The following is a 57,671-nucleotide window of genomic DNA, read 5'->3' as shown; positions in this document are numbered from 1 at the left end:
CTCTGGAGGTGTTCTCACAGTTTCTCCAGGTTGCTTCTGCCACCAGAGAATACGATCCGGGAGCTAATAATATTCCTTTATCGATATCATTATTGGTTAATGAGATTGTTAACAGAACATTATTCTGGCTATTATATAGGGTTGCCTTAGGGGCTTTCCCTCCGGAAAAATAATTATCAGTATATTTATCTACCTTTCCAAATACCCTGACCATTACAGGTTTATCAGGGGAATTAGGGTCGCCAGTAATGGTAAAAGAGGTACGATCTGTATCGGTATTAATAGCTGTACACCCTTGTCCGGAATTTCCTGTAGCAGTTACTTTTTCAGTGTGCTTTTGGCTTACAAATTCATTGATTCTGTTTCCACCGACATATCCATAAGTATTTTGTTCAAAGGAATAAGTATCATAGCCCCCTGTGGGGTATTTTATTTTATAAAGCACTCCTTTTTTAGAACCTTCCAGATCAGCTGATCGGTCTGCACTTCCAAAACTGGCAACTCCATTGCCTGGTACTTGTATAAAGTAAGGAGGCAGCATATCTCTGGAGGTATTGTTATTGGCAAATCCCCAATGGTCTTTTTGATGTGAAGACCGCTCTGGAAGTTGTTGATGATAGAAAAATTCATAAGGAGCAAGCCCTTCAAGGTTACTTCCAATCTCCTGAAGTCTGGTCAATGTCAAACGCCCTGTTGCTTGTGAGTGAGTGAGTTTATATTTTTTGATGAGTTTGTTTTGATCACGGTTTTTGATTTGTATCTCGGAGATTGCAAAAAGATCATTACTGGTAGGCATTACCTTATAGGATGCAGGAATAAAAGAGATCTCTACAGGGGAGCTGTCTGAATAGATTCTTTTAAGCGCTTTTCCATTAATATCGATATCGGTCTTGCTATATTGAATAGGATCATTGATACTTCCTCCACATCTGGAGCTTCCTCCAACCAAATGACTTCTTGTTCTGGAAGTATAGATGTTATGATCTTTAATGGTATATGGAGTATACTCAAAAAACAGATTAGCATTACTAACAGGGGCTGTGATTTGGCTAATGTACCAGGAAGAGATATACCCATCCTGAGCCAGATAACAGAGATTTCTTCCAGATTTTATATTAGCAGTAAATTCAGCAGCCTTAAATGTATAACGTACCCCATCTGGAGTTGTAAATATCCATCCTGTAATGGTAGAAGCATTTCCCCCATGTTGAATCGGGGTAATTGCTATTTGTGTTTCTGAAGAAATAATAATATTTCCATTCCAGTCAAAGTGAAATTTACCGGTATATCCATTGAAGTTAAAATTAAAAATGTCCGGTTGTGCATCATAACACCCTTGTCCGATACTCTGAAGGTAGCCATATCTGGTTTGATTTTTATCTCCATGGCTCAGGTAGTTATAGTCTACTTCATTTTTTAGGGCAAGGAACCCTTTAACAGGTGAAGAGATATCATCGGGTAAGCCGTTCATAGTTCTGGTTACTACCCCGGCAGCTTGCAGAGACCATCCCAGACCAACTGAGCTGGAAGCTTCAGTAACCTTAAACCCTCCTGAAGCGTATAAAAGACTAACAGGAAGCCGTATGGAACCTTCTTCTATTTGATAGATAGGAATTTGTTTTTGAACCATCCCTTTATGCTCATTAATGGTCATATCCACGTATTTTACAATACTGGCAGCCTCTGGAGAAGGACCAATAGGGTTAGGAATTTGTACTTTGTTGTTTTGTGCTTTTAGAGAAAGAGGAATACCAATAATACAGCTCAGTACTGTAATAAAGGTTAATTGCCGGATTTTGTGTCGTTTTTTCATGAAAAAGCTATTTAATAACTGTTGTTTATGAATCGATTTGAATTATTAATTATGTTTAAATGATGGCATGAAATTCCCTATACCATTAAAACTGGTTAATGGTATGATCACTGTAATTTCAATACAATATCTGGTAGTAGGTGAAAGGGAGGAAGATTGGGATCTGCCTGTTTTGCTTACATAATAAGATGATTTTTTAGAGTTATTTGTGTGATTGAACTAAATATGTTAATAAGCTTATATTCAGGGGCAAATATAAATGTTAAAATCCCTCTATCAATCGGGGAATTTCCCCTTTTTGCAGTAGTTGCAGTAAATAGTTTGTGAAGCCTTAATCCATAAAGGGTTTTATTTGAAGGAAGTAGGTTGTTTTCTTTTAATAGCTGCTGTAATCTGCTAAATGAAATAGAGGTGTTGTTTAATCTTACTTGTAAAATAGAATCTTTAATATGATCATAACTAACTACTAGTTTTGCTAATCCACCTTTATTATCAGGCAAAAGTAAATGGTTTGTTTCTATCCCTTTTTTTGATAAATGTACCTGCGTAAGACAGGGAGGTTCACTTTTATAGGTGAGTTGAACCCCTGAGAGCGAATACAATGTATGTACTTTGGTTGCTTTTAGTAGAGGAGTATTCAAATCAAAAAGCCCTTTATGACTTCTTTGGCTATGTAGAAGGGGATATTCTTTAGAGATGGTTTTACTATCTGGGTAGAACCATTTTATATAAATAAGCCCGGAAGCAATGATTATAAGGGAGATTCCATTTAAAAAGAATCTCCATTTGATGCTTTTCCTTTTAGATATCAGAAGACAAGCAATATTTAGCATCGCGATACATAAAATAATAGAGGCTGTCATATTTTTTATTTTACTGTTATTACTTTAGAGAGTAGCTTACCAGAAAATAGCCGAAGCAACTATGGCAATAGCATACAGGAAAGTGCACCTATCAATAGATTAATATGTAATACTATTACCTAAAGTATACTTCGGCACTGGTAACCATCCGCTCTAAAACGATATATATGAATTAATTTTTTTCAACATTGGTCAGAAAAAGGCGGATAGCTCTACGGATGATACCAGCAGCTATATCACTACTTTTTCCCTGACTATACAATCTATCGATCCATATGTAGATATGAGTCTGATAGGGTTCTCCATGTACTATAGAAACCATAAAGCTATCTAGTTCTAAGGCTAGTTGAGCAATGACTTCTGTTAGAAAAATGGTTTTATCAATATGTAAATCATCTATCATTGGCTCATTCTTTTAATGACCTTATGTAGTAGTTGAATTTGAGTATCATCAAGACGTTTTCCAACATTAAAACATTGATAGATAGCTTCTTTTTCTATGTTTAATTCCTCTGCCAGTGCAGGGACTTTTATTAAATGTCTGTTTTTTATAAGCCAGCTCTCTACACGATCTCTGGTGATTGGTTTTTTGTGTTTCATGATGAGTTATTTCTTTGTTAATAGCAACTGATGACGATAGTGGATCAACTAAGAAATAAGCATAAGTAGTGGTAGATAAGGGACAGGGGGAGCTTCACACAAACTCAACTTAAAAAAACCAACTAATTTTACTGCGTTTCTTTTTAGGACTTTTACAAAGGAATTTTTCTAATAGCCTGTCTATTGCAAAAGGCTGGTTGCTATTGTATACTGTTTCCATTTTTTTGATGACTTGTTTTTTTGTTTGATTAGACAATCGGTTATAAGTAGGGTGTGTATGCAAGTTTAGCAGGAGTTCCGGTAGGCTTTGGGATGATTTTGGGGTATTGTTCTTTTTTATAGGATATTTTGGCAAAGCAAAGCATCTGGCTCTATAGATAATTTTTAAGGCTTGTTCTTTAGAAATACCTTTATTGTATAGTTTGTTTGTCCATCTATAGATTAAGACTTCATAGGTATCTCCATAGGATAGATTATGCATAAAAGACGTAATGTCCATATGTAATGAATTGACAATAAAAATCAGATACTTGTTTTGCGTTGTTGTGCTGTTATTTTTCATAATGGGGAGTTTTTTGTTGTTTAGGAATTGTTTTTTTTAATTCGTTGAAACTTAGGGTTAGTTTGCTAACTGATCTATATATTTTGTTTATCCTTTTATTACTAAGGCGTCTGTCATACTTATAAAACTTTTGCATTGTTCCTTTAGGAAATTTTAACCATCTGTCTAAACCGTGAGTGTTGAATATATCTTGATTTTCTTTGAGCCAATATTCTACAATTTGTCTCCTATCTTCTTTCATGATCAAATAATAGCCTTGTTTTACAATTCGTTATTTAGTTCAATAAGTAATTTGTCGATCTATATATTTTTTGTATTCTTTCAAATGAAAGAATTATATTGTTTTCCTTTCATTACTAGTATAATCACGTTAATTCTATCTATTTTTTTTAAATTTACGCTTAGTCACAAACAAATTTACATATTTTATATGAATAAAGCATAAAAAATATGATAAATTCATACAATAAATGAATTACATTTCAGAAAACATAAGCTACTTGCTGCGTAAAACAGGGTTAGGGAAAGATGCTTTTGGTCAAACAGTTGGTCTAAAAAGAGGAAATATAGGCTCTTACATAGATCGTAAGGCTTACCCGAAAATAGAAACATTGCAAAAAATATCTGAAACGTATAAAGTGTCTATAGATGATTTAATAAATACAGATTTAGCTAATAATAACCTTAAACCTAGGGGAATTGTTAGTAAAAATGCAATAAATGATTATTCAGTTTCTGAAATTATTGAAAATATATACATTAGAGATGATGAGTTTTCAAGTAGCCCCTTATTGTGGATGTATATAAAAATGAAAATTCTTGATGGTAAGATTGAAGATGAAGAATTGATAATTGAAAGGTTAGAATCAATCATAGAAAAGAATATAAGCAAATATTCAAAATGACATATTTATTCCTCTTCTTCGGATGATAAATTTTTGCTTAAGGATTCTTTTTTGGAATTTAACTTCTTTAATTTATTCTGTTTCTTTGAAATTTCTTCTTCAAATAAAGTCATAAGAGATTTGCTTAATTCATCTGCATCTGATTCATAAATTAAACCTTGTTCAAAAATTTTCTTATATAGCTTGTCTTTCTTAATATTCATTTTAAATAAGCTACATTAATTTTTTACCTCTTTTACTTCATCTATAATTCGTTTCATTGTTTCATTTAGTTCTTTATCATATTCAACGAGCTTACTTGAAATGTCATTTTTTAATTTAGGATTTGCATGGGAAGCAGTAATTGCTATATCAAGAGTGGTCCTGCGGCTTTTGGTAATAAAGTGGATAAGCTCTTTTACTTTATGAGCTAGTATTATAAAGTTAGATTTTTTGTTATAATAATATTTAATTATTAGTATGGAGCTGATTGTACTTAAAACAGATAATGTTCCGATTAATAAATGATATAACGTAACTGGTAAATCTCTAGGTAAAAGAAACCATATGGTCATATAGAAAGATATAAGAAACGATATGGTGTATAGTATTCGGACTGAGTGATATAAGTAAATATTAGATTTTAATTTATCTCTAGAGTATAAAAAGAAAAATAGGATAATAGTCGAGAAAAATATGTATGGTAATCTAATGCCAAAACCAATGAGAAAAATCCGCATATTTTTAAATCCAAAAATTCTATTATCATTGATTAAGTTTTTTAATTGATAGTTTAACAAGGCTGTTTGCGTTTCACGATCTACTTGGAATGATTCAGCTTGCTCTATATACTCTAAGGGGGTAATTATACCTTTTAATTGTTTTTCTTTTAGATCACAAAGTTCAGCATCTTTAATTTTATTGAATTTGTTTATTTTATCTTCAAAATTAACTTGGTATTCAGGTTTTTTAGGAAACACTATATGTAATAAAGGTGCAGTGAAAATGATTACTGCACCTATGACCATTAAAATTGCGATTAATATTTTCTTAGTCTCTGTTATCTGGGTCTGGTTCTTCATCTTTATCTGATGCTGCAAAATTTTTTCTATTATCAGGATCTGGTTCCTCATCTTTTTCAGAGGCTAAAAATTCAAGTTTTTCATAATCCTCCACAGAGTCACCTGAACAACCTGTAAGGAACAGTGTTAAATTTAATAAAAGAATAGATAAAAAAAAGTTTTTAAAATAATTGGAAACATTCTTATTAGTTTTCATAAGTACAAAAAAAATTAAAAAGTTAAATAAGTATTTGATTTACAGTCAAAAATAAGTTTATATAATAAGAAAAAAGCTCTTTTTTTTCAATTATTTTTACCGTTTATTAATGTCTTTTTTTCCTAAAAATGGGGGTTAAACCCCTCTTTTTTTACTAGAAAAAAGCTTAAAAACGACAGTTATCCTATTTACGGGTGATTGTTTTTTGGTTAAAACACTGAAAAACAGTGTAATAGAACCGTATTTTATATGTGGTTTATCCGTATTTTTGTGATTTTAAATTAGGTAAGTTATTGCAAATTGGTAAAAATGTAATATCAGAGAATATCATTTAACATGGATGAAGAAGAAAGGGGGTTGTTTTTAACTAGTAAAAATCTTTCTATAGCTCTGTTTTTTAGTTGTTTATCAGTTAAAAGTCTGAGGTTTGCCCACAATGTTTTTGTTTGTATACTTAGTAACTTTACTATTCACACAAAACCTCTAACTTATGACTATACAGGGCAAACTTCTCCTGGAGGGAGAAGCGTATACGATCATTAACTACGCTACAGAAATAACCCAGCAATGCGACTATAACGGTAGACCCTTTTCTAAACCAAACTGGAAAATACACGATATAGTACTACGAACTAATAAACGCAATGATCATTTTTTTGAATGGGCAGTTACTCCATTAATGACGAAACATTGTGAAATTATATTTTCTTCTGCGGACGGAATAAGCCGAAGCAGTACTTATAAATTATTCGATGTGCATTGTTTATTTTATAATTTGGAATTCGATGCCAATAACACCTCTTCTATTTTATATCGCTTAAAGTTATCAGCTGCCACTACTTTCTTTAATGGAGAGCTTATGCTGACAAAACCTTGGGCTAAAACAGACCCGCATGTAACTACTACGAAAAAAATTACAGAAGAGGAAGAGGCAACCTTAATAGACTACTATCTGACAGATGAAACAAACAAACGCTTAACGAGTGCAGAGATAGGCGATACGGTGTATTTAACTGTTCAAACTAAGAATCTTATAGGCGAACTAATTTCTATTGATTTACACAATCCTAATGTTGATTTCAAGTATGAGGGGAAATTAGTGCAAAATGATGTTCTAAAAAACATTCAGGTGCAAGCAGCAATACAGAGGATAGCTTTGGAAGTATTGCCAGAGGGTAGTGATATAGAAACGCAACAAATGGTATTTTGAAAATGGGTAGAAATGAATTTAAATTAAATATCGCAGGTTTTTCCAGATCGCTGGAACTGAAAATAAAAGAGGAAGAATGTAAGATTCCTTCTCTATTACTCGTTAGTAGAGCTTGTATAGAGAACTGTATATGGACAAGTGAAGATACAGAAATAACTAAAACAGTAGATAAAAAAAAGGATGGATTTATACACCCCTGGGTTATCAAATCGTTGAAGTTGTTTTTAAAGACACCCGAAGGACAAGAAGTGTTTGGGTTGTTCTTAAATGAAGGAGACTCCATCGTTTTAGATAATGAAAAGGTGTTTACGGCAACTTGCCGTGGAGATTTTTATGACATTCACGCCTTGCATTTTATAGAAATGAGTGATATGAAAGGAGGTGCTTTAGCGAGTACCATAACCCAATTTCATCAACGTTGCCCCAGAAAAATAAAGGCGTATAAGTGGCATGCTGAAAGATCTGTGCGAACATTTTGGATTGTAAGTAATAAAGAGAGAATAAAGAACAGCCCTAAGGATTTCTATCTAAAAGTAATTATTAAAGTTTATATAAGAAACTATATAGAAGCTGCAAAGGAAGAGAAATGGGATGAAGAGCGAGTAATTGCACAGATGTGTCATTCTATGGGACATGAGTTTTTTATTCATGCATGGAAAAAAGCGATACCAGCTATGAAAGCTTGGTGCAATAATGATCTTGATTCATGTTTTGATATATTCCAAAGAGATACGGGATATAAAGGTAAACATGACCATGCAGCATATGCACAAGATATAGGTGATGAGGGGCTTCGCAAAATGAAATCTTTCCAGGAGAGTTTACGAGGTCTCATTGGAGATAAATTGTATAGAAGTGTAGTTACGGATCATGATAAAAAATATAAGGCATTGAAAAATGTAGTAATACCTAAAGGAAGTCAAATAAATACTGAGTACTGATGAAATGGTATTGTATATTTATATGTCTTATCTGTGTTTCTTGTCATCAATATGATAAGGATAAAGATGTGCAGCAAATTTTAGGATTTATTGAAGAGGATTTTTATAAAAAACATGCAGAGGAGAGACTCCTTAATAATAAGCTGATGATTCCGCCAGATTCTCTGTGGTGGGAAAAGAATAATGGAATAAGCAGGGATGGAGGAGATCCGGTTGAAGAATTAACCTATTTAGACGAAAAGGACTTGGATTACTTGATAAAACAAAGAGCTGCTGTAGAAAACAATGAACCGATACGATATTACCCATATAAAAACAAGATTACCAGAGAAGCTTTGATTGATTTAGCTCCGTATAAAAAAGCGTATGAGGAGTTTTCCAGAGAATGGTGGCGGGCAATAAAAAATGATCGAAAAAAAGAATGGGTTGTTTGTTATTCTTATCCTGTTTTTAATAAAAAGCATACGATTGGGTTTGTTATATCATATGTAATTTCACAGGAAGGTTTTCACGGAGAAAATGATCGAAGAATGATGATTTTTCTTAAAGAAGAGGGGAAGTGGAAAAATGTGTGGTAAGAATATTTAAACCCATTTATCCGGATTATTTTTGATATGCGCTGCTTTTTCTTTTAAGAATATATCCGAAAATAATTACACCTAGAATACTTAAAATATAAAACGAAGATTCAAAATAATGCAATGATTTCTTTAAGTTTAGTGTCAACTGTCTTAGATTCATTTCATAATGCTTAGGATTGATACGAAAACGGTGGGAAGAGTAATTGAAAGCGTTATATTTTTGTGTCAACCTCCAGATAATAGAGTAAACTTCATCATTTTTCATATAAGGTTTAGCTACCTTGATCAAGTAATATATACCCATATCCAATTTAGTCTTTCCTTTATCATTTTCTACTACTAATGCTCCATTTTTTAAAGCATCATTGAAATAATAATTATACACATTTTTGGAGAGAACCAAATGCTTTTAAAGTAATTTACGTATCACACATTAGAATATTTCCTATGAAAACACAAAAAAGGATAGGGGCAATGTTCAAGAACTAAAGTCAAGTATATTCTTGTTTTCATAAACAAGCAGATTACTAGTTGATAGTCCGAAGCGAAAAAAAAGTTTTGCTACACTCTGTCATTTGGTAACTACTATTGTCATTGAATTTCTCATTTTTTTGAAACCCTGTAGTAAAAAATGTGCAATGAATTTCCAAGATAGCTTCTCAATTTAGCACTCAAAGGTTTAGAAACCATAGCCAAATAGTCACATAAAATAGAAATGAAAATGGCAAACGAAAAAGATTTGGATTACAAAGCTATAGGAGCAGTAATCCTTGTATCAGCAATAGCTTTTACCGCCGTAGGGGCTTTTCAGGTTGCTCCTTGGTTAGAGAAAAGAAAAGCTAAAAAACTAGCAGCAGCTAAAAAATTACAAGTCGCAAACAAGAAAAGATAACCCTTTAGAGAGGGGCATCATCGATGCCATTTGTTATCAAAAGTTAGAGAGGATTTGAGATTAAGAAATGTCAAACATTACGCTTTTTAGCGTGGTAAAAATCAAACAAAATGAGTTACAATGATGAACTAATGAGATATCAGGACGATGCAGAAGATCGTTATGATGATTATGATGGTGATATGGAAATGCACGATGGGTATAATGATTACGACGATGAAGATGATTATGATTTCGATTCAGGCTTTGAAGGCAATGAGGATGGATATGATGATTATGACGAGGAATATGAAGATGAGTATGTAGATGATTATGGTGAGGATGGTTACGACGATTACACCCGTACCTCCATTGGTAGAATCGATCCGAATGATCGTACCCTAACTGTAGTTGTAAAAAACACCTCTGATGTTGCAGCCGAAGCGGTTGTGTTTGGAGGTAACGAAGAAGCAGCGCAGCCAGCAGGAGTTACCGTTACCGTAGAAGAAAGTAGCCATAAAGAAGTTCGAGAAGAATCTAAGGCAAACCCTTTCAAAATTTCGGGGATGAAGTATTCAGTATCAAACCCATTGCAGTTTGATAACGTATTGAAGCTTACTAAAAGAACCGCAGCAGGATCGAACACCATTCGAGTATATCAGCCGCGTAATGCTACAAGTCCACAGAACTTTACGCAGCAATTGATTGATGACGACAATTTCGAGTTGAATGTAACTGGGCAAGATTCTTTGCGTGTTACCATCAATCCAGAAACTACGGCAGTATTCACCTTCACCATCAAGGCGAGAGCGAATATGGGTAACCTGTTGAAAGGAAATAATGTTGCGGAGTTGTCGAGAGTTCCAAGAACAACTGGGCTACCACAGATTGATTTAATCCGTAGAAGAAAAAGATCAACTGCTTTTGGAATCCGTCCCCGTAGACGTAGACGAATTCGTAGAAGACCTGTAGGTAGATGGACTAGACCAAGACGAGTAAGTCGATATCCAATATCAAGCTTACGTAGACGTAGGCCCCGATAGTTAATGATAAGCAAGTAGGCTTTTAGGTCTACAACTTACCAAAGTGATACGGCCAAAGCAATAGGAATATTCCAAGGCTTTGGCTGATCTTTTTTTAATCACAAACAAATGCTTATGAAGATATCAAAAGGAGATAGAACTAAGGTTTTAGCGCAAAATAGCATTGACTATATCGTGTTAAGTAACCCAGGCCCCATACGTAAGATCATTTTTGATTGTGGATATGAAGTGCCAAAGGATTTGCGCACACTTGTTCAAGCAACCAAAGAACTGATACAAAAGAAAGGTAAGACGATAATTTCTGAAATACTACGGCATCACCCAGATAAGAAAGCTATTCTATCACTTGAAAAAAAGGAAAAGAAGAAGCCTTGTAACTCTTGTAACAATGATAATTATAATAATGACGATAATTTTTGCGGAGCGTGCGGACATTCCAACTATAACGGATCAGGTGATGAAGATAGCTTCTTAGATCAATTTTCAGATGCAAGCGACAAGGAAGTTAAAAACTATTATGATCGCATTGTAAAAAGATCTAACGCGAATCCAGAGGATCAGAAATTAGCGTCAGAAGTACAGATGGTGTGGAATGAAATTCGCCAGAGAAAGCTTACAGAAAAAGACAAAGAAATTTCACCTACTGTTTTAGTACCTCAAAAAGTGTCGGAGTTTGGAAAAGATGAACTAGTGCTATTAAGTGTGGTTTTTATTGCAGGATATCTGGTAGGAGCTACACGTATGAGTAAATCGTAACAAATTAAAACAGTAAAGAGAGATGAAACAGAGTTTTCAAAAAAAATATAACGATTCGATTAATCTAATCAGTCATTTAATTTTGACCAAACCCAAGGCTGTCATTGGTTTGTTGGCAAAACACGGGATCATCTTTAAAGGAACCCCAAATAAAAAGCAACTCATCAATGAAGTGGTGGAGTTACTAAAATCAAACACATCAACGTTTGAGGATGATTTGGGCCAATTATTGACGATCCATATCCAATACAAGGGTAAAGAAATGCTTGCTTTAGAACGTAGTGATTTTAGTTCCTATGATGATGGGGATGAGGATGAAGATGAATTTTGGGGAGCGCTGGCAAAAGGAGCAATAGGAATCGTAGGAGGTCTTTTTAAACGAAGAAAAAATAAAGGAGGAAGCCGAGGAGGAGGAAATGCTGCTGCTGCACGAATTAGAGCCGCAGCACGAAGTAGAGCTGCTGCACAAGCAGCGCAAGCCAAAAGGGATATGCAAAGGCAAATGGAAAGAATGCGCCGAGAAGCAGCCGAGCGAAGACGAAGAGAAGCAGAAGAAAGAAGACGTAGAGAAGCAGCCGAGCGAAGACGAAGAGAAGTAGAAGAAAGAAGGCGTAGAGAAGCAGCTACTAGAAGACAGGCAGAAGCAAAGAAAAAACAAAATACAATGCTTATTGCTGGTGGAGGGATTGCCCTTTTAGCTATAGTAGGGGTTTTTATGGCTAAATCTAATTCAAAACCTACTTATCCATATATGCCAGCTCCAGCTCAACCGATATCAGGTAGATAATCCAGTAATGAAAAAGCAAATGATATGATAGATTATCCAATAGATATAGATGAATTTGAGACTTCGGAATACGACCCATTTTTACATCATGTAGTACGACATAAACTACGAAAAAAGAAAAAACGTAGAGGGTTGCGTAGATTAATGGGTAACTATCCTAAAAATAGAATACTACGTTCTGTTGGGATTGGAAGAAGAAGGCGAAGAACCCGTCCTGTAAGACGTGCTATAGGTCGGCCCGTAAGACATGCTATAAGAACACTTGATAAACGATATCGCGGCCCTTTCAGAAACAGAATGGTGTCAAGATCAGGAGCAATTAAAAAGCGATTTCGGATGCCGCTTGCCAAATTTGGGAATCCGATTCATAGAGACTTGAAGGGAAACAAAGGAATCTCAAAAACAGGTATGAGAAAACCTGGCAGAAGAGGAAGACCTATAATGTCGGGAGATCCTTCAAAACGCAATAACCATCCCGTGTTTGTTATCAATAAAAGGCAGAAACCCAAAGTATCCAAGGATATAGTCATCCCATACAAAAGGCGATATGGAAGTGGTAAAGGTAGGGCAAGACCAATGCCTAAAAGGATTTCAAAAGAGACAATACTACCAATGGAAGAAGAATTACCAGTTACAGAGCGAGATATGATAACCAAAGGTGTAGAAGTAATGGAGAAAAAAAAGAAGGAGGAGAAACCACAAGTTGAAAAGAACAAGCGGAAAATGAGAAATATTATTGGAGTTGCTGTTTTAGGACTTGCTATAGCAGGATTTGTAATGTATAAAATGAAAACTAAAATAGAAGTAAATGGACGTAATAGCTGAAACTATTGAACAAGCATTCACGGATGCAGGAGAAATCCCTTTGGGGTTTCTGTTTGCTTCTGTAAAAAATATTGGGGATTCTGAAGTAATGGTAAACAATTTACCATTAGCTCCGGGAGATGCAAAATCATATCCTTTTGTAGGGAAACCGCATGATGCAAAGTCATTTGATCCCATGGATTCGACACTTTATGTCATGTATATCACATAACCGAAAACTTAAAAACATAGAATAATGATAGCAGGAGAAACAGAAATGATGTTAGCGGATCACGTAGGTGAGGAAGCATATGATGAGTTCTTATTTTTTGGAAACAAGGAAAAAAGAGCTAAAAGGCGTGCAGCTAGAAAAGCAAGACGCGCCAAAAGAAGATCTAATCCCAGGCGAATTTCCAGAAGGGCAAAAAGAAGGAATTTTTTTTCGCAGTTAGGACAAGCGTACAGGGATTTAGGTGGAGGAGCAGCTATAGGTGGCGCAATTGATACCATTGTAAGTAAACCTAGCCCCATTCAAATTTCAGAAATGTCTAAGGAAGAGAATCAGGGACTTCCATCAGATTTTAAAGTAGGACTAGGTAGTGAAGCAAGTAGAGGAACTCCTAAGAAAGACAATTCTATGGTAGTGTATGCATTAGTAGGAGGGGTTGTTGCAGTAGGAATAGGAGTACTAGTATATCAATCTCAGAAGAATAAAAACGTAAGCATTAATCAAGGGTAAAACGATGATCATTCCAATACCTTCTAATAGAAAGCGGTTTACTATTGTTATTACTATAAAAGTTAAAAAGGCAATGGATGTAGGATTTAAAGTATATGATCCTTTATCACCAAATACGCACTATTTCCGTAGAAAAGCCTATTTGGAAAGAGGACAAAAAAGAAGCATAAAAATTCCTTTGCCTGTTTCTCCCGAAGAATTGGAACTAGAGGTGTATGATAAAAATAAGTGCGATGATGGTAGTCTTGAACTCCTTGATTTTAAGGTTACGATGATGAATGAACCTCGGATTTGGTCTACTCCAGAACATCAACGTTTTATGGAGTTTGCCATCCAATTTGCTCAAAAAGCTGGATATGTTCCTGCGGGGTTTTATGACAGCCCTAAAGGCGAGTTTTTATTTCAGTATTTACCAAGTATTGTTGATGCCTTTGGTAAAGAACTAATTACTCCCGCAAGGATACATCGCAAAATGCCAAGGGTTCAGATATCACAAAGATTATTCAAAACCTATACGATACCTGTAAGGGTGGCAATACTTTCTCACGAAGGTTGTCATTGGTTTTTGAATACCCGTAGGGAGACGACAGCAGATTTATGTGGGATTCGACATTATTTGGACTATGGTTTTCCCAAAATAGAAGCGGTATATGCGGCTACTAAGATTTTTAGCAGACATCCCGAATTAGTCGGGAAAACACAAGTAGACCGTACCAAAGAGATTGTCCAATTTATAGACAAATACACACTAGCGCAATGAAAAAAAATACCGAAATAGCATTAATGACAGCAGGGATTACCCTTGTAGCGCTTTGGTGGGTAATATTTGATGATGATAGGAATCAAACTGTAATCTCAAAATCAGATAATGCTAAGAAGAAAAACTATCAAGCATCCTCTGAGGAAAAAGAGGATGCTATGATTGCCGAACTGATCCACTCAGAAGGGTACGATTCTTTTGTGCAAAAAAATCGCCCTTATATCAGAAGACTACCCAAGAGAACTTTTAAAGGCTTACAGAGAAGTGTTACGAAATTGGATAATGAATCTTTTTATAAAAACCTTCAAAATAAGTATGAAACCACCCAGCTAACCATTACAAATACATCAGATGTGGAACGGGAAGTTCGATTATGGGCAGGCAATAAAAAACCACCACTGAGTTCCACATTACCAGGGGAGGTATCGGATCACTTATTTCGGACTATAACTATAAGTAGTAGTCAAGGTACAGGTATATACCCACAAGGAATTATTGTCAACCCTTTTAATGGGTTTACCTATATCGCAAATCAGTTATCCCATAATATTAGCGTACTGAATAGAGAAGGAATTATTGTTTCCCTTATACCTATAACTGCTAATGCTAGCAGCCCCTTTGGGGTTTCGCCCGTAGACCTGACCGTCGATAGCCAACCTAGTTCCCCAAACTTTGGAAGGGTCTACGTGGCGAATATTATAGGTGATAGAGTAACGGTAATTAATACAGAATTAAAAGTTATAAATACGATACAAGTAGGGAAACGACCTATTGGTATAGTCTTTAATCCTTTTAATTCTAAGGTGTATGTGGCAAATATTGCAGATGATACGGTTAGTGTAATTGATACCGATACAGGAAATGTTATAGAAACTATTAGTGTTGGAAAAGCACCAAGGAATATTACTGTAGTCCCTGATACAGGAAATGTCTACGTGGTCAATTCAAATGACAATAGTATATCGGTAATCGATACTAACAATGTAGTAACGAATACGATTGAAAATGTAGGTAATACTTTGACCACAGGCGCATATAATCCCAAAAATAATACGCTGTATGTAGTTTCGGCTGTAGACAATGCTATTGTTGCGATAGATATAGATACCAATACAGTAAAAGATTCAATTCCTGTAGGCGCTGACCCATATCGTATTATTTACAACCCAACCAATGAATTGCTCTATGTGGGAAACAGGGGGGATAATTCTTATTCTATTATAGATAGTGATGATGCAGTTGTTGATACTTTGTTTTTAGGGATTGTAGGGACAGGGATAGCCATTGACCATAATAGAGATATGATCTATAGTAGTGATAGTACCAATGGAGCTATAAATCTTATTAGCTATAGTCGAGAGAGTAATAAAGTTCTTATTAATGATGGGTATTATAGAAAACGAGAAGATTTCACTTTTAACCCTGCTATAGTCAAGCACGTAAAGTTTGTTTTATCAGGAATACAAAGGTTTAGGGTATTAAAACTGGAAGAAGATACTGTTACAGGAAGTACCAAAGTAACCCCCATCTCTTTTTCCAGTTATAACAGCCCTCAGAATTTTGGAAATGTAGCAGAAGTATTTGAAATGAACGGAGCTATCATAGATGGAAAAAATGGATGGGTGTTTAAAATAGCAGGAAAACAAACCATCACTATACTAACCTATTACAAACAATTTGAAACAGAAAAAATTTTAGAAGAAGCAATACATCATTAAAAAGCGTAAAAAACATGACCAATAGTGTATTAGATATAGCAATAGGGGAATACGGTGTAACCGAAATCAAAGGAGCAGCTCACAATCCACGTATTCTTCAGTATTTCAAAGAGATCGGGCATAAATGGGTTACAACAGATGAAACAGCTTGGTGCAGCGCGTTTGCCAATTGGGTAGCTTTTAAAGCAGGCTATTATTATAGTGGTAAACTCAACGCTAGATCTTGGTTAAAGGTAGGTACTAAAGTAAAGATTCCACAGCAAGGTGATGTGGTTGTGTTCTGGAGGGAAAGGCGAAGTAGTTGGAAAGGTCATGTTGGTTTTTTTATCGACTATAGTGAAGATAAGAGGTACATCTATGTGCTAGGCGGAAACCAAAACAATCAGGTTTGTATTAAACCATACCCTACATATAGATTATTAGGGTTTAGATCTATCAAAAAAAACATTCAAACCAATACTAGATACTGCAATAGAAGTATAGAAAAGCAATGAACAATTAAATAAAGACAAAAGGTTAGAAGCTATTGTTCTTGAAAACCCCGACAATTTAAGCATTGAGACTAGATGAAGCTTCTGCTATGAAAGGCAAAGAAAACCCAGCGTTTCCATTTGGTTGGAGGAAATAGGAGTGCCAGAAATCAACATCTTTAATAAAAATCAAAAAGGAATAGCAATGAAGAACACCCTTTTAGTATTAGGAGTGGGCTTTTTGATTGGTAGACATATTTACAAGAATTATGATCAGAAACAAGCCCAAAGGAAAGAAACCCAAATAAAGCGAAGGCTTATAGAAACATTAGAAGATTTAAGGTTGTCCAAACGAGAAGTAAAATCGCAATCTAATTACATTTTAAGAAGATAAATAAAATAGTATGCCTATTGAAATCAACATAAAAAACAAATCATTTATAGTGCCAGAATCCGGTGATCCTTGTGAACTATGGGTAGGTTATTATAACAGTCTCAAGGCTGACTTGGGAACGGATAACGCGAGGACAATATGGCTAGTAACCTGGAAAACTAACGGATCGTCTAGTTGTACCACTAATGGATATTTTAACAAGTGGCTAAAGAAGAACAAAATTGATGTGTCAAGTGCAGCAACAAGAGCGATTGCAGATGCATCCGAAATAGGGAGCAACTTTATGGGGTTAGGGAAGAATCTTTCAAAAGTAGTTTCAATAGCAGTACCCGTTACTTTGACATTGTTACTAGCTGTTATTGGTTTAATACTTTGGAATACGTCAAAGAAAGCAGATGCAACAGATCTTGCTGCCCTGACTCCAATGGGGAGATCAGTTGGAGCTGGGCTTAAATTTTTGAATAAATGAAAAAGGTAGTTGGATTACAGGCTGCAGCAACAGCAGTAGGGTTGATTTTGATCGGTACGACCTATATCACTTTACGCAATAGAAAACGAGATGGTATAGCTAAAAGTTTGTTAGCAAAACTCAATACCAAACTAAACCCAATAACAAAAGGGCTTTCTAATGAAGCAGCATTGGATGTAAACTATGCAGATAAAGTATTAAATGCTATTGCTGCTAATATAGTTGTTCTGAAAGAATCTACCGCAATACGATATGCCAATGAAATCCATAAGGCATTTAGACCTTGGTACATAGGAGGCGATTTAGAGGAGAAGGTATATGCGGTATTTAGAAACCTAAAGGATAAGGTTCAGGTATCTCAGGTAGCAAAAGCATATCAAGGAGAATACAAGTTAAATCTTAGGGATCAATTAAAAGATCGCTTCGATAAAGATGAAATCAAAACAGTATTAAGGATTATTGAGAGATTACCTAAATACAGAAAATTATAAAATCAAAGCAATGAAAATGACAAAAACAATGTGGAGGGTTGTTGGGGGTGCGGGAATAGCTGGGTTAGTAGTTGGGATATACTTTTTTGTGAAGAAACGAAAAAGCAAGAAGGAAGTTTCATTTTCCACATTAGGAAACCTAGAAAGTACAGGAAAGCCAGTTGTAGTAACAGGTGGTGGTAGAGCCACACCCGTAGTAGAACCCAATTGGAACGCTCCATTTAATATGAATTATATCAATGATGTAAAAAAATGGCTACGTGGTAAGCGTATTAAAGAATTGCCCTTATCCGCTGCAAGAAAATATGCACTTGAATTAAAGAATGCTAAAGGTTTATTTGATGACGATGAGAAAGCCGTAGAACGTGTATTTAGAAGCCTACAGGATAAGACACAAGTAGCCAGTTTATCCAAAGCATTTTACTTCAATAATCATAAGAAAGATATGTACCAGTATTTAAAAGGTTTTTTAAGTGACAGAGAGATGAAAAAACTTGTTAAAGATCCAGTTAGGAGATTGCCTAATTATAGGTTAGCCTAAAAAGTATGTCGCATATTTTTTCAATAAAGAACAATACTATGGAGATAAAGAATAAAAAACCAATAGTCAAAAAAACAAGCAAGGATGATAAAACACTTTGGATCATTATCGGAGTTACCGCCCTTGGGTTAGGAGGGATTGGATTTTGGTACTATAAGAAGCGCAAAAGCAAATTAGAAATGTTATCTATAGAGGAGGATCTTGATCGAGAAATAGCAAGTACTATAGCAAACAATACAATAGGAAGATCAACTACAACAGGAAGACCTACAAGATTTAGATGCAAGAGTAGTAAATACCCTCTTCAATATGGTACTTGCTTTAAGGACGTAAAAATATTGCAATCTTATTTAAGTAAAATTTATAAAGCGGATTTGGGACGTTCTGGAAGGAGTAGAGATGGAGTTGACGGAATATTTGGGAATAAAACAAACAGAGCAGCCAAGAAACATTTGCAAAGAACATCTTTTAGCAAACAAGATATCGATGGAATGAGAACGGCTATTAAAACGATAAAGAGATGATACGTACAAATGATTTGATTATTGTAGGGGTTGGTATAGGGGTAAGTCTTTTAGCTGTATACCTCATAAAAGGTCAAAAGAAGAAACCTGAAATGGTAGAACCTGTATTACAGAAAAGGCAAGATATCCAAGAAATTAAGGAATCAGAACCTATTGTAAAAGTAACAACAGAAGAAGCTAGTTATGCGACTTCGAGTCGAGAAGAAAAGCCTTGGTTATTGTCAAGAGGAAGTAAAGGAAAAGAAGTTGAACGATTACAGATTTGGTTGCTTAGACATCACGGTTGGAAAGGAACGATTACCAAAGTATTTGATCAGCAAACAGAGCGTCTGGTACAAAAGGTTTTTAAAGCTGATAGTATTGATAGGGCTACGTATGAGAAACATCAAATGGGCATCCCTATTCACGAACTTATAAAAGCATAATGGATATGGAACGCAAAAAAAGAAACCTAAATAACCTACTGGATGCATTAGTAGACAAGGACGGATTGAAAACAGAAGTAACGATTACGCTTACCAATCAGACCTTATTGAAAATCATTTTAGGAATGCTGTTAGCTGGTGGAGCCATTGTTGTCGTAGTTAATACGGTTAAAAACCTTTTTCCAAATACACAACTCACCGCAATAGAACAAGAAGTGATAAAAATTAAACAAACCCTTAAATCTTAAAATTATGGAAATCGTTTTGGAACAGTTTACAATTTTTTTGAATTCCCTTGATTGGGCATATATCTTCTCATTTATGCTTATTACGTATTTATTGAATTACTATAAAGTGCCAGAGTTTATAGGTAGAGGATTAGGAATTAAATTAAGAAGTAGATACCAGGTATTAATCATAGGATTTATATATGCCGTGATTGTATTTTTTATAAGAGGTTATGAGCTGGCAAAAGTGTTATGTCTTTTCATCTCTTTCCTTTTTGCAACAGCATTCTACAAGTTTATACTTCAGCTTATTGTCGAAAGGTTCATTCCGGATAAGAAAGTAGAAACATCTAAAGATGATCTTTTATGAAGCAGTACAAATGGATACTACTCTTTATAGCGATTATGGGTGTAGTAATTACGCTCCTTAGGATCATTCCTGAAGAGGATTCAGTAATTGATCAGATACAAAGGATAGAGATTGAAGAATTGAAGCGAGAAAATACTTCGCTTCAAGAAATAAACGATTTACTCGATAGTAAAATAGAGATACTGGAAACGATTACAGATAGTCTAACGGCTTTGATTGATACAGATAGGCTAGTAATAGAAAAGTTAAAGCGAAAGAAGTATGAACAGATTAGTGTTATTGATGATTTTACTGATGACGAGCTTTATCAGTATTTCACAGGATTTGACACCCAAGATAAGGGAAATTGATGAGTTTTCACACTATTGTTTTACTATTGAGCAATCCCGGGAGATAGCCAAGCTTTTGGAGCTAGGAAAGTATAATGATTCTCTGGTAAATAGTTTGTCCCTGAACATTAAAAGGTTTGAGTTAGTAACTCGAAAAAAGGATAGTATTATCTCCTTTCAATCAGATCAACTAGATAATTATTCAATTCAAGTGACCAATAATGATAGAACCATTATGCTATTGGAGGAAAGTATTAAGCGAAAAGAAAAAAAGATCAAAAGAAGTAAGCTGCATAAAATCCTATTAGGGATTAGTTTGGTGGCACTTGGAACATTAGTAATTAGTAAATAGTAAATAAATAAGAAATGGGAGGATATCAATCAGATTTTAGAATAGAAGATGTAAGGGGAGAAGAAAATTTACCTCTTGAGAATAGTTTAGGAGGATATGGGGTTACTACTGGAGCAGATGATAATGTATACGAACTATCATTATCCCCACCATTAACTAAAGAATATGAAGCAGGATTGCCTATAGAGCTACGCTTTCATAAAGAGAATACAGATGTTGCTACTTTGAATGTAGACAAACAGGGAGCTGTGTCATTAAAAAAGTTTAATGGTCAATCTTTAGTTCCATTAGTAGCGGGAGATTTGAAAACTGATCTTATCTATAAACTAGTCTTTGATGGGTTTTGTTTTCAGGTGCTTACAGGGATATTGCCTAAAGTAGATATTCCTACTATTGGATCGAATTCTCAGGAAGTACGTTCAATTCAGGATGAAAATATAGATCTCACTAAAGTCTTTTATAACCGTAATCAAAATAAGTATTTAGTAATCAATGGCAATCTCATTGTATGTTCAGATATACGACTTCGTAAAGTAGGTGGAGCAGGAGTATTTGGAAGCTTAGGTACTAGTGGGACTGTTCTGAAGATGCCAGTTCCTTTGGATGTTACTGGTTTTATCTCTTGGACAACATTAAGCACCAGGAACAACCCTTTCTTTTGTCGTTTAAGTGGATTCGGAGTACTGACCATTAGAGGGGAGCTGACTTCAGATTTAGACGAGGTGGTTTTGAATTTTCCATCTTATATTGCTAAGATGCCTATAGAGTTTCCACAGACTCCTGTTTTTGATCCACTACCACAACCTTAGATGAATAGTGATGAAAGAGCAATTCGTGGTGAAGTATTATCCTTATGCTAAAAAGGCTTCCGAAAAATCAGGTGTGCCTGTTCTTTTTGCATTAGCACAAAGTGCTTTAGAATCGGGTTGGGGAAAATCAGCGAAGGGAAATATGATGTTTGGAGTAAAAAAGGGTTCTGGAAGAAATTACGGAGGTTGGTCGCAAGGTCTAACCCAATTGATTACCACTACAGAGTATTCGTCCCTACCAACAAGGCACTTCCCTTTTATTTATCCAGGATACCCAATTCAAACTTCAAGTGGGAAATGGAAGTATAGGATAAAAGATGTTTTTCGGGCATACCCAAGTCCTTTCTTTTCTTTCATGGATTGGGCGGGATTACTTCTTAAAAACAAGAGATACCGAAATGCTATACAACATAGAAAAGATCCTTATCGATTCGCGGATGAAGTGGCAAGAGCAGGGTATGCAACAGATCCAAACTACGCTAGTAAGATCAAAAGAATAATGAAAGAGATCGAGCAGATTGTAGTTCTGAATAAATTAAATAAAAAAGAAAAGAACATTGTTGTTCCAATGGTCATTATGGGAATAAGTGTCATTGTGATAATAATTGGAGTAGTAAAGAGTAATACGAAATGAAGCATTATTCCGCTTCAGGTTTCAAAAGAAATTGAAAAAAGCAGAATTACGAAATCTGAACGCAGAAACTAATGAGAAAGAAAATGAAAATTGGATTGCCTTGAGGTGCATATAGAGGAACTTGAACATACGTTAAAGAAATACCAGTAAAAGAAATGAAAGCAGATAAAGGGAATATGACTATGAATGTCATCTTTGGTGCATTTTTGATCGTTAATATGGTTAGAATAGGAATGGCTATTTATGATAGAAATCAAAAAGTAAAAGAGAAGAAACAATGTAAATGCAATGGGAAAGAATAATAACAGAATATGGTGGGCAGTAGGCAGCGCTAGTATAGTACTTTTAGGAGCTATAGCAATCCAAAAATTAACTAGGAAAGATAGGAAAGAAAAGGTTGATCTTTCCAAATTCGATAGTCCGGATATTCAAGGGTCAGGTAAATGCATGGATAAAGAATTCATTCGAATGCTTCAAAAACTGGCAAAAGTAACCAGACTTCCTATTTTTGATATGATTAATTCAGGGGCGAGATCATCATATTGGAATACTAAAGTAGGTGGAGTATCAAATTCTTCGCATAAGATACCTACTTGCAAAGCTGCTGATATAAAAGCGCCTACAAAAGCTATTAGAAACAAGATTGTAGTGGCAGCAAAATTGGTAGGTTTTAAGCGTATTGGAGTAGGTAAAACCTTTGTGCATTTGGATAATGATAGTTCAAAAAAACAGTATGTAGCTTGGGGCTATCCTTCGGGAACCAAGCCGCCAATTAATCCATTTATTTAAAAAGAATAGTTATGTTAAGAGATCGAATACAAAAACAGGTATATCCAAACAGAAAGAATACAGCTACCATTTTAAATTATTTGGAGGAATTAGTGTTAATCAATGCTAAAGAAGTTGGGCTTGTTCCAATAAAACAATGTGATAAAGGGTATCAGGATGTTCCCCTTCCATTTGGCAGGGTCACTTCATTAGATGTTCCGGAGGAAGCAGTATCAGCAACTATGATGGTTGAAAAAGGTAAGGTGAATATTAGTATTGATTGCGATCCTGATAAAACTGTGTCAATTGAAGCAACAACTAAAAAAAGTGTTAACAGGCGACCTATTCCTATCCTAGAATTACTAGTAACAGATTCTTCAGCTGTAGTAAGATTTAAAGAAAATGGATCATCGCCAAGTATTAATTCTGGGTTCGGATTGGGAAACCAAGACATATTTGAATTGGTAGGAAAGGAAAATCTAAAAAGGTTTAAAGTTATAGGAGTACAAGATAATGGAACACCGATTTTAAGAATTCAATTCTATAAAACAGCTCAATTTGAATAAGATAGTATGAGAACAATAAGAACACAACGCTTCGTAAGAGGAAAACAAAGCAATAACGAAATTGATAGGGCTACGGAAAAGTTAGCCCCTTTTAATTCTGAAGTATGTGGAGTTAGAATGCCTGTTAATGATGGTAAAACAATACAATTAAAGAGATTTCACTTTATCCCAAATGTTGCTATAGATGACGTTTTCTATAGACAAGTTCTATTAATAAGTTAATAGGAGCCATTGTTGTACGTAGTTTTTATTCAATTAATTTTGTTAAGTCAACGTTTGTAATTTCCTCAAAGATTTGAGCAGCTAATTCAGTATCTATTTTCCCCATTCCGAAGCTTACAATTTTTCCTATAAGCATCATTTTCAGATCCTTCTTGCTGATTTTTTTGCTTTTGCCTTTGAGTTCTTCAATTTCCTCAAATATTATTTCTTGTCCGAATCCAAGTTTATCTAATCTTTCTAATACGGAATCAATTCTCTGATGCAATTCGGTTAGTTCTTTTAAGGAATATTCAATATCATTGTCGGTCAATTCACTTTCTGGGATTTGATAATCTTGAAAAATACTCTGCTGTTTTTGAATTTCGTGATTAATATTTCTGATATTACTTAATTCAGACCTGTTTATTCTCTCTTTTTCTTTCAAGAAATTTAATTCTTGATTTTGCCTTTTCTTTGTTTCGTTATCAAGTGCTTTAGTCAAAGAATCTTGATTTCGAGAAAGCTCTTTTCGCTTATCCGCTAATTTTTTTTCAAAATCTGCAACTTTAGTATTTACTCGTATTAATTCTTTCGATTTTGAGTCGATTTGTCTTTGGTAGCTTTGTGCAGTTGAAAAACTTTTGGTTGATAGCATTCTTTTAGTCAAATCATTAATCTTATAATTCAAATCCACTTCTTTTTTTCTCTCCGCAGTTTGCTTTTTCATCAAATCTGCTATTTGAGAATTAAGTTGACTTACTTTATTTCTATAACTGCTTACTGACATTCTAAATGCTTGTTTTCAAATTACGTACAACGGTCTTGTGTATGAAACGTAGCGTGCCAAAAAGACACTAGCTTTTCGGATTAGCATAGAGCCGAATTTTTATATTTTGTTTTATCTCTTTTTTAAAAGCCAAATTAAAAATTTGGCGGACTTTATAAATTATACACAAACCTTTCGGTTTAGCCTTTATTAGCTATGTTTTATAACAACAATGTAAAAGCAGTATCCTAAGTTAGTATAATAAAAACATTCTATCTTATTTATTATGAATAACAAAGGATACTGTAGACTCAAAGTTATTTATTGGTATCGACGTACACAAGCGAAGTTGGAAAATTCATACCGCTACAGACCTGTTTGACGGTTCTACCCTGGCAATTCCGTGTTGTAAGGCGTTTTATTCTGTGTCCGTAAATGTTGTATAATCATAAAAATAAATATGCTGTTCAGGGTTTCTGTTACAACTTATAAAAACTCCACTATTATCTTGAAATATTCTCATTTTGGATTGACATTTAGGACAATGAATTTTTGTCTTTTTTAAAGAGATATTTAGATCATCACTTTCAATTGTGTAATTTCTTATAAGAGGAATAAATTTTCGGTTTTTTAAGATAACTCCAATCACAAAGAATAGAAAAAATAAAAAGAAAACTAAAGGCAAATAGGTAATCAATTGGGGTATTTCTAAAATTGGAAATTTGACAAAAACGCCTAAATAAGCTAAAAACGTAGCACCAGAGCCTATTGCTCCATACAAACTCAGTTTTTTTGGTTTAACTTTAAAATCAGCAATACTTTTTTTCTCATAATCGTTGATATCCACATTCTTTTGAGAGTCATAATTTATAACCACTTTTTTAGCACTTCCAATATTTGTAGAATTATTTCCGTATGATATATTCTTGTTTTTTTTCAATTTTTTATTGGTTTTAATGTTTTACAACGGTTTAGCTAAGAACAGTACGGGGGCAAGTTAGCACTTGCTTTCCGCTAGGCAATTAGCCAAACCTTTTTGTTTTGCTTTATCTTTTATTTAATGCCAAATCCAAAAGATTTGGCGGTGTTCGTTGATATTCCGGGTTTATAACTTAAGCAACCAAATCCGTATTGTTTATAGGTTTTGTGCCTGTTGCACAAGTCTTGCTAAAGATATAGTTATTTTGTAATTTGTTGTATGCAAGGCAAAAAGATTTATCAGGAAAAACTATTCAGCAGTTTTCAATTAAGTGCTCGCGTACCCAAGACTAATTTCTACAGGCGTTTACACGAGGTACTGCATCTTGATTTTTTATACCAAGCCACAAAAAAGTATTATGGTAAAAGTGGTCAACAAAGTATTGACCCAGTAGTATTTTTTAAATTTTGTTTGGTTGGCTATTTAGAGAATATCATCAGTGACCGTAAGCTCATTGAGCATTGCAGTATGCGCATGGACTTGTTGTATTTTTTAGGCTATGATATCGATGAAGAATTACCATGGCATAGCACGATAAGTAGAACGCGCCAATTATTTCCAGAGGAAGTTTTCACTAAGGTGTTTGAACATATTTTAGAGTTGTGTATAGGCAAGGGTATGGTCTGCAGACATACTCAAGCAGTGGATTCAGCACCAGTAAAATCCAATGCTAGTATGGATAGTTTAGAGTTAAAAGTACCCATTCAAGATTTAAAGGCACATCTGGCAGAAGTACGCCATATCAGTAATAGAGATAAAGAAATATATCGCAAAGCTAAGCAAGATAAAGCCAGTAAAGCTCAAAAGACCATTACTGCTAATAAAAAACAGTTAGACAATATTGTCACGAGAAACAAGAAGTGGTCAAAGGATCAAAACTATCGGGTAGGTTCAAATAACAAAGGAAGTCGTTATACCAGTAACAAAACCCATTACAGTCCTACAGACCCAGATGCCCGTATCAGTGTAAAACCCGGTAAAGCTCGAAAATTAAATTACCTAAGCCAACTAGTAGTAGATAGCGGACATCATGTAATTACCGATATCCAAGCCTATCATGCAGATGGCAAAGACAATCAGCAATTGCAAGATATTGTATTACGTACGAAAGAGCGTTTATGGAACTATGGATTTCTATGGGAAAACTGCTTAGCAGATACAGGCTATAGCAGTGGAGAGAACTATGCTTTTTTAGAACAACAACAATTAGAAAGCTATATACCTGCACATGGCACTTACAAAGGGGGACCAGAAGGGTTTACATATCATAAAGAACAAGATTATTATGAGTGTCCACAGGGCAAAGTAATTCCCTTCAAAAAGGTATTTGTAGAAACCAAGAATCAAACCAAGAAAAAGGAATATAGAGCTTCAAAGCAAGTGTGTAAAGAATGTCCTATTAGAACACAGTGTTTGAAAAGTAGTCAAGAAAAACGAATAACGGTCACCTTCTATCGAGAAGAATATGAACGTAACAATGCCAGAGTAAAAAGTAAGCGAGGAAGACAGATGAAAGCCATAAGGCAAAGTACAGTAGAACCTGTATTTGGAACCTTAACTCAATTTATGGGACTTCGAAAAATAAATACCATAGGATTATCACAAGCTAACAAAGTAATGCATCTCTCTGCTACTGCTTATAACTTAAAAAAGTACCTGAAATTCATTGAAAAACGAGTAAAAAATGAGGCGAAAGCCAAGTACTTTTTCTTTTTAATCAAAAACGTATTGATAGACCTAAAATTATCATTTATAAGACCTTAAAATTTTGCTTTTTAGAATGAGTGCTAACAAAATAAAAGCCCTAAAAAGGGCTTAAAATCATTCGTTTTTCTCAAAATTATGGGCTTGTGCAACGGCTACTGGTATTGTAGAGCGTTTTATTTTTCAAATATTAACCCATTATTTTGATCAAATTGATTTCTTTCAGTTTCTGACATTCTATTACGTAATACTCTAATCGTATAACCACCTTTAACCTTTCCATTGCTATTATCAACAATCATCCAATCAGAGATTTGTTTTTTGTCAATTCTTACGGTATCTCCTAATTTAACTTTCAGGGTCGAAATGGGTTCATTACCTATAATTCCATAGTAGTCAGATTGATTTAAAATTATTTGTCCCACCCATAAATGTTCATTACCACCATCTGGTGTGTCATATTTTTGTTTTATTGAAAAGTAATATTTGTTCACACTATCATTTTGGAAAGTTTCTTTGAATAAATTAAATGTTTCATTTGCTTTAGTAATTGCATTGTTCATTTCCATATCCGTTTCTTGCAGATTATATACATCTGGTTCATTTTCTCTTTCAACTTTTGACTTTTTTGATTGATTACAGGATAGTGTAAGGACTGAAATAAGTATTAGTATTTTTTTCATTTTTTATGCTGTACAACGTTTAATATATGTGGCTTGGTAGGGCAAAATGTTACCTCTGTGTTGAGTTTTTCTGCGCATTGGTTACTAATTTTTACTTTTTGCAAGCATTACGCCTTTATAAATATATAATAACCATTCGATTGATCACTTTGCTGCTATGTCATCATAGGATATCGTGTTGTGTATAGTTTTATTTATTAAACTTTCTGTTCCAGAATAAGCTTTTTTCAATGTAAAGTTTATTAATTGATTCAGCTATTTTTTCTACTTGCCTTGTCTCGTGATTCCAAAAGTGAAGTTCGTCAGTTAAATTCCTATTTCCGTTATGACTCAAGATTAATTGATTACCAAATCCGTCTGAACCAATTGCGATTCCATTGTCAGGAAAACCATTCCATTCACGAGCATTTTTTGTTTCATGCCCGATATGGTTGCAAGTCCTACTTATTCTTTTTTTGTCAGATTTGTCAAAAAATGGATAAAGTTCAAATTCAAATTCGTGTATTATTAATTCACCTCCATTTGATTTCATCATCCAAGTTTTAAATTCAATTGGGAATTTTACATTTAGTTCAGATTCCGTCTCGATTATATATTTTTCTTCTATAGAAAATGGCATTTTTTTTCAACTATTTTAAAGTACTAAGATTAGTTACTAAATATCATACTAATAATTAGCAATATAAGTGATGACCAAAAGAAACCTTGATATATCTTTATAATTGTTTCTTGATTCCTTGACATCCATTTATTATTTGGATTTTTCTTCGTAACACTCCGAATTAACCTTGTTACTACATACTTATTCCAGAAGTATATAAAAATGGTGAATATGAGTACAAAAGTATTTTTTTCTAAAATGGTCATCTTAATTATGCACAACGTTAAATATATGAATCGAAGCAAGGCAGACACACCTGAACCAATAGATTTAACTGCGCATTTTTATTTATTGTTAAACTTATAAAAATCTAGCGCCTTTGCAAAGAGGAAATAATCATTTAATCTAGCTCTAAATTGTTATGATTTCATATATAATGTTGTAAGTAGTTTATCTCCAGAATTCCCACCAATTTTTGCGATTTTGATGCTTCAATTCTTGAGTTGATTCCCATTTTCCTTGCTCATATTTTGCTGTTCCATTATCGTGATAACAGTTCCAGTGATTAAATGATTCGTCTGCTAGTCCTATCTTGACTACTCTATCCTTATGCATCATAACTCCAACTCCGTGTTCATCATCCCAAGAACAACCTAATTCAAATCCGATATAAGCATGATTATCCTTGTCACTGTCCATTACATGTATGAATGCAACTCCTAGATTGTCCTTGTAATCACTAATTGTCTTTATTTCAGGCATTAAATCTTCATAAATGTCTTTAGCATTTGGATAATCTTCTAAAAGTCCGTTTAACAAAGAGTCACGAATCTTTTCAGAGTTTTCTTTTAGGAATTTAATTGCATTGAATTGAGATTGAGATAAGATGTGAACATAGTCAACTGATTCTCCGATTATGTGTGCTTTAATAATTCCGTCTGATTTCTTGTCCGAATCTTTAGAGCCATAAAATCCATTTCGACTTTCGAAGCTTTTCCAAGCAGACAGATTAATCCAACCATCATAATCTTCTCCAATAATTATATTTGGTTGTATTTCTGTTATTTCTTGGTTTTCCATCTTGATTGGTCTAATTACTTACAACGTTCTTGTGTATGGTTAGTTGCGATTAGCAACTAAGATAGCAAAAGGGGACGAATATTCGGAGAATATTCCAATTAGAACATACCAGACTTAAGCAATTAATTATACACGTTGTGTGTACCCAGCATGGGGATCTTTATTTATCGAAGATAAATAATTCATCTAGAGGGTGCAAGTCCCTTATGAGCAGGAGTAAGGTCTTGAACCATTAGTAAGTCGCAAGGTTGCTAACCGCGAGGTTAGGACTGAAGGAAGCGAGACTACAAAACTCTGAGGTATACAAACAGCATATTGAGGCTATTAGGTCGGATCAGTAGGCATATCACTGCGAAGTCCAAAATGCTGATTTTTTTTCAGTAAGTATCGAACTAGTAGATGCGGCAGGAATCGAGTGAAAGAAGATGTCATTACCTGGGGAGGTCTCTATAACCACGAGTTGGTAAAGTAGAGAAGTCAGCAGAAGTCATAGTACTTATGGGAAACGAGTTGTGTAGCAGTAACACATAGGTCTCACAAATAAGGAAGGACAGCACATTAGATCAGGTCTAAATTCGATTAGGAGGCTTAGCTAGCCTAATCTTAAGCAGACAGAAGTAAGTCAAATTATGTAAACCTATGATTGAATCGGTATTAGAAGCGACTAACCTTTATAAAGCAGAACGCCAAGTTCTGCGTAATAAGGGCGCTAGTGGGGTAGATGGAATTAGGTACAGTGATCTTCCGGGTTTTATACGGAAACACCGAGCTAAGCTTCTAAACTCCATAATAGATAATAGTTATATTCCCGATGCGATTTTGGGCGTCAGTATCCCTAAAGGAAAAGGCAAAACCAGACTTTTGGGTATTCCTACTGTAGTTGATAGGTGGTTGCAACAAGCGGTAAGCCAACAACTAATGACAAGGTTTGAATATGATTTTGAACCTTTTAGTTATGGTTTTCGTCCCAATAAGAGTCTCCACAAAGCAGTATTACAAGCACAGAGATACATCAACGATGGATTTCAGGACATTGTAGATATTGATTTAGCAGGATTTTTCGATACTGTAGACCACAGTATTTTACTACAATTAATCTACAACAAGGTAAAATGTCCAACTACCTTGCGACTGATCCGCAAATGGCTACGGGCTCCCATCGTTATAGGGGGTAGGTTGTATAAACGCCGAAGAGGAATCCCTCAAGGTAGCCCACTAAGTCCATTATTATCTAATATTATGTTAGATGTTTTGGATAAGGAACTTGAAAAACAAGGACTACGATATGTCCGTTATGCAGATGATTTTAGTATATATACAGGATCCAAAAGCAAAGCTAAAGAAGTTGGAAATAAGATGTATGTTTTTCTAAGAGATAGACTTAAATTACCAATAAACAAGTCAAAAAGCGGAATACGCAGAGCTGTAAATTTTGAGTTGTTAGGGCATGGATTTGTACCGATTTACAATAAAGGTACAAAAGGACAGTACCAGTTGGTTGTAAGTAAAAGTAGTTGGAATACATTTAAGCGTGATCTGAAAAGGTTAACCAAGAAAACCAAACCCATGTCTATGAAAGAACGTCTGGAAAAAATTACCCAGGTATGCAGAGGGTGGGTCAACAATTATCGGTTGACCAATAGCTACACCAAACTTAAAAAGTTAGATGAGTGGCTACGTAACCGACTGCGGTATTGCATTTGGCATGATTGGAAAAAGCCGGAGCGGAAACGCAAGAACCTGATTCGATTAGGAATCAAGTATGGACAAGCCTATGCTTGGAGTCGAACCCGTATGGGAGGTTGGGCAGTAGCTCAAAGCCCTATACTGGGTACTACAATTACCATATCCAGACTTAAAAGAAAAGGATATGTTCCTATGATAGACTACTTAAATAAGAGACAAACTTCGATTTGGTGAACCGCCGTATACGAGACCCGTACGTACGGTGGTGTGAGAGGCGTACTCTCCTCAATCATGGGGAGAGCCGTCTACTCGATTGTGAGCAGTTATTTATTCATTTCTAATATCAAGCTGGATAGAATAATTCCCATTCCAAATAATTGATTACATTTACTAATGTATTCTATAATCGGTATTTTTTTCTCTATTGTTCCACCTTTACTTGTTCCTAAACTCACTTCAAAAGTTTCAGTATCGAGATAAGAATTTTTATGGTGCGTCCCATTTCTTAAGCCTGATTCATATGCAGAAGAAAGATGAGATAGATTTGAATTTGTGTCAAAATTATTCGCACGACCTGATTTATCTGTTTTTAAGTATTTAGTTAATGTGAAACCATCAGTTTGGAATTCGTCAAACTCTCTACCGTTTGCTAAATTGTTAATCATTGTAGGAATAACGAACAAATCTCCAATTATTTCATATAAATCGCCATAGACTTTGTGTATCTCATCCCAATTTATATTTGCAATCATTTCATCAGTAATTTCCCAACCGTATTTTAAATGAAAAATAGTGCTTTGAAAATGATGATGATGTTTCATATAAACATTACAAAATTCATTTATTTGCTTTAAAAACTTATCGTTAGATTTAACGTACTCCTTAATTTTTTGGGAATTTATAGAGTTGTACTCATCACAAATGTCATCATAATCTGAAGATAGCTTTCCACGAATAAAAATCATCATCCATTCATTAAATAGCTTTGTGAAATCTCTATAATTAATTTTGGATATGCTTTTCATTTTATCTTCGCCTTTAAAAGATAAAATACGAAGTGGCATTTTCAGTTCCTCCCACTTTCTATTAAATTTAGACCATACTATTTGTTCTTCTTTAAATTCGTCAAAGTTAGCTTTTGATTTGTTCAGATTATCAAACACGTCAAAAGTTTGAAAATGATAAGGGTCGTTTTCCTTCCCTTTTCTTGTTGGAATTTCGGGATGCAAATTGACAATTTCAATTTCTGGGTTAAAAGGGTCTTCTTCACTCGTAACGTATGCACCTTTTAAGACTCTATCTTCTCCACGACTTGTATATCCAGTTTCAATTTGTTTAGAACAATCATAACATTGAAAAGAAGCCAATTGCGGGAAGTTATTTCCTAATCCGTATCTGATTCGATATTTTTTTTGGCAGTCCTCACATTCTATATTAAATGATGTTGTCATTGGTTAGGTTTAATTGCTCACAACGTTCCGTATAAGAAACGTAGGCAGGTGATAAGCAATACGTTCCGGATTGGTACTAAGCCAAATATAAATATTTTGCTTTTATCTTTTTTATTGTAAAAGCCAAATTTTATAGTTGGCGACTTTGCAAACAAACACAGAACTTTCGATTAAGCCTAATAGCCCTATGTTTTCTTATACATTGTGTGTGCCCAGCATGGGCATCTTTTATTTATCGAAGATAAATAATTCATCTAGAGGGTGCAAGTCCCTTATGGGCAGGAGTAACGTCTTGAACCATTAGTAAGTCGCAAGGTTGCTAACCGTGAGGTTAGGACTGAAGGAAGCGAAACTACAAAACTCGGTACTGAGGTACACGAACTGCATATTGAGGCTATTAGATCGGATCAGTAGGCACATCACTGCGAAGTCCAAAATGCTGATTTTTTTTTCAGTAAGTATCGAACTAGTAGATGCGGCAGGAATCGAGGGAAAGAAGATGTCATTACCTGGGGAGGTCTCTATAACCACGAGTTGGTAAAGTAGAGAAGTCAGCAGAAGTCATAGTACTTATGGGAAACGAGTTGTGTAGCAGTAACACATAGGTCTCACAAATAAGGAAGGACAGCACATTAAATCACGTCTAAATTCGATTAGGAGGCTTAGCTAGCCTAATCTTAGGCAGACAGAAGTAAGTCAAATTATTTAAACTTATGATTGGATCAATACTAGAAGCTAGTAATCTTTCTAAAGCAGAGCGTCAAGTTTTGCGTAATAAGGGCGCTAGTGGGGTAGATGGAATTAGGTACAGTGATCTTCCAGGTTTTATACGGAAACACCGAGCTAAGCTTCTAAACTCCATAATATATAATAGTTATATTCCCGATGCAATTTTAGGAGTCAGTATCCCCAAAGGAGAAGGCAAAACCAGACTTTTGGGTATTCCCACAGTAGTTGATAGATGGTTACAACAAGCGGTAAGCCAACAACTAATGACAAGGTTCGAATATGATTTTGAACCTTTTAGTTATGGTTTTCGCCCCAAGAAGAGTCTTCACAAAGCATTATTACAAGCACAGAGGTACATCAACGATGGATTTCAGGACATTGTAGATATTGATTTAGCAGGATTTTTCGATACTGTAGACCACAGTATTTTACTACAATTAATTTATAACAAGGTACAATGTCAGACTACTCTTCGACTGATTCGTAAATGGCTACGATCTCCCATTGTTGTAGATGGTAGGTTTTATAAACGCCGAAGAGGAATTCCCCAAGGAAGCCCACTAAGTCCATTATTATCTAATATTATGTTAGATGTTTTGGATAAGGAACTGGAAAGACAAGGACTTCGTTATGTTCGCTATGCTGATGATTTTAGTATCTATACAACATCCAAAAGCAAAGCCAAAGAAGTTGGAAATAAGATTTATGTTTTTCTAAGAGATAAACTTAAATTACCAATAAACAAGGCAAAAAGTGGTATACGAAGACCTGTAAATTTTGAGTTGTTAGGGCATGGATTTGTACCGATCTATAAGAAAGGTATAAAAGGACAGTACCAGTTGGTTGTAAGTAAAAGTAGTTGGCATGTATTTAAGCGTAATCTGAGAAGGTTAACCAAGAAAACTAAACCGATGTCTTTGATAGAACGATTGGATAGAATTACCCAAGTATGCAGAGGATGGCTAAACAATTATCGGTTGACCAATAGCTTTACTAAGCTCAAAAAGCTAGATGAGTGGCTACGTAATCGATTACGGTATTGCATTTGGCATGATTGGAAAAAGCCAGAAAGGAAACGTAAGAACCTGATTCGATTAGGGGTTACATATGGACAAGCTTATGCTTGGAGTCGAACCCGAATGGGAGGTTGGGCAGTAGCTCAAAGTCCTATACTGGGTACTACCATTACCATATCTAGACTTAAAAGAAAAGGTTATGTCCCTATGATTGACTACTTAAATAAGAGACAAACTTCGATTTGGTGAACCGCCTGTTACGAGACCCGTATGGCAGGTGGTGTGAGAGCCTCAACGCGGTAATTAATTACCGCGTCGGGCTACTCGATTACCTATCGTTATTTTTTTCTTCTACCAGGTTTGAGGAATGTTCTACCCGTAATCTCAGAAGCGATTCCATCCATAAATTGATAAGTAGATATATTAATAAACTCAGATAATAACCAGTTATGTTGACTTTCAAAATGTTTTGCTAACCTAACAGGATTATATCTGGCTAATTCACTTAATTTATGCATAGCAGCAAAAGTTAATGTTAAGTTGCATCTATTTATCACATTGTTAGGGGTATCTCTTTTGAAGTACCATAAAGTTTTATCTCCAGCAATATAATGTAAAGATTTTCTACAGCTTTTATGATAGTTTACCAATCTATTAATATTTCCAGACCTTTGAGGTCCTTGAGTTTTCCAACGAAATCTATTTCGTTTTCTGTAAATCCATTTGTTTGGTTGTCCATTATCTTTTTCAAAGCCATTCGGTAGTTTATTTACTGTATGCCCATTTTGATACTTGTAATCAGAAATTTCAAAAATTAACCAACTTTCGCTTGATTGGTTTTTTCTAACAAAAATTGGATTAGAAATTGGAATATAAAGCTCGGCTTGATTAGTGTAGGTCAAACAATATGCTCTATGTAGATAAGATAAATTATATAGTATATCTTTCAGATTATAAATATCTCTATTAATGGGTTCTCCTAAAAAGTTACATAACTGAGGTAGAATACCACCTGTTTGGAAAATTATAGACTCATTTTGGAGAGAAGAATAATTTCCAGTTGAATAACCAGTGACTCCGTGTCTGTCAACTGCATTAATGTTTTTAACTTCGAATAGAGTTTTAACTGCATTTAAAAAACAATAGTAAGCTGTAAGTGGAGCAGAATTTTTATTTAAAATTTGAGTGGCATTGTAAAAGTCTTTAGTTTGACTCCAATAAAATTGCGCTTTTTTGGTACTATTTCTTTTAAGCCACATTTCTATATATTCCCAGATGTCATCAACTAAAACTGTCTTTGAGTTAAATTCAGGGTTAACACGAGCTTTATGGAGTCTTATTGGTCGACTATTTTTGTTTATTGGGGAGTAACTCAATTAATTTTTATTTAATGATAGGTAACGGTCTCGGCTATGAGTAGTTGCGTGGTTTAGCGGTTAACTTTGCAAGTACACACTAAACTGAAAATCCGCGAGGATTTTCAGAAGTAAGCGAGAACAAGCAATTACTTATAGCCATTGTGTGTGCCCAGCATGGGCATCTATTATTTATCGAAGATAAATAATTCATCTAGAGGGTGCAAGTCCCTTATGGGCAGGAGTAAGGTCTTGAACCATTAGTAAGTCGCAAGGTTGCTAACCGTGAGGTTAGGACTGAAGGAAGCGAGACTACAAAACTCGGTACTGAGGTACACGAACCGCATATTGAGGCTATTAGATCGGATCAGTAGGCACATCACTGCGAAGTCCAAAATACTGTTTTTTTTTTTCAGTAAGTATCGAACTAGTAGATGCGGCAGGAATCGAGTGAAAGAAGATGTCATTACCTGGGGAGGTCTCTATAACCACGAGTTGGTAAAGTAGAGAAGTCAGCAGAAGTCATAGTACTTATGGGAAACGAGTTGTGTAGCAGTAACACATAGGTCTCACAAATAAGGAAGGACAGCACATTAAATCAGGTCTAAATTCGATTAGGAGGCTTAGCTAGCCTAATCTTAAGCAGACAGAAGTAAGTCAAATTATGTAAACCTATGATTGAATCGGTATTAGAAGCGACTAACCTTTATAAAGCAGAACGCCAAGTTCTGCGTAATAAGGGCGCTAGTGGGGTAGATGGAATTAGGTACAGTGATCTTCCGGGTTTTATACGGAAACACCGAGCTAAGCTTCTGAACTCCATAATAGATAATAGTTATATTCCCGATGCGATTTTAGGCGTCAGTATCCCTAAAGGAAAAGGCAAAACCAGACTTTTGGGTATTCCTACTGTAGTTGATAGGTGGTTGCAACAAGCGGTAAGCCAACAACTAATGACAAGGTTTGAATATGATTTTGAACCTTTTAGTTACGGTTTTCGTCCCAATAAGAGTCTCCACAAAGCAGTATTACAAGCACAGAGATACATCAACGATGGATTTCAGGACATTGTAGATATTGATTTAGCAGGATTTTTCGATACTGTAGACCACAGTATTTTACTACAATTAATCTACAACAAGGTAAAATGTCCAACTACCTTGCGACTGATCCGCAAATGGCTACGGGCTCCCATCGTTATAGGGGGTAGGTTGTATAAACGCCGAAGAGGAATCCCTCAAGGTAGCCCACTAAGTCCATTATTATCTAATATTATGTTAGATGTTTTGGATAAGGAACTTGAAAAACAAGGACTACGATATGTCCGTTATGCAGATGATTTTAGTATATATACAGGATCCAAAAGCAAAGCTAAAGAAGTTGGAAATAAGATGTATGTTTTTCTAAGAGATAGACTTAAATTACCAATAAACAAGTCAAAAAGCGGAATACGCAGAGCTGTAAATTTTGAGTTGTTAGGGCATGGATTTGTACCGATTTACAATAAAGGTACAAAAGGACAGTACCAGTTGGTTGTAAGTAAAAGTAGTTGGAATACATTTAAGCGTGATCTGAAAAGGTTAACCAAGAAAACCAAACCCATGTCTATGAAAGAACGTCTGGAAAAAATTACCCAGGTATGCAGAGGGTGGGTCAACAATTATCGGTTGACCAATAGCTACACCAAACTTAAAAAGTTAGATGAGTGGCTACGTAACCGACTGCGGTATTGCATTTGGCATGATTGGAAAAAGCCGGAGCGGAAACGCAAGAACCTGATTCGATTAGGAATCAAGTATGGACAAGCCTATGCTTGGAGTCGAACCCGTATGGGAGGTTGGGCAGTAGCTCAAAGCCCTATACTGGGTACTACCATTACCATATCCAGACTTAAAAGAAAAGGATATGTTCCTATGATAGACTACTTAAATAAGAGACAAACTTCGATTTGGTGAACCGCCGTATACGAGACCCGTACGTACGGTGGTGTGAGAGGCGTACTCTCCTCAATCATGGGGAGAGCCGTCTACTCGATTGGCTGTAGTATTTTATTATTCAATATCTGGAAGAAAATCTAATTCTTTCGGATATTTATTAAATGATTTTACTTTTTGTTTTCCTTCGTCAAAATATTTTTTAGAAACGTTAATAGCATCTAATCCTTCCCATTCTTCTTTAATCATTTCAATTCTCTTCTTTAATTCCCATTCCTGAAATTCAGTTGTCAGGATAAATTCTATTCTATGTCGCAGTTTTTCATAATTACTTCCCGTATTTTTATGAGTCAAAGCTTTTTCATTTGGTTTAGTAAATGTTTGGTATCCAGTCAAAATGGCGACAATGAATGAAGTAATCGCAATGAAATAATTATGGTGTAAAAATGTTGGTAATAGTTCATATGTCTCTGGACTTAACTTTGGAAACCTAAATGAAAACGCAATTATTGTTGACAATATAAAAGCTCCTAAACCTGTATAATATCTTCTCTTTTCCCATTTTAGAGACTCAAATCTATGAGCATATTCAAGTTGATGAATTTTTCTCATCCAATCGAGAAGCATTTTTCTTTGTTCTTCAGTCATTTAATTAAATTTTTGGTTGATTTCTAAAATCAATTGTTTTGGATCAATATGCATTTTTCTGTTAATTTCAGAGGTTTGCATTTTACTTGGGCCAGTTACATTAGATTGAACAACTGTTTTGTTTTGAGTTGTAAATGAAAAGAATGTAGAAGAAAGTCCATTTTTTCCTTCCGAATAAGATTTGTGGTATTCGCCAGCATTTATTTTATACGTTTCATTTGTCTTATATACTTCTTTTGCCAATTTGTTGACATTAACATTTTGTCCAGTATTAACAGCGCTTGACGTATGTTGATTTACTTTATTAAGTGTTTTATTGTATTCTATTTTGAATAATGAACTTTCTGAATCGTCATTAGTTTTTTCAACAGAATATCTTTCGTTGATAATAATGCCATTTATAATCCAACTTTGTGCTAAAAATGAATGCGAGTGAATTGAAAATCTCTCACTTATTTCTTGATTTATATAATCTAGTAAATCATTATGCCAAATATGAAACCTTATAAAGTCGAACTCCTCCATATTTTCATCATATTTAAACAAAGGAATTGACAAAAAACCTTGAGACCCAATAGAAGAAATAATACATTCACTTGGTAAATCCAGAATTGATGCTGAAATTAAATTCCAAGTTGGCAAAAGGTCTAGCTTGACGTTATTATCTCTAGCGAATTGAATGTGTCTTACTCCAGCAATTCTTTTTGCAACCGATTTAGTATAAATATTATCTACGGTTTCTGAAAATTCAATTAAGCATTTTAAGTTTATATTGTCAGTTGAGTTGAAAATCTTTTTTGGAAAATCAGATACTTTTGGCAAATTATCTTTGAAATCATCTGCATAACATTTGTTAATTGAGTTTAACAAAGTCTCGAAATCATATTTTTCTAAATTAAAATTATTGATTTCAGAATTCATAGATGTTTCTTTCTTTAAGTTCATTGTTTATATTACAGCCAACAATTGGATATGTGTACCGGTACACATATTTCCATTATATTTTTCCCAAATCTAACGGATTTCTAATTGATTTAAAATTATTTAGGGCAACTTGTGTGTAAATTTCGGTTGTTTTTGTGCTATTATGGTCTAATAATGTTTGAATATATCTAATATCCGTTCCATCTTATTTTACGCATTATTGAAAAAACAAAAAGGGAGAAGTATATCTCTTCTGTTATGAATATGGATATCTGGATTTAAAAGAAAACCAAAAAAAAGTACCTTTTGGTGACATGGTAGGATTATATGAACGATTAATTACTAACATTGACTTAAGGCATCTTCCAATGGTTAGGTAATAATTCATTTAATCTATTTGTTTTATATTCTTGTATGTTTTCTAATACATTTTTAAGCCGACTGTAAGGATCAATATTGTAAAATGCAAAATATAAACCTCAGACAATGGCTTGCTAATATCTTAGAAAATATACCTGATCATAGCATACAAAAACTAGAAGAACTACTGCCAGGGTATCAAGAAAAAATTAAAACTTAGTTGCTCTGATGCTTACTTATATATAATACTATTAATGAGGTGTTTTTTGATAGAAAATATTTCTGTTAAAAACTTAAAAACGGTACTTTATAATAAAGTACCGTTTTTAAGTACCGATTTGTAGTTGTTTGTATCCATTTGTAAGATGGTGAAAACTCAAAACCCTTATAAATAGAGGGTTAAAATAGAGTCGGTTTAGACTCATAACCCGAAGGTCACAGGTTCGAGTCCTGTTCCCGCTACTAACGACAACCTCTTGATTTTCAAGAGGTTGTTTTTGTTTATAGATATGTTTTCTTCTATATTTTTTACGTTGACGTATCGCAAATTTGAGTTTTTGACTCTGATAGCCTTTTTTCTTCTAGATTTAATTAGATTTCAATAAACATTGTTTTTTTTTGTATCCTTAAGAATTGCACCCTTCGGGTGGAATACACGACGGAGCTGATTTGTTTAAAACCATGATAGTTTTGAGAATTAAAAGGAAAAGGGTTCAATTTAGTAATTAATTAAATTTGTATCTAATAAGTACAAAAAAGTTAAAAGTGAATTCACATAAGCTCACCTATTTATTAAAAAGGAAATAGAGTATCATTAAATCCTGATATTTTTTGCTCCCATTTATTTTCTTTTGTTTTTTGAAAACCCTCTCTAATTATAGTGACTATAGAGATGATTATAATCCCAACAATGGGTGGTTTGTAAGATTTTAGTTTTATTTTTTGACTGGTCCTTACTCCTTTGAAAACATTCCGATAGCAGTAATAATAGTTAAGATGAATTTCATGATAAAAGAGTATTGGTTAATAAATGATTTTTGGGATAAGATCTCTTAGGTTAGAATATTCCAGAGAACTAATTTTTGTTAAATTATTGATTATTTATAAGGCTTGTTTGATTAGACTCATAATGTATTCAATCTTTGTGTCATTTTTTAGGTCAATTTCATAGTCACCGTAACCATAGTGTCCTTTATTTGATACATTGTGAGCTATATTTGAAGGCTCGTCTATTTCGCCCCATTTAGCATTTATCCAAAGCTTTATGTTTTTCTTTTGCAAATGCAAGTAGGCTATATTTCTGTTGCCTTTTTTAAATGCTACATATAGTTTTTTAGGAACTATTTCAATATCATCTGCCAATGCAACAATTGAGTCTCTATATGTTTCATATAGCTCAGAGATATAATCGGATTTGTCTCTTGTATGATCTTCTTCGGTATAGACAATTATCTCTTTTGTTACTGCTTCTAATTTTGAATTGCTTGAAGTTATTGGTTTAATACTTTCTGCTGACCTGCTTTTTTTGATTTGATTAATGCTAACCAGCCCTCCTTGGTATTTTTTTACTTCCCATAATTCAATAGCAATATCTTTAAAATTTGTTGCCGTTTTTTGGTTGTCGGTAAAACCAGTAGATACAAAAACTACTCTTGTTTGACTCCAATCTACATCTGAACGCTTTAAAGTTTCTTTTTGGGATTCATTGTATTCGATAATGAAATCAGCTTTATTTTCGAACATTAAACTTAAATATGTAAACCCTTGGTCTACTACACTAATACTCTTACTTCTCTTATATTCGATTATAATAAATGCTTTTGATTGTGTATCGTAAGCTAGTGTATCTATTCTTTTGTTTTTTATAGTGAATTCTGATTTTACTAGTTGTAAACCCATTATTTTCTCAAGGTTATTTTCAAATAGTATTTGGATGTCTTTTTCGAGTTTGAAAGACTGTTCTTTTACTTCTGTTAATTTATCTCCTTGAGTGTTAAATAGGTTCATTTTATTCTTTTTAATTTTTTAAATATATCAATTTTGTTTGCGGTTAAGACAACTTTTGTTCTAAACGATTTTTCCATTTTTCCCAATTAGGCATTACATCTGTAAGAATGGTATAGAACTTTTTTGTATGGTTTCGTTCTATAAAATGACACATTTCGTGTGTTATTAAGTACTCTATACATTTCGATGGTGCTTTTATTATTTCTGGATTGATTGTTATTTTATCTACTGTATTACAGCTACCCCAGCGTTTATTCATTCTTCGGATTTCAATTTGTGGTACTTTAAAATCATATTCTTTAAATTTTGAATAGGACTCTAAAAGAAGTGTATTAAACTTCTTCTCTGCATGTTGATAATACCATTTTGCAAGCAGCTTTTTTACAGTATCTTGTTTTATGTCATTTTTACATATAACTTCAAGTTTTCCTGCCTTTAGTTTTACCTGGTTTATGGTTCCTGAGCTTACTTTTAACAGGTATGATTTACCCAAATAATAATGTGTTTCTCCTGAAACATATTTTCGTTCTGGTGTACGCGGTAAAAACTGCTCAAAATATTGTTGCTGTTTCACAATCCATTTTGCCCTTTTCTCTACTTTTTGATCAATATCTTGAATTGAGCTTTCTTTTGGTGCAATGATATGTACTGAGCTGTCTGGATGTACTTCGATTGCCAATGTTTTACGACTTGAGCGTTGTAGTTCAAAGAAAATTTCTTGTGATCCGTATTGTATACTGCGCATTAGAAATTATTTTTTGCTACTCTTAAACACTTAATTAATATCTCATCTATTTCATCAAAACTAATTTCTATACCAAATTGGCCTCTTTTACTAATTAGATAATCTTCAATTTGGTTTTCCATTTTGTTTTGAATATCAACATTCTTTTTCCAATCTGTTATAATTAATTTTTTAACTATTTCTTCAATTTCCACCCCTGCTTCAGCTACTTTATTTTTACTAATTTCTTTATCAAGTTTTTTATTAAGCACTTCATTTAAAGCTCCATAAAAAGCTCGCGCCTTAGGATTGCTTTGTACACTTTCTGGTATGCCATCTTGATATCCGCTAGCTAAATCATTACGTGTTTTTTGCATTGCTTCTAGGTATTCTTTTTCGGTAAGTCTACCATCATAAAAATTTTTAATGGTTTCTTCTATCAGCTGTGAGAATTTTTTATAAAAAGCCTCATCCTTCTCCATATTTTCAGTAATCACTTTTTTCATTTGATGCGCTATGAAATCTGCCTTAGACGCTGGTGATTTACCATATGATTCTAAAGCTTCTTCCACCATGTTTTTATCAAAAATATTCACATCTTTTGTGAGCACTTGCACCTCATCGGCATCTATATAAGTGTCTAATAGTTTACGTACTCGAGGCTCATATTCTTTATAAGATACTTTTTCGGCATATCTAAATTGTACGGATAAACGTAAACTTTGAAATTTCTTTAGTTCACTTTTATAAAACCCTATTTGCTCTGTACTAAACTCGTTATAAAAATCATCTGAAGCTAATGCTGTTTGTAGTATTCTGGCAAATGCAGATACTCGCTCGTAAAATTGATCACGTACATCTTTTTCAGCGATGTGTCTCTCTAAAGCTTCAATATCGTTTTTATCATAAACACCTTTAAAGATATCCCAAACTTCTGCATGGCGTATAGGTACTTTTCTTATTTCTTCTTTTACATCTACAACCGTATTTTTTAAATCTTCTTCATCAAAATCTTCTAAAGCACTATACTCTGTTAATGCCTCATCTAATTTCCCTAAAACACCTACGTAATCTATAATATGACCATACTCTTTTCCTTTAAATAACCTATTTACACGAGCAATTGCTTGTAATAAATTATGCGCTACTAAAGGTTTTGCCAGATATAGTACTGTGTTTCTTGGTGCATCGAATCCTGTAAGTAGTTTACTTACTACAATTATGAGTTCAACTTCGTCTGTCTCTTCTTTAAAGCGATCTACTACCCAAGTTTCATATGCTTCCTGGTCGTTAAATCGTTCTAGTATTCTTTCCCAATACTTCTTAGACTCACTTGTTGAATCAGACCATACATCATCGTTATTTTGTCTACTATCTGGTGGTGTAAAAACTACTCTTGTATTTATTTTAATAGCTGGATCTGTTTGCAACTCAAAATACTTCTGGTACTTTATAGCTGTGTCTATTTTAGGGACAGCTAGTTGTGCTTTAAAACCAGTTCCTTTCCAGTTTTCTCGAAAATGTTCTGAAATATCATATGCGATTTCTTCTATAACATGATCTGACTCATAAATTTTACCAATGGTAGCAAACTTCTTTTTTAAATCTTTTCTAGCTTCTTCATTTAAAGGTGCTGCTAAACGCTCAAAGCCCTTATCTATTTGTTTTTTGTTGATGCTTAATTTTGCTGATCTTCCTTCATATAATAAGGGTAAAACAGCACCATCTTTTACTGCTTGATCTATGGTGTATTTATGTATGAAACCACCAAACTTCTTGGAAGTACTTTTTTGCGATTTCATTAATGGTGTTCCTGTAAAGCCAATGTAAGAGGCATTAGGAACAATACGTTTCATATTAGCATGTGCTGAACCATATTGACTACGATGACTCTCATCTACCAAGACAAAAATATTTTGAGATTCATCTTTGAAAGATGTTCTTTTGGTAGCAATTTCAAACTTATCGATGATAGTGGTTATAATTTCATTGCCTTTGTCTTGTAGTAACTCTATAAGATCATTACCACTCTTTGCTTTTTTTACATGCTTACCACAGTTGACAAAGGTTTTAAAGATTTGCTTATCTAAACTTATTCTGTCTGTTACTATGATAACCCTTGGTGATTCTATAGATGTGTCTAAGGCTAATGCTTTTGATAGCATAACCATAGTTAAAGATTTACCACTACCAGTGGTATGCCATATAACACCTCCTTGTCGGTTTCCTTCTTTATTTCTTGTTTTTACTCGCTGTATGGTTTCTTGTACCGCAAAGTATTGTTGATAGCGGCATATTTTCTTATCAGGGCCATCAAAAACAACATATTTATAGGCAATGTCTAATAGACGTTCTGTGTTACACAAAGCATACAAACCTTTATCTTGTTCTGTTACCAAACGATCTTCTGCCTGTGTATTGTTTATTTTCTTTTTTAAGAGTTTAGACACGGCTCTTTCTACATCTTCTTTCCAAACTGACCAGAATTTAGCAGGTGTTCCTGTAGCTCCATATTTTACTTCATTAGGATGCACCGCTAATAGTAGTTGGGCGTAATAAAATAGTTTAGGAATGCCTTCCTTGTCTTTTTGATTGCGTATGTTTTGAGAAATAGCCTCCTCTAAAGAATCGTTTTTATCTCGACGTTTATTCTCGATAACCACAAAAGGAATACCATTAACAAACAGTACAATATCTGGACGTCGTTTACCTTTACGTCCTTCTACCTCAAATTCTTCAGTAACATGGAAGACATTGTTTTCTGGGTTTTTCCAATCTATATAATTTACAGTATAGGCCTTACGATCACCTTGTACTGTTTCGTTAAAACTCTTACCTAATGTAATTAAATCGTACACGCGCTCATTGGTCTGCACTAAGCCTTCGTTTGGTACATTCTTCAATGCATTAATAGCGCCTTGAATACTACCAGTTGAGAATTTATAGGACGCGCCTTTGTATTCAAATGCATTGATCTTAGCTAATTGTTTTGCTAAAATATCATCTAATAACACATTAGTTAATAGTTCGCCTCGTGCTGAGAACACCTCTTCTGGTGTTATATATTGCCAGCCCATTTTTTGAAGTAAATTCAACGCTGGTTTTTGTGAATCGTTGTACTCGCTATAATTTACCATCTTATCTTTCTTCTGCTCCCCTATGATCAAAATTAGGTGGGGTGTTTTTATATTTATTTGTGTCTTGAAATTGTACTAATGTAGATTGAAACTCTCGTAAATCGGCTATGTTTAGTTTACCAACTAATACAACACTGTTAATTCCTCCTTTAAGTCTTAATATATCTTTAAGAGCAGTTTTCTTAGGAATTGTAATTCTAGAGTCTCCAAATTGTGCACTATTCGATTGAATAAAAGCACAATGAACATCTCTGGAAACACTTTCTGCGATGTTAGAAAAATAATTAACATCACGATTATATTCCGAAGCAAACATCACATCAATTTTTCCTTTAAAAAGTGCTCGATGCTCAATGTCTGTTAGCTCGTAACAATTGTAACAACTAAAATGTATACCTCTCCAAACAAAATGTTCGTAATAATATGGCGTTACTTTTGGGATTTTTCTTCCTTTACTTAAGATTAAGCTTTGTTCACCTGGTGAATAGTGATTTTTAAGTCTTAAACTTACTATACAATCTTTTATACCATTGTGTTTTATTGGAAGGCATGTGACCAAATAATTAAAAGCTTTATTATTTACAGTCATATGTTCTAATCCCATAATTAACATCCTTTGCTTTCTTCTGGCTTCATCTGTTAATTGTGGCAGCCAAGGATAAGGAACACTTACTTCAGGTAAAATAAGCGCATCAGATTTTGATTTTTCAGCTGCATTAAGGATATCAATTAAGTCGTCACGTCTATCTGTAGACTCATTAGGTTTTTTGAAAAGTGACTGAATAATATTGTCTTCCTCAACTATAGTATTGGCTACAGCTACTTTGAAATCTTTAAGATTTCTATTAGATTGAGGTATAATAATTTTTCTTGTAGATACTCTTTTTATCGGATCAGAAACCTCATCTTCTATTTTGAAATAATAATTTCGTAGACTTTCTTTAAACTCTTGGATTTCTCTCTTGTTTTTTATTAATCTTATAGAATAATTAGCTTCAAAAAAATTATCGAAAGAAGTATCTAAAATAGTATTGTCAAAATCTACTGTTGGCACAATACTACTATAAGCACTTGAAATTAAGTGTTTAAGATTTTCTAGTAAATTAAACTCATAAAAATATATATACCTCGGGGCATATTTGAGTTTATTAAAATCTAGTTCTAAACTGGTTACATCTACTTTGTTTTGTCTCAAAAACTGATGATTTATAAAGTTGATGTTATTATTATTCCCTACAATTAACTTAGTATAGTTTAACAGAGGAATAGCTATAAAACCATTTCTAAATAAATTAGAGTTTACATAAGCTCTCCTTATTGCATTGATTTCACCATCAAAGGATTTTTTTAAGCTATTTCCTGTGATTTTTTCTTTCTTATTTTCCCACCATTGCTTAGTTAAAAACTCAGAGTTTAAAGCTGTAGCTAGCGCACTACAGTTCATTAAATACTGTGTAAGATATGATTTTACTTGTTCTACACTTTCTTTAGGCACATCTTTACCATGAACAATTTTATCAATATTACGAGATACTTCACTAAAGAATTTCCAGAAAGAATCTTGATCGTTAGTAATTACAAAGTAGGTTAGTGCTTTTTCCCAAATTGAAGAAAACTCCAAACTAATTAAGCCTTTGAAAAATGTTAATATCTGGTCTGCTGTTTTTTCATCTTTCTTTTTGCCAGACAGTAATGTAACTTTTATTTTTTTTGCTAGAAATACAGCTGCACCATATTTACTCTGCTTAATATCTGTTACACTTCTTAATTTGTTTATTGTATCTGAATAGGTAAGCTCATAGACACTTTGGTCAAAATCTTCATTTATATCACCGTTAGCAGGAAGAAACCAAAAAGCGCTTGAGTTTTGCTCTATTTTTTTCTTGAACATATCTAATACGGCTTGAGATTCCTTACTTTCAAAGGCATAGAATAGTATTTTCTCTCCCTGTATCTCTATGTTAGGATCATTTTTGTACTTATATTTCTTGTTTTTAAACTCTTTTTCATCTGGTTTACTGAAGATATTACGTCCTACAAAATACTTTTCAAAAAATGCTTCTACAGATGAACTATACTTATTTTTATCATAGCTTTTATCTAGTTTAGAATTAGCCAAAACTATTTGAATATCATCAACATATCGTCCGTAATAAGCTGGTGATAATTCTTTTTTAACAAGCTCATCAAAAGAATGCAAATACCAATTAGCTATAAGACCTGATGAGAGCAAACCTATAGGTAGAATGTTATCGTTGCTTTTAGGGCATTTTTTGGCATAGGCACGCATTATTTCAAAAAGGATATCTGTGAGCTTAGTTCCTTTACCTTTATTACCCTTAGATATTAAACTTTTAAGATCTTTTTGGACATTATCATCAATCTTAATATTATAGTAGTATTCTTTAATATCTAATGATATAATAACAACGTCAGTATTTTTATCTGTTACATTTTTTGCTGTCTCGATTCCATTATCGCGCCATTTAGGGTACTGCATGAAATAAGGTTTAAACAATCTTAAACCATCTACAACCTCACCACTTTCTTCATTAAGCTCCAGTTGGTATGCGTAGTTGTTTTTATTGTACAAATTTTGCAATGCATAACCTTCATTGATAATCCAAAGAATAGATATAATGTGAATTTCAATAGGACAATCAATAAAATAATTGACTTTTTTTAATCCATATTGCGAATCAGAAAAATTGTTACTAATTACAAGCCCTTCGTCCTGAAAATTTGATAACTGCTCAAATGATTTTGGGGCTGTCCAACATTTAATCTGATTTAATAAACCTTTAAAGTATTTAGATTCTACATTTGGTTTTTTTAGAAAATCAGTTAGCATGTCTAATCTCTGATCATAGCTTAAAGTGTCTTTTGATTCTGCCACAGCTTCAAAATGTGCTAATTGTTGTCTAATCAACAAAGAAAAATTGTCGTAGTACAAATAGCTCTTTAATTTTCTGTAAGCAGCATCTATATGTTTTCTGTCTATTCTCATCTTAAATTTAGTCTTAATTCTAAAATATCACCTTCGGTAACTATGGGTGGTGTAGCTGCCCAAGTATTAATTTTGTCTAATAATTCGTCATGCTGTGAACTATCCATGTTTTTAATTTTTCTTCTGAAAGTACCTATTTGGTTTAATGACAGCTGTACAATATCATAATCTAATGTTCTTGCCACTTTTACAGTGTGAATAGCTGTTGCTAGATCTAATAATTGTTTCTTCATATTTTCTCCTTTATTATAAATAGTCTGCAAAAGTGAAAAGTGCACTTTTTCTTTAAAAATTATATTCTAACCCTCTTCTCGCCAGTTAACAACTGTTGCATTAAACCTAGTTTTTGTTTTTTAAGTTCAACTAATTTTAGCTTCAGGTTCTCAATTTCTTTTTTACTGGAATTAAAAACTGAAACAATATTTCTTTGTTCTTCTATTGGTGGAATAATGAAATTGGTGTTTTTGAACTCACTTATACTTACAAGGTTTTTCATTGCACCTCCTTGTGTAGAGTCTATTACCGATGATTGAATTCTATCCCATTTAAATTGCTCCACAAAAAAGTCATTTAAAACAACTTCATTATCTAGCGTAAGTTTTAATAGTGCTTGATTTATTACTCCTTCAGGGCTATCCTTTGGAATTTCGTAAATACGTCCAATAGTTCCCGAACAACTAATTATCAAGTCTTTTCCTTTTACAGAAAACCTTTTAAGTTCATCAAATTTTTTATCATCTATAAAATATTTACCTAATTCTACTGTTTGATAGATTGCATTTTTTTGTTCGTATACTTTATATCCTTTTTCTACAAAAACCTCTTTTTTTAAAGCCCCACCGAATGGACCTCTAACTATCCCTTTTTCAACAGTTAAATCCTTAAGCTTTACTAAATGCCAATCATCAGGTATTCTACCAAGTGAGGTTTTCTTCCATTTTTCAGTTTTTTTAGTGAATCTTGCTTCCCCTTTAATTAAGCTGGTAACCAGCTCTTTTTTAAGCTCATGTTTTTGAGCAATGAGTTGTTCTTGGGCTGCTATTGCTCTATCCCAAGTACTTAAGATACTGGCTATTTTTTGTTGTTCAGGAAGAGGTGGAAGTTTTATTTTAATTGCTTTAAAAGCTTTAAGAGAAATGCCTTTGACAGTACTACCACTTCCTAAATAATCAACCCTTCCTTTGTATTTTTCAAACCATTGTAAAAGAAAAGGATCGTATATCTTATCATTAGTAAATAAAGCTTTTAAATCTTGATTTATTGACACATCGATATTATATCTAACAGCAACACCTAAAAGCATACGCGTTGCTATAATAATTGTATTAGCAGGAATCAAATTTGCACTACTATTTTTCAGTCCTAAACCAGTAATATTTTGCTGTGTTGAATTTCTATTGAATTTTGATAAATCTTTTACTGTAGCCCAAGAAATATCCCCATCCCAATACTCTATTTTAGATTTACTAGGTGTTCCTCCCCCAACAATTTTATCAATTACAGATCCTAGCTTAACTATATTCCAATCCTCAGGAATCCATCCTAATTTGGTTTGCTTGTAGCCTTTTTTAGTTTTAGTATGTATATCTATTTTTATCATTAAAATCTGTGCTTAAATAGTTGGTATAAAGGATATAGTTTTTCAAAATCATGAATCACGGTTGTAACTATATTATCCTCTGAAATTGCCTTATCGCCTGGTGCATATAAACGCCCTATTCTGAAATAATGGAATTTTGGATTGTCTTGTAATGTAAATTCTTTTAGATGATTTTCATCTTTAAAATTCCTAACAGGAAGTTCTTCTTCTGCTATGGTAATCGTAAATGCTTTATCTAATTTTTTAACAAGTGTATAATATGTCTTTAAAAACTCTGGATTTGTTTTTAATTGTTCACGTATGTAGTTTCTATCCGGATAACTTCCGTCATTTTTACCTACACGCAACTCTACCCACACATGGTCTTTTAGAATTAATATTTCTAAACGCATATGGTAAAGTGAGGTCATGTTTTCAACAAAAACAGCTTTATACCGTTCTAACTCTTCTTCGCTACGGCCATAGTGTAACCATATTGCATTTAAATTGCTCGATGCACGCTCGTTATGTCTAAAAGAAGAAGTTAAATGTTGCGTTTGATGATGAGGATATACTTCCCAACCTTTTTTCTCCATTAATGGATAAATGCGATGGTGTAATTCTTCTAATTTATTACGTACTTCTAGTCTTTCTTTAATAGGACCAGGTTCATCTAAAATAGGCTTAGGTGCTGTGAAAGCATCGTAATGCTTAAACGTAAAAAATTGACCTGTAAAATCGTAATCAGATAATGCTACTTTTCCTTTTGTAACACCTGTTGCTTTTTTAAACTGTTTGGTAATTGTTTGTAATTCTTTATCCTTATTACTTCTTTCTGTATAAAATAAACTGTACTCGTCTAACCATGTTTGTTCTAATGTTGTGCCTAGCTTATAATAGGTTTTATGCCAACTTAGCAATTCTTGAATTGTTTCTGGATCTTCAACTTTTAGACTCAATTCTATGTTAGTGTTTAAGCCTCCTTTGGTGCAATTTCCTGATCCTAGAAATGCTGTCCAATTTTCATCTACTCTAAACAAATACAGCTTAGGATGAAAGAACTGATTTTTTACATCGTATATTTTTGCCTCTACATTTTCGTCTAGTAACCTTTGTAATGCCGATGGTTGTGTTGGTAAATCGTAACCTACTAGAATTTCAAAATGGCAATCTTCATCTCTACTATCAAATAATTTAAGGCCATAATCTGTTAACATCGCTACTGCAACGCAAATCTCATCAGCCTTATGGATGAAGTTCTTAAATTCTGTTTCTAGTCGTATTACTTTTTTCATATCTATTATTCACCGTCACAATAGGTGTTATCCCTTTATTATTTGTTCGTAGTACTCTTGCGTATCGTTAGACAGATTGTAATAATACTCTCCAGCATCTGCAGCAGTCATCTTTTCTATTCTAATTCTATCTATTTTATAATTTGCATGATCTATAGCAACCAGATGTACATCTGTTGTATCTGATTTAGGTGCATAGTGCAAAACAATACGTGGTTGCATTGCTTTTTCTTCTAGTTCTATATGTGAGGCATCTATAAAAATTGGCGCAACACTTTTAGGGTTAGTATTTTGTAAATCAGTTAATATTCTGTCTTGAAAATTATCTGCGTAGTTTTTACCATAACTCGGAATAAATACTCTTACATTATTGTATTTAGGGTTATTGTAATATAAATTGGCTATTACACTTGCCAATTCTAATGTATATATCCAAACTGTATTCATTTTTTCTTTTTCTATGTTTAAATTATTAATAACCTAGTTCTTTTAAATGTTTATTCATTTCTGCTCGCACCTCTACTAACTCAGCTTCTAATTGCTCAATATTTTTTTGTACTGCTTCTATATCTACTGGTTCTTCCTCTTCAAATGTATCTACATAGCGAGGTATATTAAGATTAAAATCGTTTTCTGCTACCTCCTCAGGTTTTACTACTGAACTGTATTTTTCGATTGTTTTAAAATCGTTATAGGTTGTTACTATTTTTTCGATATCCTGAGAGCGTAACACATTCTGCTTTTTACCATCTTCGAACTCTTTACTAGCATCTATAAACAGTATGTCGTCAGTAGCTTTAGCTTTATTGAAAATGAGAATTGCTGCAGGAATACCTGTACCATAGAATAAATTTGTTGGTAGCCCAATTACTGCTTCTAGTAAATTTTCTTCTATTAGTTTTCTTCTTATTTTCTGTTCTGAACTACCACGAAAAAGTACACCGTGTGGCACTATAACTCCGACTTTACCTGTTGGCAAAGTGGTTTCTATCATATGTAGAATAAAAGCATAGTCTCCTTTAGATTTTGGCGGGACACCACGAAGAAAACGTTTGTAGCGATCTGCTTCAGCATTTTCATGCCCCCATTTATCTAAGCTAAAAGGTGGATTAGCTACTACTATATCAAACTTCATTAGTGCATCACCTTCTTTTAGCTTTGGGTTGTTAATCGTATCACACCACTCTATTTGAGCAGAATCCATACTATGCAGGAAGCAGTTCATTTTACTTAATGCCCAGGTATCACCGTTAGATTCTTGACCATAAATTGCGAAGTTATTTGTAGCATTACCACTTGAATCTTTGGTTTCTTCTGCTACTTTAATTAACAAAGAACCAGATCCACAGGTTGGGTCAAAAATGCGATTTCCTTCTTTTGGCGACACTAATTTTGCCAACAAACTTGACACTTCTTTAGGTGTAAAAAATTCTCCCCCTTTTTTACCAGCTCCTGATGCAAACTTTTCCAAGAGATACATATAGGCTTCCCCCAAAATATCTTGTTTACCCTCCCATAACGAAGGACGGAAATCTAGCTCAGGCTTAGCAAAATCGTTTATTAAGTTTTTTAATCGTCTATTACGATCCCTTGTTTGCCCTAATTTATCTGAATTAAAACTGATGTTTCGAAATACTCCATCTAGTTTTTCGATATTACGTTCTTCTATTTGTGCAAATATTTTATCGATTTTCTCGCCTATATCTGTATCATTTCTATGCTCGTAGATATAATCGAAAGTACAATTAGCTGGCAGCACAAAACGTTCGCGTTTTAGCTTTCTTTGAATTAACTCTTCATCATCACCATAACGTTCTTTAAGTTCATTATAATGATCTTTCCACACATCACTTAGATACTTTATAAACATAAAAACTAAGATGTAGTTTTTGTATTCTGATGAATCAAAAGCACCTCTAAAGGTGTCACAAGCATTCCATAATGCGTTATTTATTTGATCTTGAGTAGGTCTATTATCTTTCATTTTTACAATGTATTTAAGAGTTGAGCTGTTGTTAATTTGTTTTTTAATTCTATTATTTTACCGCTAATTACTTGTTCTTGGTTATGAAGGTTAGCAATTGTTGCGATTTTTGTTTGCGTTTCTAATGAAGGTAACGCAATAGGGGTGTTTTCTAATGTTGCTTTATTTATGCTTGTATTATAAGTGCCAGCTTCGTTGGTTTTAAAATAACTTTGAACTTTTGACTGGTTTATATACCATGCAATAAAGTCTGGATTTGCTAGCTCTTTGTTTATTTTAAGGACAAATAATGCAGATGAAGCGATAGTGGGCACATCATCTATATCCTTAAATACTAATGCGTAATTATTCGTGCCCTTTGCAATAAAAAGAACATCATTAATCTCTAAGTAGTACTTGCTCTTTATTTTATCACCATCAATTAAATAGCAATCATTACCTATAGAAGTGTAATTATCTTCAAAGTCTTTTAATTGTATAACACGAACACTGCCATTGTGCAAGTGTTTGATTTTACCTCTAAAAGAGTATCCTGAAGATAATCCTTGATAGCTTAGAATTGATTTTAAATAGACTGTTTTGCTTTGCATAAATAAATTTACATAATCATTACGATGCAAATATACTTAAAATTCATTAAACATGCAAGTAAATAAATGCATAATTGTTAGGGTGTGTTTATTTAGTGTTTCGTGATACTCCTTAATGGTTAAGTGAAAAACAGAAAAGGTATGTAAGGCTAACGTACCGCAGATACGTATCTATTTGTACCTATTTGTAGGTGTTTTCGGTACGTCATACTTGTATATTGCTTATAAACAGTGGATTAAAAACATAACTTTTCGGCTCATAACCCGAAGGTCACAGGTTCGAGTCCTGTTCCCGCTACTTTTAAAAGCTAAATCATTTTTAAATAAATGGTTTAGCTTTTTTTTTAGTTAGTCTCAAGAATTTCTTTAAAAATTGCAATCCTTAGTGTAACTCCCCCGAAGGTTGTAAATATACTTTTAGACAATTATTGTTTTACGAAATTAAATTATAACCTAAACGGACTCATATTTCTTTAACTCAAGCTATTTCTATATTTTTTTGAAAGAAAATTTTTTGATGATAATCATCAAAAGAATATGGCTTTTTAAGCTTATTCAGGTCAATTTTAATACGCTAATAGATGCTAAAAAAAGCTAATGTTGTGCTAATGTTAAGTTAAGGGTATATCGTTTTTTTTGTTTTAAACAGTTGATTATAAGTGTTTTGTTTTAAGTAAGGTATAACAGTAGTAAAAAGGAGGGTTTGCAGTTTTTTATGTGGTTTATATACTTTTGCAGGCTATTAGTTAATTTTTTGAAAAAGCTCTAAAAAATTAACTAATTGTTTGTGAAATATATTTATTAGAAAAAAATAGCTTTAAATGAAAAAAGAAGAAATTACAAGAAAATTAGGAGCTTACTTATTATCGATATTGATGATGAGCAGTAGTTTTTCCCCAACCTATGCTTATGCTAAATATCTTATGGGGCTTACTCCTTCAAATACTGGTTTTTTGCAGGTTGATAAAGAGATTATAGATTTTAAAGGAGGTTCCTCTAAAGTAGATCAGGTAGATTTAGGTACTGGAAATGTGGCTTTAAGTGCTTCATTATTTTCGGTAGAGGGGTATAATGCTAAAATAAGGTATAGCAGTGAAGGCGTTGCTAAGAAGGCTAGTGTCTGGAACAGGGATCAAAAACAAGGTGTTATAGGTTTAGGGTGGTCATACCCTGAACATAAAATTATTCGTTTAACTCAGCAAACGGGTACTTTAGAAGATGATAAATATTTACTATATGTAAAAGGAAATTCATTTCCATTATTATTTGTATCTGAAGATAATGAAGAAAAAACATACCGTATAGCTAAGCAACCGGATTGGATTATAAAACATCAAAAACCAAAAAAAGATAAAGAAGGAAATGAAATCAGATCTTTGGCAGAATCCCAATGGAGGGTATATCATCCTAATGGCAAGATCTATATTTATGGAGATGGTAATTTAATTACACATGTTTCTAATGGAGTAGAATATAATGTAAAATGGAGTAACTGGATAGGTAGTTCTGTTTCGACGGGTCAAAGCCTTCTGCCTATTTCTTATAATTTATCAGCAATAGAGAATGTTTATGGGGAACAGGTTAAATTTTTCTATACACAACAGAAAGAACAAGTAGGTAGTAATGGGTTAGAACATACAAGAGCTACCTATCTTTCAAAAATAGTAGGATTACGAGGTAAATCTATTGAAATAAAATATAATAAAAAGGAAGCTTTTGAGTATCAAGATCCTCATACTGAAAATAATAACATTAGTATGGATAATGATAAAGATGCATACCAAGAGCGTTATGAAAATTTATACTTATCTGAGGTTTTACTCAAAAATAGAAAAGGAATATTACAGCGTAGCATTGTTTTTGGACATAACTTTCTAAATAAAGGGAGTGAATTACAAAAACGATTATTAACTTCAATTACCTATAAAGATGCAAAAGGACATATATACCAGCCGTCTAAGCTTTTTAATTATTTTGGAATTGAAAAAGAGATAGATGGAGTATATGCCGGGTTAACTAAAAATGAAACCAAATTATATAACGCAGCTAACGGAGCGTTATATGGAGCCATCAAGCAACAAACATTGTCAGAGGGAGTGAGTTATGCATACCATTATGGTAAAGAACAAATTCAAGGAAGCTCCAAAGATATTGAGATCAAATTTCCTAAGGAACCATACAATAGCAAGTTTAAATTGAGTTCTAAATGGAGTGCTCCTGAATTATTCTATGGATCAGATTATGTGGTTGCAATTTTTGAATCTCAGGATTTAACTCTTCGTCAAAGCTATGTAAAAGTATATCAGTGGATTGGAGATCGATGGATTGAAAAGGATATAGGCCAGTTTGATGGTTATTTTTATGATCGATATTATGCAAAAGATCAGTATACAAAAGGTTTTTTGAAGCAATTAAAAAGCAATGTTTTTGAAGCAATCGGGAATACTTTTCCTGTTGCAGCAGGTGTTCTTAATGGTTTTGAAGATGCTCTAAAAGATACAGGTAAAACACTCTATAAAGTGGGAGATGATATCTCTCATGGTGAAATAGGAAAAGCAATAAAAGACTGGTTTGAAGGTAGTTTTAATGGATTAAAAGACATAGCTAAAGATATTGCTGCTGGTCTAGAGAAAGAAGTTGATGAGTTAATACTAATCGAAAATCAGATCTTTGGAAGCAATGAGACAATATTCTTAGATACACAAAAAAAGCTATATGAGCTCAGAGATAAAGATGCTTCAGATAACCCGAGAAAGGTATACCACGTTACTTTGCAAGATCATTTTTTTGCATTAACATCTTCTTGGGGAGGGCAACAAGTGGCTATCGTCCAAAAGAATAATTTAGTGCCAGGAGAATGGATAACGAACCGGGAAGGGGTTAATATCATGAGTAAATTCTTCACCTTCGATTCCGGAGATAATTTTGTTGCTTTGTTAGATGAGGTTACAGATTTTTTATATATCTATAGTTGGGATGGTCAAATATGGAGTACATATAGTAAGCCATTAAAGACAAGTTTTAATGCTCGTATCACTTCTAATTCAGGTAAGAATAATGTAGAAATAGCTCTTGATGGTTTGTTAGGACCGAATGGAGAGGAGCCAGAGCAAAGGTTAGATCATCGTTCTGCAATAAATGCAAAAAACAATATGATCATTGCGGTAATTACAGATTCTCAGGGAATTAATGCAGATGTAAATTTATTATATCATGATGAGAATATGAATTGGAAAAGCAAGGGAACACAACTTAATAAAAAAGCGGCCCTTATCGGAGATAATACTCACCTTAATACAGATCAACTTTCTCGTTTTTCAATTTTTATGGGTCGAGATGCGAAGATTGATGTAAAGATGGGGAATAGCTTTGCAGTCTTACAAACCTATAATAATGAAGATGAGAATATTCCTGATGTATCTGATATTCCATTAGTAGGAACTTTGATAGGAAGTTTTGTCCCAGACACAAAAAAAATTAATAGTACATATGGTATTACATGGGATGAGAATTATGATAATATTAGCCTTACTCATTTGCATTCGGCTGCTGGTCAAAGTGGAGTAGAAAGTTTTATTGTTGGCGATGTGATAAATAAAATAGGTAAATCGCATAGTTTGATAGTTGGTTCTAATGATGCTTTGGCACCTGC

Annotated in this window: 64 protein-coding genes and 1 pseudogene (2 of these 65 running past the window's edge); 36 read left to right on the top strand and 29 right to left on the bottom strand. The window is 33.8% G+C overall.

The features are described from left to right. From HN014_RS04285 to HN014_RS04265, 5 genes are all read right to left on the bottom strand, one after another. Positions 1–1,813: the 5' portion of an RHS repeat domain-containing protein gene (locus HN014_RS04285; protein WP_176027655.1), read on the bottom strand. Its footprint begins 1,457 nt before the window's first position; the window shows 1,813 of its 3,270 coding nt (coding positions 1–1,813); the start codon lies at positions 1,811–1,813; its stop codon lies off the left edge, out of view. Between the two features lie 176 nt (positions 1,814–1,989). Next, complete coding sequence (locus HN014_RS04280; RefSeq protein WP_176027654.1) at positions 1,990–2,676, bottom strand: hypothetical protein; 687 nt, start codon at positions 2,674–2,676, stop codon at positions 1,990–1,992. Positions 2,677–2,848: 172 nt separating this feature from the next. Continuing rightward, positions 2,849–3,079: a hypothetical protein gene (locus HN014_RS04275; RefSeq protein ID WP_176027653.1), complete on the bottom strand. Its 231-nt coding sequence runs from the start codon at positions 3,077–3,079 to the stop codon at positions 2,849–2,851. Beyond that, the gene (locus HN014_RS04270) at positions 3,076–3,276 is read right to left on the bottom strand and encodes a hypothetical protein (RefSeq protein ID WP_176027652.1); all 201 of its coding nucleotides are present in this window, start codon (positions 3,274–3,276) and stop codon (positions 3,076–3,078) included. Before HN014_RS04270 ends, HN014_RS04275 begins: the two co-directional genes overlap by 4 nt. Before the next feature lie 109 nt (positions 3,277–3,385). After that, on the bottom strand, positions 3,386–3,838 hold the full coding sequence (locus tag HN014_RS04265; protein WP_176027651.1) for a hypothetical protein: 453 nt from the start codon (positions 3,836–3,838) through the stop codon (positions 3,386–3,388). 470 nt (positions 3,839–4,308) lie between these two features. Here HN014_RS04265 and HN014_RS04260 point away from each other — a divergent pair, with 470 nt between their 5' ends. Then, the gene (locus tag HN014_RS04260; RefSeq protein WP_176027650.1) at positions 4,309–4,743 is read left to right on the top strand and encodes a helix-turn-helix transcriptional regulator; all 435 of its coding nucleotides are present in this window, start codon (positions 4,309–4,311) and stop codon (positions 4,741–4,743) included. Between the two features lie 5 nt (positions 4,744–4,748). Here the strand turns inward: HN014_RS04260 and HN014_RS04255 are convergent, their stop codons facing one another. From HN014_RS04255 to HN014_RS04245, 3 genes are read right to left on the bottom strand one after another with little or no spacing between them, the layout of a single operon-like run. After that, positions 4,749–4,946, bottom strand: a complete 198-nt coding sequence (locus tag HN014_RS04255; protein ID WP_176027649.1) for a hypothetical protein — start codon at positions 4,944–4,946, stop codon at positions 4,749–4,751. Between the two features lie 15 nt (positions 4,947–4,961). After that, positions 4,962–5,804 carry a hypothetical protein gene (locus tag HN014_RS04250; RefSeq protein WP_176027648.1) on the bottom strand — a complete coding sequence of 281 codons (843 nt, stop codon included), beginning with the start codon at positions 5,802–5,804 and terminating at the stop codon, positions 4,962–4,964. After that, positions 5,773–6,000 (bottom strand): hypothetical protein, encoded by a 228-nt coding sequence (locus HN014_RS04245; RefSeq protein WP_176027647.1) that lies wholly within the window; start codon positions 5,998–6,000, stop codon positions 5,773–5,775. Before HN014_RS04245 ends, HN014_RS04250 begins: the two co-directional genes overlap by 32 nt. Before the next feature lie 490 nt (positions 6,001–6,490). Between HN014_RS04245 and tssD the strand changes: the two genes are divergently transcribed. From tssD to HN014_RS04230, 3 genes are read left to right on the top strand one after another with little or no spacing between them, the layout of a single operon-like run. After that, positions 6,491–7,210 (top strand): type VI secretion system tube protein TssD, encoded by a 720-nt coding sequence (tssD, locus tag HN014_RS04240; protein ID WP_176027646.1) that lies wholly within the window; start codon positions 6,491–6,493, stop codon positions 7,208–7,210. 2 nt (positions 7,211–7,212) lie between these two features. Beyond that, positions 7,213–8,151: a hypothetical protein gene (locus HN014_RS04235; RefSeq protein WP_176027645.1), complete on the top strand. Its 939-nt coding sequence runs from the start codon at positions 7,213–7,215 to the stop codon at positions 8,149–8,151. After that, positions 8,151–8,729, top strand: coding sequence for a hypothetical protein (locus HN014_RS04230; RefSeq protein ID WP_176027644.1), 579 nt, complete (start codon positions 8,151–8,153; stop codon positions 8,727–8,729). Before HN014_RS04235 ends, HN014_RS04230 begins: the two co-directional genes overlap by 1 nt. Positions 8,730–8,754: 25 nt before the next feature. On the opposite strand, the gene HN014_RS04225 is transcribed toward HN014_RS04230, so the two are convergent. Then, positions 8,755–9,135 carry a hypothetical protein gene (locus HN014_RS04225; protein ID WP_176027643.1) on the bottom strand — a complete coding sequence of 127 codons (381 nt, stop codon included), beginning with the start codon at positions 9,133–9,135 and terminating at the stop codon, positions 8,755–8,757. A 318-nt stretch (positions 9,136–9,453) separates the two neighbouring features. Between HN014_RS04225 and HN014_RS04220 the strand changes: the two genes are divergently transcribed. From HN014_RS04220 to HN014_RS04095, 26 genes are all read left to right on the top strand, one after another. Continuing rightward, positions 9,454–9,624: a hypothetical protein gene (locus tag HN014_RS04220; protein WP_176027642.1), complete on the top strand. Its 171-nt coding sequence runs from the start codon at positions 9,454–9,456 to the stop codon at positions 9,622–9,624. Between the two features lie 110 nt (positions 9,625–9,734). Further along, entirely contained in the window at positions 9,735–10,646 is a 912-nt protein-coding gene (locus HN014_RS04215; RefSeq protein ID WP_176027641.1) for a hypothetical protein, read from the top strand. A 114-nt stretch (positions 10,647–10,760) separates the two neighbouring features. Beyond that, positions 10,761–11,402, top strand: a complete 642-nt coding sequence (locus HN014_RS04210) for a hypothetical protein (protein WP_176027640.1) — start codon at positions 10,761–10,763, stop codon at positions 11,400–11,402. Positions 11,403–11,424: 22 nt separating this feature from the next. Next, on the top strand, positions 11,425–12,189 hold the full coding sequence (locus tag HN014_RS04205; RefSeq protein ID WP_176027639.1) for a hypothetical protein: 765 nt from the start codon (positions 11,425–11,427) through the stop codon (positions 12,187–12,189). 336 nt (positions 12,190–12,525) lie between these two features. Then, positions 12,526–13,014 (top strand): hypothetical protein, encoded by a 489-nt coding sequence (locus tag HN014_RS04200; protein ID WP_217704363.1) that lies wholly within the window; start codon positions 12,526–12,528, stop codon positions 13,012–13,014. Beyond that, positions 12,998–13,225: a hypothetical protein gene (locus HN014_RS04195; protein WP_176027637.1), complete on the top strand. Its 228-nt coding sequence runs from the start codon at positions 12,998–13,000 to the stop codon at positions 13,223–13,225. Before HN014_RS04200 ends, HN014_RS04195 begins: the two co-directional genes overlap by 17 nt. A gap of 24 nt (positions 13,226–13,249) precedes the next feature. After that, positions 13,250–13,732, top strand: coding sequence for a hypothetical protein (locus HN014_RS04190; RefSeq protein ID WP_176027636.1), 483 nt, complete (start codon positions 13,250–13,252; stop codon positions 13,730–13,732). Positions 13,733–13,736: 4 nt separating this feature from the next. Beyond that, entirely contained in the window at positions 13,737–14,492 is a 756-nt protein-coding gene (locus HN014_RS04185; RefSeq protein WP_176027635.1) for a hypothetical protein, read from the top strand. Continuing rightward, positions 14,489–16,210 (top strand): YncE family protein, encoded by a 1,722-nt coding sequence (locus HN014_RS04180; protein ID WP_176027634.1) that lies wholly within the window; start codon positions 14,489–14,491, stop codon positions 16,208–16,210. Before HN014_RS04185 ends, HN014_RS04180 begins: the two co-directional genes overlap by 4 nt. A 14-nt stretch (positions 16,211–16,224) precedes the next feature. Continuing rightward, a complete protein-coding gene (locus HN014_RS04175; protein ID WP_176027633.1) occupies positions 16,225–16,704 on the top strand; it encodes a TIGR02594 family protein in 480 nt (159 codons plus the stop codon). 181 nt (positions 16,705–16,885) lie between these two features. After that, complete coding sequence (locus HN014_RS04170) at positions 16,886–17,074, top strand: hypothetical protein (RefSeq protein ID WP_176027632.1); 189 nt, start codon at positions 16,886–16,888, stop codon at positions 17,072–17,074. A gap of 10 nt (positions 17,075–17,084) precedes the next feature. Next, complete coding sequence (locus HN014_RS04165; RefSeq protein ID WP_176027631.1) at positions 17,085–17,543, top strand: hypothetical protein; 459 nt, start codon at positions 17,085–17,087, stop codon at positions 17,541–17,543. Further along, positions 17,540–18,034, top strand: coding sequence for a hypothetical protein (locus tag HN014_RS04160; RefSeq protein ID WP_176027630.1), 495 nt, complete (start codon positions 17,540–17,542; stop codon positions 18,032–18,034). The genes HN014_RS04165 and HN014_RS04160 overlap by 4 nt, the downstream gene beginning before the upstream one ends. Positions 18,035–18,044: 10 nt before the next feature. Continuing rightward, on the top strand, positions 18,045–18,575 hold the full coding sequence (locus HN014_RS04155) for a hypothetical protein (protein WP_176027629.1): 531 nt from the start codon (positions 18,045–18,047) through the stop codon (positions 18,573–18,575). Between the two features lie 38 nt (positions 18,576–18,613). Then, on the top strand, positions 18,614–19,099 hold the full coding sequence (locus HN014_RS04150) for a peptidoglycan-binding protein (protein WP_176027628.1): 486 nt from the start codon (positions 18,614–18,616) through the stop codon (positions 19,097–19,099). Next, entirely contained in the window at positions 19,096–19,524 is a 429-nt protein-coding gene (locus HN014_RS04145) for a hypothetical protein (RefSeq protein ID WP_176027627.1), read from the top strand. The genes HN014_RS04150 and HN014_RS04145 overlap by 4 nt, the downstream gene beginning before the upstream one ends. Positions 19,525–19,529: 5 nt before the next feature. Continuing rightward, positions 19,530–19,772, top strand: a complete 243-nt coding sequence (locus HN014_RS04140; RefSeq protein ID WP_176027626.1) for a hypothetical protein — start codon at positions 19,530–19,532, stop codon at positions 19,770–19,772. A 4-nt stretch (positions 19,773–19,776) separates the two neighbouring features. Beyond that, complete coding sequence (locus HN014_RS04135; protein WP_176027625.1) at positions 19,777–20,121, top strand: hypothetical protein; 345 nt, start codon at positions 19,777–19,779, stop codon at positions 20,119–20,121. Further along, entirely contained in the window at positions 20,118–20,471 is a 354-nt protein-coding gene (locus HN014_RS04130) for a hypothetical protein (protein ID WP_176027624.1), read from the top strand. Before HN014_RS04135 ends, HN014_RS04130 begins: the two co-directional genes overlap by 4 nt. Next, entirely contained in the window at positions 20,383–20,802 is a 420-nt protein-coding gene (locus tag HN014_RS04125) for a hypothetical protein (RefSeq protein ID WP_176027623.1), read from the top strand. The genes HN014_RS04130 and HN014_RS04125 overlap by 89 nt, the downstream gene beginning before the upstream one ends. Positions 20,803–20,816: 14 nt before the next feature. Beyond that, positions 20,817–21,611: a hypothetical protein gene (locus HN014_RS04120; RefSeq protein ID WP_176027622.1), complete on the top strand. Its 795-nt coding sequence runs from the start codon at positions 20,817–20,819 to the stop codon at positions 21,609–21,611. 10 nt (positions 21,612–21,621) lie between these two features. After that, positions 21,622–22,245 (top strand): glycoside hydrolase family 73 protein, encoded by a 624-nt coding sequence (locus HN014_RS04115; RefSeq protein ID WP_176027621.1) that lies wholly within the window; start codon positions 21,622–21,624, stop codon positions 22,243–22,245. Between the two features lie 155 nt (positions 22,246–22,400). Next, positions 22,401–22,547 carry a hypothetical protein gene (locus HN014_RS04110; RefSeq protein ID WP_176027620.1) on the top strand — a complete coding sequence of 49 codons (147 nt, stop codon included), beginning with the start codon at positions 22,401–22,403 and terminating at the stop codon, positions 22,545–22,547. Further along, the gene (locus HN014_RS04105; protein ID WP_176027619.1) at positions 22,534–23,034 is read left to right on the top strand and encodes a D-Ala-D-Ala carboxypeptidase family metallohydrolase; all 501 of its coding nucleotides are present in this window, start codon (positions 22,534–22,536) and stop codon (positions 23,032–23,034) included. Before HN014_RS04110 ends, HN014_RS04105 begins: the two co-directional genes overlap by 14 nt. A gap of 11 nt (positions 23,035–23,045) precedes the next feature. Further along, a complete protein-coding gene (locus HN014_RS04100) occupies positions 23,046–23,579 on the top strand; it encodes a hypothetical protein (protein WP_176027618.1) in 534 nt (177 codons plus the stop codon). A gap of 6 nt (positions 23,580–23,585) precedes the next feature. Continuing rightward, the gene (locus HN014_RS04095) at positions 23,586–23,801 is read left to right on the top strand and encodes a hypothetical protein (protein WP_176027617.1); all 216 of its coding nucleotides are present in this window, start codon (positions 23,586–23,588) and stop codon (positions 23,799–23,801) included. A 25-nt stretch (positions 23,802–23,826) separates the two neighbouring features. On the opposite strand, the gene HN014_RS22605 is transcribed toward HN014_RS04095, so the two are convergent. Then, the gene (locus HN014_RS22605; protein ID WP_254884100.1) at positions 23,827–24,567 is read right to left on the bottom strand and encodes a hypothetical protein; all 741 of its coding nucleotides are present in this window, start codon (positions 24,565–24,567) and stop codon (positions 23,827–23,829) included. 397 nt (positions 24,568–24,964) lie between these two features. After that, a complete protein-coding gene (locus HN014_RS04085) occupies positions 24,965–25,486 on the bottom strand; it encodes a hypothetical protein (RefSeq protein WP_176027616.1) in 522 nt (173 codons plus the stop codon). Positions 25,487–25,744: 258 nt separating this feature from the next. Between HN014_RS04085 and HN014_RS04080 the strand changes: the two genes are divergently transcribed. Further along, complete coding sequence (locus HN014_RS04080) at positions 25,745–27,289, top strand: IS1182 family transposase (protein WP_176027615.1); 1,545 nt, start codon at positions 25,745–25,747, stop codon at positions 27,287–27,289. Positions 27,290–27,405: 116 nt separating this feature from the next. Here HN014_RS04080 and HN014_RS04075 read toward each other — a convergent pair whose 3' ends face one another. The 3 genes from HN014_RS04075 to HN014_RS04065 form a co-directional block, all read right to left on the bottom strand. Then, complete coding sequence (locus HN014_RS04075) at positions 27,406–27,912, bottom strand: YegJ family protein (RefSeq protein ID WP_176027614.1); 507 nt, start codon at positions 27,910–27,912, stop codon at positions 27,406–27,408. Between the two features lie 190 nt (positions 27,913–28,102). Beyond that, a complete protein-coding gene (locus HN014_RS04070; protein ID WP_176027613.1) occupies positions 28,103–28,531 on the bottom strand; it encodes an SMI1/KNR4 family protein in 429 nt (142 codons plus the stop codon). Between the two features lie 432 nt (positions 28,532–28,963). Further along, positions 28,964–29,593 (bottom strand): hypothetical protein, encoded by a 630-nt coding sequence (locus tag HN014_RS04065; RefSeq protein ID WP_176027612.1) that lies wholly within the window; start codon positions 29,591–29,593, stop codon positions 28,964–28,966. A 639-nt stretch (positions 29,594–30,232) separates the two neighbouring features. Between HN014_RS04065 and ltrA (HN014_RS04060) the strand changes: the two genes are divergently transcribed. Next, entirely contained in the window at positions 30,233–31,513 is a 1,281-nt protein-coding gene (ltrA, locus tag HN014_RS04060) for a group II intron reverse transcriptase/maturase (RefSeq protein ID WP_176027608.1), read from the top strand. 89 nt (positions 31,514–31,602) lie between these two features. Here ltrA (HN014_RS04060) and HN014_RS04055 read toward each other — a convergent pair whose 3' ends face one another. Then, the gene (locus HN014_RS04055) at positions 31,603–32,730 is read right to left on the bottom strand and encodes a hypothetical protein (protein ID WP_176027611.1); all 1,128 of its coding nucleotides are present in this window, start codon (positions 32,728–32,730) and stop codon (positions 31,603–31,605) included. 713 nt (positions 32,731–33,443) lie between these two features. Here HN014_RS04055 and ltrA (HN014_RS04050) point away from each other — a divergent pair. Beyond that, a complete protein-coding gene (gene ltrA / locus HN014_RS04050; RefSeq protein ID WP_176027610.1) occupies positions 33,444–34,724 on the top strand; it encodes a group II intron reverse transcriptase/maturase in 1,281 nt (426 codons plus the stop codon). Between the two features lie 89 nt (positions 34,725–34,813). On the opposite strand, the gene HN014_RS04045 is transcribed toward ltrA (HN014_RS04050), so the two are convergent. Beyond that, on the bottom strand, positions 34,814–35,851 hold the full coding sequence (locus tag HN014_RS04045) for a YaaC family protein (RefSeq protein WP_176027609.1): 1,038 nt from the start codon (positions 35,849–35,851) through the stop codon (positions 34,814–34,816). A 653-nt stretch (positions 35,852–36,504) separates the two neighbouring features. On the opposite strand from HN014_RS04045, the gene ltrA (HN014_RS04040) reads away from it, so the two are divergent. Continuing rightward, positions 36,505–37,785 (top strand): group II intron reverse transcriptase/maturase, encoded by a 1,281-nt coding sequence (gene ltrA, locus HN014_RS04040; protein ID WP_176027608.1) that lies wholly within the window; start codon positions 36,505–36,507, stop codon positions 37,783–37,785. Positions 37,786–37,881: 96 nt separating this feature from the next. Here ltrA (HN014_RS04040) and HN014_RS04035 read toward each other — a convergent pair whose 3' ends face one another. The 3 genes and pseudogenes from HN014_RS04035 to HN014_RS22600 all read right to left on the bottom strand — a co-directional run. Continuing rightward, the gene (locus tag HN014_RS04035) at positions 37,882–38,412 is read right to left on the bottom strand and encodes an SLATT domain-containing protein (RefSeq protein ID WP_176027607.1); all 531 of its coding nucleotides are present in this window, start codon (positions 38,410–38,412) and stop codon (positions 37,882–37,884) included. Beyond that, positions 38,413–39,357, bottom strand: a complete 945-nt coding sequence (locus HN014_RS04030) for a hypothetical protein (protein WP_176027606.1) — start codon at positions 39,355–39,357, stop codon at positions 38,413–38,415. It lies immediately after the preceding gene. Between the two features lie 52 nt (positions 39,358–39,409). After that, a pseudogene (locus HN014_RS22600) lies at positions 39,410–39,538 on the bottom strand (recombinase); the annotation flags it as partial. A 261-nt stretch (positions 39,539–39,799) separates the two neighbouring features. On the opposite strand from HN014_RS22600, the gene HN014_RS04025 reads away from it, so the two are divergent. Continuing rightward, entirely contained in the window at positions 39,800–39,916 is a 117-nt protein-coding gene (locus HN014_RS04025) for a transposase domain-containing protein (RefSeq protein ID WP_254884099.1), read from the top strand. 881 nt (positions 39,917–40,797) lie between these two features. On the opposite strand, the gene HN014_RS04020 is transcribed toward HN014_RS04025, so the two are convergent. From HN014_RS04020 to HN014_RS03975, 10 genes are read right to left on the bottom strand one after another with little or no spacing between them, the layout of a single operon-like run. After that, entirely contained in the window at positions 40,798–41,703 is a 906-nt protein-coding gene (locus HN014_RS04020) for a DUF5655 domain-containing protein (protein ID WP_176027605.1), read from the bottom strand. A 43-nt stretch (positions 41,704–41,746) separates the two neighbouring features. Next, positions 41,747–42,448, bottom strand: a complete 702-nt coding sequence (locus HN014_RS04015; RefSeq protein WP_176027604.1) for a M48 family metallopeptidase — start codon at positions 42,446–42,448, stop codon at positions 41,747–41,749. Further along, positions 42,448–45,594: a type I restriction endonuclease subunit R gene (locus HN014_RS04010; protein WP_254884098.1), complete on the bottom strand. Its 3,147-nt coding sequence runs from the start codon at positions 45,592–45,594 to the stop codon at positions 42,448–42,450. The genes HN014_RS04015 and HN014_RS04010 overlap by 1 nt, the downstream gene beginning before the upstream one ends. After that, positions 45,566–48,571: an RNA-directed DNA polymerase gene (locus HN014_RS04005; RefSeq protein ID WP_176027603.1), complete on the bottom strand. Its 3,006-nt coding sequence runs from the start codon at positions 48,569–48,571 to the stop codon at positions 45,566–45,568. The genes HN014_RS04010 and HN014_RS04005 overlap by 29 nt, the downstream gene beginning before the upstream one ends. Then, positions 48,568–48,804: a hypothetical protein gene (locus HN014_RS04000; RefSeq protein ID WP_176027602.1), complete on the bottom strand. Its 237-nt coding sequence runs from the start codon at positions 48,802–48,804 to the stop codon at positions 48,568–48,570. Before HN014_RS04000 ends, HN014_RS04005 begins: the two co-directional genes overlap by 4 nt. A gap of 59 nt (positions 48,805–48,863) precedes the next feature. Continuing rightward, positions 48,864–50,171: a restriction endonuclease subunit S gene (locus HN014_RS03995; RefSeq protein WP_176027601.1), complete on the bottom strand. Its 1,308-nt coding sequence runs from the start codon at positions 50,169–50,171 to the stop codon at positions 48,864–48,866. Beyond that, complete coding sequence (locus HN014_RS03990) at positions 50,171–51,445, bottom strand: phospholipase D family protein (protein WP_176027600.1); 1,275 nt, start codon at positions 51,443–51,445, stop codon at positions 50,171–50,173. The genes HN014_RS03995 and HN014_RS03990 overlap by 1 nt, the downstream gene beginning before the upstream one ends. Before the next feature lie 27 nt (positions 51,446–51,472). Next, complete coding sequence (locus HN014_RS03985; RefSeq protein ID WP_176027599.1) at positions 51,473–51,892, bottom strand: hypothetical protein; 420 nt, start codon at positions 51,890–51,892, stop codon at positions 51,473–51,475. A gap of 25 nt (positions 51,893–51,917) precedes the next feature. After that, on the bottom strand, positions 51,918–53,429 hold the full coding sequence (locus tag HN014_RS03980; RefSeq protein ID WP_176027598.1) for a type I restriction-modification system subunit M: 1,512 nt from the start codon (positions 53,427–53,429) through the stop codon (positions 51,918–51,920). A gap of 2 nt (positions 53,430–53,431) precedes the next feature. Then, a complete protein-coding gene (locus tag HN014_RS03975) occupies positions 53,432–54,019 on the bottom strand; it encodes a restriction endonuclease subunit S (RefSeq protein ID WP_176027597.1) in 588 nt (195 codons plus the stop codon). An 821-nt stretch (positions 54,020–54,840) separates the two neighbouring features. Here HN014_RS03975 and HN014_RS03970 point away from each other — a divergent pair. Then, on the top strand, positions 54,841–57,671 hold the beginning of the coding sequence (locus tag HN014_RS03970) for an RHS repeat-associated core domain-containing protein (RefSeq protein WP_176026872.1). It continues 6,937 nt past the right edge of the window; 2,831 of the gene's 9,768 nt are visible here — the first part of the coding sequence; its start codon is at positions 54,841–54,843; its stop codon lies off the right edge, out of view.

The organism is Aquimarina sp. TRL1 (genome assembly GCF_013365535.1).
Lineage (GTDB): Bacteria > Bacteroidota > Bacteroidia > Flavobacteriales > Flavobacteriaceae > Aquimarina > Aquimarina hainanensis.
The sequence above is the reverse complement of the archived record's forward strand: the minus strand, read 5'-3'. Positions and strand labels throughout refer to the sequence as shown.

Bases quoted from the DNA above. Each gene is read 5' to 3' on its own strand.
- HN014_RS04280 (WP_176027654.1), bottom strand. From the start codon at position 2,676: ATGACAGCCTCTATTATTTTATGTATCGCGATGCTAAATATTGCTTGT.
- HN014_RS04275 (WP_176027653.1), bottom strand. From the start codon at position 3,079: ATGATAGATGATTTACATATTGATAAAACCATTTTTCTAACAGAAGTC.
- HN014_RS04270 (WP_176027652.1), bottom strand. From the start codon at position 3,276: ATGAAACACAAAAAACCAATCACCAGAGATCGTGTAGAGAGCTGGCTT.
- HN014_RS04265 (WP_176027651.1), bottom strand. From the start codon at position 3,838: ATGAAAAATAACAGCACAACAACGCAAAACAAGTATCTGATTTTTATT.
- HN014_RS04260 (WP_176027650.1), top strand. From the start codon at position 4,309: ATGAATTACATTTCAGAAAACATAAGCTACTTGCTGCGTAAAACAGGG.
- HN014_RS04255 (WP_176027649.1), bottom strand. From the start codon at position 4,946: ATGAATATTAAGAAAGACAAGCTATATAAGAAAATTTTTGAACAAGGT.
- HN014_RS04250 (WP_176027648.1), bottom strand. From the start codon at position 5,804: ATGAAGAACCAGACCCAGATAACAGAGACTAAGAAAATATTAATCGCA.
- HN014_RS04245 (WP_176027647.1), bottom strand. From the start codon at position 6,000: ATGAAAACTAATAAGAATGTTTCCAATTATTTTAAAAACTTTTTTTTA.
- tssD (WP_176027646.1), top strand. From the start codon at position 6,491: ATGACTATACAGGGCAAACTTCTCCTGGAGGGAGAAGCGTATACGATC.
- HN014_RS04235 (WP_176027645.1), top strand. From the start codon at position 7,213: ATGGGTAGAAATGAATTTAAATTAAATATCGCAGGTTTTTCCAGATCG.
- HN014_RS04230 (WP_176027644.1), top strand. From the start codon at position 8,151: ATGAAATGGTATTGTATATTTATATGTCTTATCTGTGTTTCTTGTCAT.
- HN014_RS04220 (WP_176027642.1), top strand. From the start codon at position 9,454: ATGGCAAACGAAAAAGATTTGGATTACAAAGCTATAGGAGCAGTAATC.
- HN014_RS04215 (WP_176027641.1), top strand. From the start codon at position 9,735: ATGAGTTACAATGATGAACTAATGAGATATCAGGACGATGCAGAAGAT.
- HN014_RS04210 (WP_176027640.1), top strand. From the start codon at position 10,761: ATGAAGATATCAAAAGGAGATAGAACTAAGGTTTTAGCGCAAAATAGC.
- HN014_RS04205 (WP_176027639.1), top strand. From the start codon at position 11,425: ATGAAACAGAGTTTTCAAAAAAAATATAACGATTCGATTAATCTAATC.
- HN014_RS04200 (WP_217704363.1), top strand. From the start codon at position 12,526: ATGCCGCTTGCCAAATTTGGGAATCCGATTCATAGAGACTTGAAGGGA.
- HN014_RS04195 (WP_176027637.1), top strand. From the start codon at position 12,998: ATGGACGTAATAGCTGAAACTATTGAACAAGCATTCACGGATGCAGGA.
- HN014_RS04190 (WP_176027636.1), top strand. From the start codon at position 13,250: ATGATAGCAGGAGAAACAGAAATGATGTTAGCGGATCACGTAGGTGAG.
- HN014_RS04185 (WP_176027635.1), top strand. From the start codon at position 13,737: ATGATCATTCCAATACCTTCTAATAGAAAGCGGTTTACTATTGTTATT.
- HN014_RS04180 (WP_176027634.1), top strand. From the start codon at position 14,489: ATGAAAAAAAATACCGAAATAGCATTAATGACAGCAGGGATTACCCTT.
- HN014_RS04175 (WP_176027633.1), top strand. From the start codon at position 16,225: ATGACCAATAGTGTATTAGATATAGCAATAGGGGAATACGGTGTAACC.
- HN014_RS04170 (WP_176027632.1), top strand. From the start codon at position 16,886: ATGAAGAACACCCTTTTAGTATTAGGAGTGGGCTTTTTGATTGGTAGA.
- HN014_RS04165 (WP_176027631.1), top strand. From the start codon at position 17,085: ATGCCTATTGAAATCAACATAAAAAACAAATCATTTATAGTGCCAGAA.
- HN014_RS04160 (WP_176027630.1), top strand. From the start codon at position 17,540: ATGAAAAAGGTAGTTGGATTACAGGCTGCAGCAACAGCAGTAGGGTTG.
- HN014_RS04155 (WP_176027629.1), top strand. From the start codon at position 18,045: ATGAAAATGACAAAAACAATGTGGAGGGTTGTTGGGGGTGCGGGAATA.
- HN014_RS04150 (WP_176027628.1), top strand. From the start codon at position 18,614: ATGGAGATAAAGAATAAAAAACCAATAGTCAAAAAAACAAGCAAGGAT.
- HN014_RS04145 (WP_176027627.1), top strand. From the start codon at position 19,096: ATGATACGTACAAATGATTTGATTATTGTAGGGGTTGGTATAGGGGTA.
- HN014_RS04140 (WP_176027626.1), top strand. From the start codon at position 19,530: ATGGAACGCAAAAAAAGAAACCTAAATAACCTACTGGATGCATTAGTA.
- HN014_RS04135 (WP_176027625.1), top strand. From the start codon at position 19,777: ATGGAAATCGTTTTGGAACAGTTTACAATTTTTTTGAATTCCCTTGAT.
- HN014_RS04130 (WP_176027624.1), top strand. From the start codon at position 20,118: ATGAAGCAGTACAAATGGATACTACTCTTTATAGCGATTATGGGTGTA.
- HN014_RS04125 (WP_176027623.1), top strand. From the start codon at position 20,383: ATGAACAGATTAGTGTTATTGATGATTTTACTGATGACGAGCTTTATC.
- HN014_RS04120 (WP_176027622.1), top strand. From the start codon at position 20,817: ATGGGAGGATATCAATCAGATTTTAGAATAGAAGATGTAAGGGGAGAA.
- HN014_RS04115 (WP_176027621.1), top strand. From the start codon at position 21,622: ATGAAAGAGCAATTCGTGGTGAAGTATTATCCTTATGCTAAAAAGGCT.
- HN014_RS04110 (WP_176027620.1), top strand. From the start codon at position 22,401: ATGAAAGCAGATAAAGGGAATATGACTATGAATGTCATCTTTGGTGCA.
- HN014_RS04105 (WP_176027619.1), top strand. From the start codon at position 22,534: ATGGGAAAGAATAATAACAGAATATGGTGGGCAGTAGGCAGCGCTAGT.
- HN014_RS04100 (WP_176027618.1), top strand. From the start codon at position 23,046: ATGTTAAGAGATCGAATACAAAAACAGGTATATCCAAACAGAAAGAAT.
- HN014_RS04095 (WP_176027617.1), top strand. From the start codon at position 23,586: ATGAGAACAATAAGAACACAACGCTTCGTAAGAGGAAAACAAAGCAAT.
- HN014_RS22605 (WP_254884100.1), bottom strand. From the start codon at position 24,567: ATGTCAGTAAGCAGTTATAGAAATAAAGTAAGTCAACTTAATTCTCAA.
- HN014_RS04080 (WP_176027615.1), top strand. From the start codon at position 25,745: ATGCAAGGCAAAAAGATTTATCAGGAAAAACTATTCAGCAGTTTTCAA.
- HN014_RS04075 (WP_176027614.1), bottom strand. From the start codon at position 27,912: ATGAAAAAAATACTAATACTTATTTCAGTCCTTACACTATCCTGTAAT.
- HN014_RS04070 (WP_176027613.1), bottom strand. From the start codon at position 28,531: ATGCCATTTTCTATAGAAGAAAAATATATAATCGAGACGGAATCTGAA.
- HN014_RS04065 (WP_176027612.1), bottom strand. From the start codon at position 29,593: ATGGAAAACCAAGAAATAACAGAAATACAACCAAATATAATTATTGGA.
- ltrA (WP_176027608.1), top strand. From the start codon at position 30,233: ATGATTGAATCGGTATTAGAAGCGACTAACCTTTATAAAGCAGAACGC.
- HN014_RS04055 (WP_176027611.1), bottom strand. From the start codon at position 32,730: ATGACAACATCATTTAATATAGAATGTGAGGACTGCCAAAAAAAATAT.
- ltrA (WP_176027610.1), top strand. From the start codon at position 33,444: ATGATTGGATCAATACTAGAAGCTAGTAATCTTTCTAAAGCAGAGCGT.
- ltrA (WP_176027608.1), top strand. From the start codon at position 36,505: ATGATTGAATCGGTATTAGAAGCGACTAACCTTTATAAAGCAGAACGC.
- HN014_RS04035 (WP_176027607.1), bottom strand. From the start codon at position 38,412: ATGACTGAAGAACAAAGAAAAATGCTTCTCGATTGGATGAGAAAAATT.
- HN014_RS04030 (WP_176027606.1), bottom strand. From the start codon at position 39,357: ATGAACTTAAAGAAAGAAACATCTATGAATTCTGAAATCAATAATTTT.
- HN014_RS04025 (WP_254884099.1), top strand. From the start codon at position 39,800: ATGCAAAATATAAACCTCAGACAATGGCTTGCTAATATCTTAGAAAAT.
- HN014_RS04020 (WP_176027605.1), bottom strand. From the start codon at position 41,703: ATGAACCTATTTAACACTCAAGGAGATAAATTAACAGAAGTAAAAGAA.
- HN014_RS04015 (WP_176027604.1), bottom strand. From the start codon at position 42,448: ATGCGCAGTATACAATACGGATCACAAGAAATTTTCTTTGAACTACAA.
- HN014_RS04005 (WP_176027603.1), bottom strand. From the start codon at position 48,571: ATGAGAATAGACAGAAAACATATAGATGCTGCTTACAGAAAATTAAAG.
- HN014_RS04000 (WP_176027602.1), bottom strand. From the start codon at position 48,804: ATGAAGAAACAATTATTAGATCTAGCAACAGCTATTCACACTGTAAAA.
- HN014_RS03995 (WP_176027601.1), bottom strand. From the start codon at position 50,171: ATGATAAAAATAGATATACATACTAAAACTAAAAAAGGCTACAAGCAA.
- HN014_RS03990 (WP_176027600.1), bottom strand. From the start codon at position 51,445: ATGAAAAAAGTAATACGACTAGAAACAGAATTTAAGAACTTCATCCAT.
- HN014_RS03985 (WP_176027599.1), bottom strand. From the start codon at position 51,892: ATGAATACAGTTTGGATATATACATTAGAATTGGCAAGTGTAATAGCC.
- HN014_RS03980 (WP_176027598.1), bottom strand. From the start codon at position 53,429: ATGAAAGATAATAGACCTACTCAAGATCAAATAAATAACGCATTATGG.
- HN014_RS03975 (WP_176027597.1), bottom strand. From the start codon at position 54,019: ATGCAAAGCAAAACAGTCTATTTAAAATCAATTCTAAGCTATCAAGGA.